Source organism: Pseudomonas sp. NPDC089743 (genome assembly GCF_044748785.1).
Classification (GTDB): Bacteria; Pseudomonadota; Gammaproteobacteria; order Pseudomonadales; family Pseudomonadaceae; genus Aquipseudomonas; species Aquipseudomonas putida_X.
This window is the reverse complement of sequence record NZ_JBIVGS010000022.1, coordinates 1-56,796: the sequence shown is the minus strand read 5'-3', so window position 1 is coordinate 56,796 and position 56,796 is coordinate 1. Positions and strand designations below refer to the sequence as shown.

Sequence of the window (56,796 nt, the reverse complement as noted above, 5' to 3'; positions counted from 1 at the left end):
ATTGCCGGCATGACGTGCGAAATCCCGGCCAAGGGCAACTACATCACCCTGCAGATCGGCAAGAACCCGATCATCGTGGTGCGCGGAAGCGAAGGTAAGGTGCATGCCTTCCACAACGTCTGCCGCCATCGTGGCTCGCGCCTGTGCGTCAACGAGAAAGGCAAAGTGGCAAAGCTGGTCTGCCATTACCACCAGTGGACGTATGAACTGGACGGTCGCCTGCTGTTCGCAGGTACTGAAATGGGCGCCGACTTCGACATGAAAGAGTACGGCCTCAAGCCTGTGAACGTAAAAGTCGCCGGTGGCTACATCTTCATCAGCCTGGCGGAAAACCCACCTGCGATCGACGAGTTCCTGGCCACCCTGGACCACTACATGGAACCGTATGACATGGAGAACACCAAGGTGGCAGTGCAAACCACCTTGATGGAAAAGGCCAACTGGAAGCTGGTGCTGGAAAACAACCGCGAGTGCTACCACTGTTCCGGCTCGCACCCGGAGTTGCTGCAAACCCTGCTGGAGTGGGACGACACCAACGATCCGCGCGCCAGCCAGGAATTCAAGGACCACGTGGCGGCCTCGGCCGCCGCTTGGGAAGCCGAGAAGATCCCGTATCTGCACAAGAGCCATGGCCTGCGTAACCGCATCGTGCGCATGCCGCTGCTCAAGGGCACCGTGTCGATGACCATGGACGGCAAACAGGCGTGCCAGAAACTGATGGGCCGCATCAAGAACCCGGACCTCGGCTCGATGCGCATCCTGCACCTGCCACACTCGTGGAACCACTGCATGGGCGACCACATGATCGTGTTCACCGTATGGCCGATCAGCGCCCAGGAGACCATGGTCACCACCAAGTGGCTGGTGCACAAGGATGCCGTGGAAGGCGTGGACTACGACCCTGAACGCATGCGCAAGGTGTGGGATGCCACCAACGACCAGGACCGCCGCCTGGCCGAAGAAAACCAGCGCGGTATCAACTCGACGGCGTATCAGCCGGGGCCCTACTCGAAGACTTACGAGTTTGGTGTGGTGAACTTCATTGACTGGTACAGCGACCGCGTATTGGCCAATTTGGGCGCAGAGCCTGCTCCCTACCTGAAAGAGGTGAAGGCGCAGTGAGTATTCAGCGTTAGCCTGACGCGCTCCACTCGCCTGACGAGTAGGAGCGCGTCGGCCGACGCTTGGACACCAGGGCCTGACGCTACACGGTGACGCTGTGCGGGGTTGGGCGCATTGACCTTATCCTTTCCGCCGCTGCTGAAATCCTTTCCGCTGCTGCTGAAAGCCCCCGGCCCACGGTAGCGAACATTTCGTCCACCATCGTCACATCCATGAAAGTCTCCAGAGCGACACTGGGAATTTCAAATGGGTTTACTCTCAAGTAACTCACCACCTCACGGGCTGCAGCAAAGTTACCTGTCAAACCGCCGCTCAGGTTGGTGACTGAATTCACCACGCTAAACACATCTGTCGCTGTCTGGAAGGCAGGCGTTACCCCACTGATCGCAGCCGTCAACTGCCCAGCGACCCCAGCGCTCCCAGTCAGGAAAAACTGCTGATTCGAGATTCTGGATAGCTGATGCAGCTCCTGATGGCCTACGGAGCGCCCGGGCTCGCTAGCTTGCGCAGCGTTATGCCTGGCCCGGAAAGCCACCCTGCGCCCCACTACATTCCTGGCCGTACGCGCCAACGAGCCCAACAACGTAGCACCGCTGGACGCCACGCCAATGGCTCTGAACACGACGCCCCAGAACGCCCCGCTTGGGTCATGGCGATTCACGGGATCGCCGCCACAATAGGCGTATGCATGGATACCTCCCTTGCCGAACGGGCTTAGCGGGTCAGCGCTGATAAACCGCCTCAGGCTCGGACTGTAGAAGCGGCGACCATTGCCCAGGGCATAACAGCCTGTGAGCGGATCCGGGCGCTGACCACAGAAACCCAGCCCTGGTATCAGTGCGGTACCTGAGGCGCCATAAGGCGAATAAGCGAGCGCCTCGTGCCCCCCCCTACCCAATACAGAGCGCTGGCGGTCGACGCTTAGCAGTAATGTCTTCATGGTTATCCACAATTCACAGAACGTGTGGTCAGGATAATGAGGGACGTTGTATTTGCGTACTGGCAAAAATGACAGGCCGGCAACTGGTCACTATTCAACCAATCCTATCAAGGCCCCACGCTTTCTGGGCTACAGCGATGTTCATACACCTTGTCCACAGAGACACCAACAGAGTTTGTGAGCAAAAAGCGGCAATACAGCTTCGCTTCTGTGGATAAGCGATTCAAGGCCCTGATAATCATGGATCAGGAGACACTCGCCGCCCATTTGATCATTTTGTAATCAATTCCTCACAAGCCACGACCTGCGCGGCTTCCAAGTAGTACCGGACAGCTTATCCACAGACCCGCCAACAGCGATTGTGGGCAAAACCACCCGGAGATAGGCTATCAGCGTTTGATTAACCCGGCTAAGACCTGATCAATTTATGATCAAAGTTCTGCAAGCCCCTATATGTATAGCCTCCAGCCATGCACCAACACTTTATCCACACCTTGGCGAACAGATTCCGTGAGCAAAAAAAAAGTTGCACCCGATGGTTGGGCCAGTTTCGCCAAAGCCAGCGGTGGAGTGGGGAACAGGATGGACTTATGCACAGGCAGAAGGTGCATGCAGCAGATCAGAAGTTGGGGGAGCGGGGTTGCCCTGCGAAGCAGCCGCGGTGCATGGCACCGGGTGCGCCTGTGCGCGCGGGGCAAGGCCGCCCCCACAGCGTGAGGGCGGCCTTGGCGGCGAGCCTGTAGGGCTTCAGCGCAGCACGCCCTCTTCCACCAGCAGCTTGAGGATGGCCTCGGCGCCTTCCTGTGGCGAAACATCCTTCAGCACCTTGCCGCCACCACCACTGGCCTTGGCGGTCGCAGCCTTCATGCGGTCGGCGCCGCTCTTGGCCTTGATCACCTTGAGCCGCTTGGGCCGTGGCCGTGCCGGCTGCAACTCGGCCTCGGCCAGCAGATCATCCTCGACGATCGCCACATTGCGCGCCGCCAGCACACCCCGGCGCGCCGGCCCGAATGCGCTCTGGCGCGGCTTGGGCGCGGCGTTATCCACAGTCGCCAGCAACGGCAGGCGCACTTTCAGCCGGCGCCGCTGACCACGCGGCAGCGCCTGCAATACCTGGGCGGTGCCGTTTTCAATCGACTCCACCTCGGCCAGCCCCACGATCAATGGCCAGCCAAGCTTTTCGGCCAACAGGAAGGGCAACATGCCCGAGCCCTCACCCGTCTCGGCCTGGCTGCCGGTCAGCACCAGCTGTGCCCCGGCGTCGCGCAGGTAATCGCCCAGCACGCCCAGCACATCGGCTCCGGCGGGCTGCTCCAGCACATCCAGGTGATCCAGGCCCATGCCCAGGTAGGCGCGCAATGCTTCTTCCTGTGGGTCGCCAGCATGCACCACCTGCAAGTTATCCCCAGCCAGCTGCAAACCCAGTTCCACCGCGCGCGCATCCTGCTCAGCGCGCCGGGCGCGGCCGGAGCTTGGGTGGGCCCCGATGGAAACCAGGCTGATCACTTTCGTACTCATGCTCGTGCCCTTATGCCGCGTCGCGCTGGCCGCCGCTGCGGTAGTTGTCCACAGCCTCGATCAGTGCCTTGAGAATCGCCGAGCTGTCGCCAATCACCGACAGGTCGGCCCGTTTGATCATGTCGCAGCCCGGGTCCATGTTGATCGCCACCACCTTGTCGCAAGCGCCGATGCCCTGCAGGTGCTGGATCGCGCCCGAGATACCCACCGCCACGTAGACCCGTGCGGTGACCCAGGTACCGGTAGCACCCACCTGGCGGTTACGCGGCATGAAGCCGTCGTCCACTGCCACGCGCGAGGCGCCTTCGGTAGCGCCGAGGGCTGCGGTCGCCTTGTGGTACAGGTCCCAGTCTTTGACGCCATTACCGCCCGATACGATGAACTCGGATTCGGCCATGGCAATGGTGGCCGGGTCCACGGCCACCGAGCCGAGGTCCTCGATACGCGACAGGCTGCGTGCAACGCTTGTGGACAACTCCACTGGCAGCGCTTCATGGCGGGTTTCGCTGACAGGTTCGGCACATTCCGCCGCAGCCAGGATCAACCGTGGCATGGCGCGTTGCAGGTCCTGCTGGCCCGCGCCGGCACGGCCGATGCACTGGCCGTCCTTGACCTGCCAAACCCGCGTCGCCGGGCGCTCGCCCAAGGCAGCAGCGAAGCGCCGGCCCAGTTCGCCACCACCGGTGCGGCTATCGGGCAACAGCCAGTGGCGTGGCGTGAACTGGTTATCCACAGCCCGCAGCCCTTGCACCAGTTGCTCAGGTGCATAGCCTTCGAACGCGTCACCTTCCATAACCAGCAGGCGATCGACACCAGCTGTGGAAAACGTGCTTTCCTTGTGCTCGCCAAACACCACGGCCAACACCGCGCCATCGCTGCCGGCCAGGCTATGGGCCAGGCCGAGCAAGTCGCGGTCGTGGCTGCTCAGGCGGCCACCGACCATGTCGGGCACCACGGCGATGTAGAACGCAGGCGCTGCAACCTGATGCAGCGGCAATTGCACTTCGGCCGGCGCGCTACGCCGCCCGCCGCCCCCGGTGCCCTGTTGGGCACCGCTGCGGTCGATACGCTTGAGCCCATTGGGGCCGATGAAACCGGCGGCGATGGCATGCGGATTTTTGCGCGTGAGGCCACTGGGCCCCATCCAGCGAGTCTGTTGCGTCTGTAGCGCCGCATGCAGCGGGTGCAGGCGGTTACGGGCGATCCACTCGGCGCGTGGGTCGCGGCGGATGATGTCGCTCATCAGTGCACCTCCGCAGGTTCACGTTCAACCGTTAGCGACTTTGGGGCCGCGGGCGTTTCCTCTTCGATCAGCACATCGGCTACCAACTCGGCGAGGTCCTTGATCTGTGGGCGCGGTTCGACCACCCCTTCGAGCATCGCAGTGCACTGTGGGCAGCCGACCGCCACCAGTTCAGCCTGGGTCTCGCGGATGTCATCCATGCGCATGTCGGGAATACGCTGCTTACCCGGGATGTCGGTGATCGGCGCACCGCCACCACCGCCACAGCAGCGGGAACGGAACCCCGAGCGCTGCATTTCGCGCACTTCGATGCCCAGCGCCTGCAACACTTGGCGCGGGGCCTCGTATTCGCCGTTGTAGCGGCCCAGGTAGCACGGATCGTGATAGGTGACGCTGCCGCCCTTGTGCTGCCCGAGGTTGAGCTTCCCGGCTGCGATCAGTTCGGCGATGTAGGTGCTGTGGTGCTGCACCGGGTAGTCGCCGCCCAGTGCGCCGTACTCGTTCTTCAGCACATGGAAGCTGTGCGGATCGCAGGTGACGATGCGCTGGAACTTGTACTTGGCCAGGGTCTGGATATTGCGTTTGGCCAGTTGCTGGAAGGTCGCTTCGTCACCCAGGCGGCGCGCCACGTCGCCGCTGTCACGTTCTTCCAGGCCGAGCACGGCAAAGTCCACGCCCGAGGCCTTGAGTACTTTGACGAACGAACGCAGGGTGCGCTGGTTGCGCATGTCGAACGCGCCGTCACCTACCCAGAACAGCACTTCGGTGGTTTTCACGTCAGACAGCAGGTTCAGGTTCAGGTCTGCCGCCCAGTTCATCCGGCCCCCAGGGGCGAAACCGCCCGGGTTGTCGGTAGCGATCAGGTTGTCCAGCACCTCGGCGCCCTTGTTTGGGGTCGCGCCCTTTTCCAGGGTGAGGTGGCGGCGCATGTCGACGATGGCATCGACGTGCTCGATCATCATCGGGCATTCCTCGACGCAGGCACGGCAGGTGGTGCACGACCATAGGGTTTCGGCGTCGACCAGGCCATTGACGATCGGTTGGTGTGGATTACCGCCGTGTTCACCGATCGGCTTGCCAGGGTACGGGCTGCCGGCGAACGTGGCGTCGGTGCCACCGGCCAGGCCGATGACCATGTCCTGAATGAGTTTTTTCGGGTTCAGCGGCTGGCCGGCGGCGAACGCCGGGCACATCGCCTCACATTTGCCGCATTGCACGCAGGCGTCGAAACCCAGCAGCTGGTTCCAGGTGAAGTCCACCGGCTTTTCCACGCCCAGCGGGGCATTGCGGTCTTCCAGGTCCAGCGGTTTCAGGCCGGTCGAGCGGCCACCGCCAAAGCGTTCGGCGCGGCGGTGCCAAGCCAGGTGCAGGGCGCCGGCGAAGGCGTGTTTCATCGGGCCGCCCCAGGTCATGCCGAAGAACAGCTCCGACACGCCCCACAGCACGCCCAGGCCAAGTATCGCGACCATCACCCAGCCGCCCGTGTTGGCCGGCAGGATGCCGGCTACCGGCAAGGTAGCAATGAAGAAGCTTGCGGCGAACACCAGCAGGCTTTTCGGCAGGCGCATCCACGGGCCTTTGGACAGGCGCGATGGCGGGTTGAGCCGGCGTTTGAAGACGAAGATGGCACCGGTGAACATGATCACGGTGGCCACCAGCAAGGCGTAGCCAAGGATCTTGCTCTGCAGGCCAAAGCCGTGCACTAGGATTGCCAGCACCGCCGACAGCACAAAGCCGCCCGCAGTGGCCACGTGGGTCTTGGACATGTACTTGTCGCGCTCGACCACGTGGTGCAGGTCCACGAGGTAGCGGCGCGGCATGGCCAGCAGGCCGCCGAGAAGATCGACCTTGGAGGCTCGGCCACGCCGCCACATGCGCACCCGGCGCAGGGCGCCGAGCACCGCCAGGCCAAGGGCAGCGAACAGCAGGATGGGTAATAGGGTGTTCAACATGGCAGGCACCTTTTTCAGCTGCAAGCTGCAAGCCGCAAGCTGCAAGCAGAAGCCCAGGGAGCTTCTGCCTACCGCTTGTACCTTGCAGATCACCTCTGCGTTACAGAGTCATTCCCAAGCAACTCTCAAGACTTCAGTTGCAAGCGAAGGCGACAACGATGGCTTCTTCTTGCAGCTTGCCGCTTGAAGCTTGCCGCTGCTTCAGAAGTCCTTGCACAGCCGCAAGGCGTCGTAGATCGCCGCATGCACGTTGCGCTGGGCCACGCAGTCGCCGATGCGGTACAGCAGGTAACCTTCGCCCGGCTGGCTGAGGATCGGCTGTGGCTTGATGGCGAACAGCGCCTCCACATCGATCTGGCCCTTGTTGCGCGAGCCTTCCTTGAGCGCGTAGTACAGTGCTTCGTCAGGACGCACACCGTTCTCGACCACCACTTGGTCGACCACGCGTTCTTCCTTGGCGCCGGTGTATTCGTTCTCCAGCACCGCCACCAGCTTGTCGCCTTCGCGGTAGACCTTTTCCAGCATCATGTCGCCGGTCATGATCACTTCTTTGGGGTACATGCTGCGGTAGTAGGTCGGGAAGGTCGTGCCGCCCATGGCCACGCCCGGCTTGATGTCGTCGGTGACGATTTCGACCTGGCTGCCCTTGTCGGCGATGAAGTCGGCCACCGACATACCGGTGAATTCGCAGATGGTGTCGTACACCAGCACGTTCTTGCCCGGCGCGACCTTGCCGTCGAGCACGTCCCAGCTGCTGACCACCAAGCCTTCGGCAGCGCCCCAGTGCTCGTTCTGCTCCAGGAACGAGTGCCCGCCTACTGCCAGCACGATCACGTCCGGGCGCAGGTCCTCGATGGTGGCCACATCAGCGGCAGTGCCCAGGCGCAGGTCGACCTTCAGGCGCGCCAGCTCCAACTGGTACCAGCGGGTGATACCGGCAATCTGGTCACGCTGCGGCGCCTTGGCGGCGATGGTGATCTGCCCGCCGATCTGGTCCTTCTTCTCGAACAGGGTCACGTCGTGGCCGCGTTCGGCTGCCACGCGGGCTGCCTCCATACCGGCCGGGCCGGCACCGACTACCACCACCTTGCGCTTGACGCCGGTGGTCTTCTCGATGATGTGCGGCACGCCCATGTATTCACGGGAGGTCGCAGCGTTCTGGATGCACAGCACATCCAGGCCCTGGTACTGCCGGTCGATGCAATAGTTGGCACCGACGCACTGCTTGATCTGGTCGATCTGCCCCATCTTGATCTTGGCGATCAGGTGCGGGTCAGCGATGTGCGCACGGGTCATGCCGACCATGTCCACGTAGCCGCCTTCGAGAATGCGCGTGGCCTGGTTCGGGTCTTTGATGTTCTGCGCGTGCAGCACCGGGACCTTGACCACTTCCTTGATGCCGGCAGCCAGGTGCAGGAACGGCTCTGGCGGGTAGCTCATGTTGGGGATGACGTTGGCCAGGGTGTTGTGGGTATCGCAACCCGAGCCGACCACGCCGATGAAGTCGATCATGCCGGTAGCGTCGTAGTAGGCGGCGATCTGCTTCATGTCCTCGTGGCTGAGGCCATCGGGGTGGAACTCGTCACCACAGATACGCATGCCCACGCAGAAGTCATCGCCGACTTCGGCGCGCACCGCCTTGAGCACTTCCAGGCCGAACTTCATGCGGCCTTCGAAGGTGCCGCCCCACTCGTCAGTACGTTTGTTGACCCGCGGGCTCCAGAACTGGTCGATCATGTGCTGGTGCACAGCGGACAATTCGATACCGTCCAGGCCGCCCTCTTTTGCGCGCCGCGCAGCTTGCGCGTAGTTGCCGATCACCCGCCAGATCTCTTCCACCTCGATGGTCTTGCAGGTGGCGCGGTGCACGGGCTCACGGATGCCGGAAGGCGACATCAGGGTCGGCCAGTTGAAACCGTCCCAGCGCGAGCGGCGACCCATGTGGGTAATCTGGATCATGATCTTGGCGCCATGCTTGTGCATGGCGTCGGCCAGGTTCTGGAAGTGCGGGATGATGCGGTCGGTCGACAGGTTGACCGATGACCACCATTCCTGCGGGCTGTCGATGGCCACCACCGACGAGCCGCCGCAGATCGCCAGGCCGATGCCGCCCTTGGCCTTTTCTTCGTAATACTTCACATAGCGGTCGGTAGTCATGCCGCCGTCAGTGGCGTAGACCTCGGCGTGCGCGGTGCTGAGCACGCGGTTGCGGATGGTCAGTTTGCCGATCTGGATCGGCTGGAACATTGCTTCGAATGCCATGACGCTATCTCCGGCTTACAACGGCTTTGTAACGAACAGGCCATCTTCGTGGCCTTCTTCCGACCCGCCGTAGACCTGCTCGGCCACGGTGCGGATCGAGCTGCCACGGGCAGCGAGAATCTGGTCCATTGCGCCGGCGAACCAGCCGGTGAACATGTAGTCGACCTTACGGCCGCACTTGCCATACACGTACACGAACGCCGAGTGCTTGAGCTTGACGCTGCAGGTGCCTTTGTCCAGGTCGATGTCCTGGATTTCGAACAGGCCCCAGCCACGCTGGGACAGGCGCTTCATGTAGTGCTCGAACACCGCCACGCCTTCCAGGCCATGGCACTCGGCTTCTTTTTCACACCAGTGCCAGGCCGACTTGTAGCCAGCCTTGTAGAGGATCTCGGCGTAGGCGTCGGCGCCCAGCACTTCCTCGATACCCATGTGGTTGTTGACGAAGAAATGGCGCGGCACATACAGCATCGGCAGGGCGTCGCTGGTCCAGACACCGGTTTCGCTGTCGACTTCGATTGGCAATTGCGGGGCGATCTTGGCCATGGAAACTCAACTCCATAAAAATTTTGTGTGATTGCCCCGACGTTGCTGGCCGGGGCCTTGAGGCTTGGAGAGCGGCTTACTCGCCCCAGACGTCCTTGAGGACATTTACCCAGTTCTCGCCCATGATCTTGCGCACCACACGCTCGGAGTGGCCGCGCTTGAGCAAGGTCTCGGTGAGGTTGGGGAACTCGCCGACGGTGCGGATGCCCAGCGGGTTGATGATCTTGCCGAAATTGGTCAGGCGGCGGGCGTAACCCTTGTCGTGGGTCAGGTACTCGAAGAAGTCCTGGCCGTGGCCCTGGGTGAAGTCGGTGCCGATACCGATGGCGTCTTCACCGACGATGTTCATGGTGTACTCGATGGCTTCGGCGTAGTCGTCGATGGTGGAGTCGATGCCCTTGGCCAGGAACGGTGCGAACATGGTCACGCCGACAAAACCGCCATGGTCGGCGATGAACTTGAGCTCCTCGTCCGACTTGTTGCGCGGGTGCTCCTTGAGGCCCGAGGGCAGGCAGTGGGAGTAGCAGACTGGCTTTTTCGACTCCAGGATGACCTCTTCGGAGGTCTTGGAGCCAACGTGGGACAGGTCGCACATGATGCCCACGCGATTCATCTCGGCGACGATTTCGCGACCGAAACCCGACAGCCCGCCATCACGCTCGTAGCAGCCTGTACCGACCAGGTTCTGGGTGTTGTAGCACATCTGCACGATGCCAACGCCCAGCTGCTTGAACACATCCACGTAGGCGATCTGGTCCTCGAAGGCGTGAGCATTCTGGAAGCCGAAGAGGATCCCGGTCTTGCCCAGTTCCTTGGCCTTGCGGATGTCGGCGGTGGTGCGCACCGGCATCACCAGGTCGCTGTTGTCGCGGATAAGCTTCTGGCTCGCAGCGATGTTGTCGACGGTGGCCTTGAAGCCTTCCCAGACCGACACCGTGCAGTTGGCTGCGGTCAGCCCGCCTTTGCGCATATCCTCGAACAGTTCGCGGTTCCACTTGGCGATGATCAAACCGTCGATGACGATGCTGTCGGCGTGAAGCTCGGCTGGGCTCATCAGGCTGTCCCCTTTTATTGAGTGGGTTCGCACCGAACGTTGTGCCGGCGCTTTGGGGCCAGCATATGCCTGTGTCCGCGGGCGCCCCGATGCAAAAACGACAGGGGGTTTGCCGAAAGCGTCAATGCGCGACATGGCGGGTCTGGGACGCCGTCAGGGGATGCGAGACAGTCTCGATAACGACCCTTTTCGGCCGTTGCATGAACATTTGCCCGGGGAGCTATCGCCGAGCCTGCGCCTGAGCGAGAATCTCGGCGATTCAACAGCCTGTTGAGGAGAAACGGATGAAATCAATGGCATGGCTGGTGCTGCTGGCCTTCATGAGCGGGGCCCAGGCCGGTGAGGAAGAAAGCACGCCTTGCGACAATGTCGACACCGACCAGCAGACGTTCGCCTGCGCGGAATTCAACAAGCAGACCGCCGAACGTGAACTGAACTCAGCCTATGACGACATGGTGCAGCGGATGCTCGATCAGTATGGTGATGACGCCGGCCTGCAGTCGCAGATTGAGTCTGCCAGAAAGGTCTGGGCTCAATTGCGCGATGCCGATTGCAAAATCGAAACCCACGGTGAGCGAGCGGGTAGCAAGGCGTTCCAGATAGCGTGGAATAGCTGTATTGCGCAGCGTAGCGATGAGCGATCGGAGTATTTGCGCAGCCTGGGCTCGCAAAACAGTGATGAACCAGCCCCTGAGGATTGATCAGGCACGCGTGCGTGAACGATCAACGCCATAGGAACCCTATGCTGCTGATCAAGCCCTGCTTTCTCGCGAGTGCGTCCAGAGGCTGCAAACGCCAAGCCTGGTGTTGCTCAACCCTGATGCTTGAGCGCTCCCGATCCGTCTCCCCCCCCTGGGCGGAAATTGATCGGGGCTCCTGTTTGCCCTGCTGAGCCCCCCATTCGTGCACCTCTTGGAGATGATCCTTCCACGGCATCACGCAGGTGTAGTCAAACCGCCCTGATAAGCCGATCTTCCCTTGGGCACAGTTCGTACCGCGCCCGGTAGCAACGAGTGAAGTACGAAGCCGATTCAAACCCACACGCCACCGCCACCTCCAACACACTCATGTCAGTCTGGCGTAGCAACTGCCGCGCCTTGTCCAACCGCAAACGCAGATAAAACCCACTCGGCGTGTCATCCAGATGCAAGCGGAACAGCCGCTCCAGCTGCCGCCGCGTCACCTGCACCGCATCGGCAAGCACTTGGGTATTGAGTGGCTGCTCGGTGTTGCGCTCCATCTCCCCGATCACCTTCACCAGCTTCTTGTTGCTGATGCCATAGCGGCTGGCGATCTGCATGCGCTGGTGGTCCTGGCGCGGGCGGATTCGCCCGAGTACGAACTGCTCGGACACCTGCACGGCCAGCTCACTGCCATGCGCTTGGGCAATCAGGTCGAGCATCAGGTCGATGGAGGCGGTGCCGCCCGCGCACGTGATGCGCCGACGGTCGATCTCGAACAGCTCCTGGGTCGCATGCAAGCGAGGGTAGCGCTCTTTGAAGGCGTCCAGCGCTTCCCAATGCAACGTAGCGCGGTGGCCGTCGAGCAGGCCCGCTTCGGCGAGCACCACGGGGCCGGTATCGATGCCGCCGAGAATCACGCCTTCGTGATCGAGGCGGCGCAACGCCTGCTGCAGCGCCGGGCCGTAGCACCGCAACGGCTCGAAGCCGGCGACGATCAACAGTATTGCACCCGCCTCCCCTTCCCCCAGCGCACCATCGGCATTCACCGACATGCCGTTACTGGCCTCCACTGCGCCGCCATCCAGGCTCAACACACGCCAGCGGTACGAAGGCCCTTTGAACCGGTTGGCCACGCGCAGCGGCTCCAGGGCACTGATGAAGCCCATGGCCGAGAACCCCGGCAGCAGCAGGAAATGGATCAGTTGCGGCATTGCGTGCTCCACGTCGCAGGTGGTCGCTTCCGTGCAAATGTTGGTCGCCAGGGTGCGATTTTCCACCCTGCCGCCAGCGTAGCGTATTCACACGGTCCGCAGAGGCCGCCCTCAATAACAATATGCACTGCCGATGGAGAGCCACCATGCACAGCTTGATCCGCCGCAGCCTGTTGTCCCTTGCCCTGAGCAGCATCGTTGTCACACCGCTTTTCGCCGCCGAACCTGCGGCCTGCAAGAACGTGCGCCTTGGCGTGGTCAACTGGACCGACGTCATCGCCACCAGCGCCATGGCGCAAGTGTTGCTCGACGGCCTGGGCTACCAGACCAAACAGACCAGCGCCTCGCAGCAGATCATCTTCGCCGGCATCCGCGACAAGCGCCTGGACATGTTCCTGGGTTACTGGAACCCGATCATGACCCAGACCATTACACCGTTCATCGATGCCGGGCAGGTCAAGGTGCTCGACCAACCGAGCCTGGAGGATGCCAGGGCCACCTTGGCCGTACCTAAGTACCTGGCCGACAAAGGTCTGAAAAGCTTCGCAGATATCCACAAGTTCGAGAAAGCGCTGGGCGGCAAGATCTACGGTATCGAACCCGGGTCCGGCGCCAACACCCAGATCAAGGCGATGATCGCCAAGAACCAGTTCGGCCTGGGCAAGTTCCAACTGGTCGAGTCCAGCGAGGCCGGCATGCTCGCCGCAGTCGACCGCGCCGTGCGCCGCAAGCAGGCGGTGGTGTTCTTCGGCTGGGCGCCGCACCCGATGAACGTGAACATCGACATGGTCTACCTGGGCGACAGCCAGGATGCCCTGGGCCCTGACGAGGGCCGCGCCACGGTGTGGACCGTCACCGCGCCGGACTACGCCCAACGCTGCCCCAACGCCCATCGCCTGCTGGCCAACCTGAAATTCAGCGCCGAAGACGAGAGCCGCATGATGCAGCCGCTGCTCGACCACAAGGACGCCCTGGATTCAGCGCGCCAATGGCTCAAGGACCACCCCGAGGACAAGGCGCGCTGGCTTGAAGGGGTCACCACCTTCGATGGCAAGCCTGCGGCGGACAACCTCAAGCTTACCGCCAACTGACAGGGCCTGATCGCCCGCAAACCGGCTCCCCCAGCGTCATCTCCCACCAGGGTTCACCGCGAACCTTGTGGGAGCCGGCTTGCCGGCGATTGGGCCACCACAGACCAGAATAAGGAACCCAACCATGAACCACGACGTCATCATCACCTGCGCCCTCACCGGCGCCGGCGACACAGTCGCCAAGAGCCACCTGGTCCCGGTCACCCCAAAGCAGATCGCCGAGGCCGCCGTCGAGGCCGCCAAAGCCGGCGCCACCGTGGTCCACTGCCATGTCCGTGACCCGCAAACCGGCCGTTTCAGCCGCGACGTGAACCTGTACCGCGAGGTCATGGAGCGCATCCGCGAAGCCGACGTGGACATCATCGTCAACCTCACCGCCGGCATGGGTGGCGACCTGGAAATCGGCCCGGGCGAGTCGCCCATGGCGTTCGGCCCCGGCACCGACCTGATCGGCCCGCTGGAGCGCCTGGCCCACGTCGAAGCCCTGCTGCCGGAGATCTGCACGCTCGATTGCGGCACCCTCAACTTCGGCGACGGCAACGCCATCTATGTTTCCACGCCGGCGCAATTGCGCGCCGGCGCCAAACGCATCACCGAGCTGGGCGTGAAGGCCGAGCTGGAAATCTTCGACACCGGCCACCTGTGGTTCGCCAAACAGATGATCAAGGAAGGCCTGCTGGACGACCCGCTGTTCCAGCTGTGCCTGGGCATCCCATGGGGCGCGCCGGCCGATACCACCACCATGAAGGCGATGGTCGACAACCTGCCAGCCAATGTCACTTGGGCCGGCTTCGGCATCGGCCGCATGCAAATGCCGATGGCTGCGCAGGCCGTGCTGCTGGGCGGCAACGTGCGGGTCGGCCTGGAAGACAACCTGTACCTGGACCGCGGCGTGCTGGCCAGCAACGGCCAGCTGGTGGAACGCGCTGCCGAGATCATTACCCGCATGGGCGGCCGTGTACTCAGCCCGGCAGAAGGCCGGGAAAAAATGAACCTCAAGCGCCGCTGATTCCTTCAGGAGACCGATATGCCTTTCATCACCGAGATAAAGACCTTTGCCGCCCTGGGTAGCGGCGTGATCGGCAGCGGCTGGGTCGCCCGCGCCCTCGCCCACGGCCTGGACGTGGTGGCCTGGGACCCGGCTCCCGGCGCCGAACAGGCACTGCGCAAGCGTATCGCCAACGCCTGGCCAGCGCTCGAAAAGCAAGGCCTGGCCGAAGATGCCTCCCAGAGCCGGCTGACGTTCGTCAGCACCATCGAAGCATGCGTGCGCAACGCCGACTTCATCCAGGAAAGCGCGCCAGAGCGGCTGGACCTCAAACTCGACCTGCACGCCAGAATCAGCGCCGCAGCCAAGCCTGACGCGATCATCGGTTCAAGCACCTCGGGCCTGCTGCCCAGCGAGTTCTACGAGTCGTCCACTCATCCTGAACGCTGCGTCGTCGGCCACCCGTTCAACCCGGTGTACCTGCTGCCGCTGGTCGAGATCGTAGGCGGTTCCCGCACTTCACCCGATGCCATTGAAGCCGCCAAAACCATCTACACCGCACTCGGCATGCGCCCACTGCACGTGCGCAAGGAAGTGCCAGGCTTCATCGCCGACCGCCTGCTCGAAGCGCTGTGGCGCGAGGCGCTGCACCTGGTCAACGACGGTGTGGCGACCACCGGTGAGATCGACGATGCCATCCGCTTCGGCGCCGGCCTGCGCTGGTCGTTCATGGGTACCTTCCTCACCTACACCCTGGCCGGTGGCGATGCCGGTATGCGCCACTTCATGTCGCAGTTCGGCCCTGCCCTGAAGCTGCCCTGGACCTACCTGCCAGCGCCGGAGCTGACCGACAAGCTGATCGACGATGTGGTGGACGGCACCTCCGAGCAACTGGGCGAGCGCAGCATCGCCGCGCTGGAGTGCTATCGTGATGACACCCTGCTGGCAGTGCTGGAGGCGGTGAAGACCAGCAAAGCCACACACGGCATGGCCTTTGGCGATTGAGGAGCAAGCGATGCCCGCACTGATCACCTACCGCACCCCAGTCCAGGAGGACTGGGTCGACTACAACGGGCATCTGCGCGATGCCTTCTACATGCTCATTTTCAGCTACGCCACCGACGCGCTGATGGAGCGCATTGGCCTGGATACCGATAGCCGTGGGCAAAGCGGTAACTCGCTGTTCACCCTGGAAGCGCATATCAACTACCTGCACGAGGTGAAACTCGGTACCGAGGTGTGGGTACAGACGCACATCCTAGGCTTTGATCGTAAGCGTCTGCACGTTTATCACAGCCTGCACAGAGGGGGGTTCGAAGACGTGCTGGCCGCCAGTGAGCAGATGCTGCTGCATGTGGACTTGGCCGGGCCTAAATCTGCGCCATTTACCCAGAAGACCGAGGCGGCTCTGCAAAGTATCCTGGATTCACAGATGGACTTGGCGTCACCCGAGCACGTTGCCAGAGTGATGCGTCTTGCCCGGTAGAGGAGTCGCCAGGTATTCAGCGGCTCGCATGAATACCTGGCAATGTCCAGTACTGCAAAATCACCTACCGGAAGATTGACCCCTGCTCCAGCAGCAACGTATTGATATCGTCCACAAGTACGCCAATTTTTGATGTATTCGCCCGCACAAACATTATCTATCAAAGTGGCGTTCCTGTTTGGTTTTTGTCGCAATCTCCTGAAGCATCTATTTATTTGGTGGGCCTTCGTCGGTGACGGCGAGTCTGACCATGGTCGTGCCGAACAAATTTGGAAATCTTGCAAGGCCTTCCGGAAGACTTCCTGGGGCAGAATACCGTAAGTTGGGGACATCAAAATCGCCGACGTAGGTCCCAAAAAATCCATTTGGAACTGCCCCTTTTTGCCCTTCAAGATACAAATAGTATCTAAGATCACCTCTAAAACCACTGACTTTCATCGACCTGACTTCATCGCGTGCCGCCACACAGGGATGACTGTCATTAAAAGAGTAATAGTGACCTACTTCCGCCGTGAAGGAACATATTTGGCTTTGATAATTTTCCCCTTTGTATAGCGTTATCGTGACAGCTGTGTAGTTTTCATAGAAATTCGCCACCGTTTCTCGGCGGTCATTGAAGCGGCGCGCGACATCATTGTGGGTGACAGTCCCCATCGGCTGGCTCTGATAAGTAAGGCGGGGGTTGGAATGAAAAGCGATTTCCGGGCAGCTTGTCCCACACCCATATGACATTATCGTGCGGAACCGGGGATCTTCCGGATGGCGATAACCATAGTCGTAGCTCGATTTTTCACCTTCGTTATTATGGTCCGCACCCAAATTATGTCCTAACTCGTGCGCCAAAGAGCCATAGCAATTGACGGTGGAAAAAGCGCTGCTTTTGGAACTATCTATAAACGCGTAGCCGCAATATTCGTTGTTTACAATGAGCATGCTGACGAGATCGGCGCGCACGTCCTCCCTGACCGTGTGTATTGTAGCGCCTAGGGCAGGACCGTTGTTTTTCATATCGTATAATATCGTCTTAGTATCTTTTGATCCCTCATCGTAACTCGCGGGGAAAAAGCCGGCATTTTCGTAACGCGCATTGACTTGGCTGTTTTCCAAGTATTGATTAGCGTCCTGCAATGCCAGAAGCGTTTTCTCATGGAAGTCAGGGTATCTCTCGCGTAGCTGGTTGGTGGTAACAAAAAGTACGCGAATCACACTCTGGGCAGGGCTAGGTTCCCGGAGTAAGACCGGCTCTACAACATCCACCTGTTCACGTATTGGCTCGGCTTCTTTGGGAAGTTTTGATTCGTCGATCTTTACCAGTACATGCTGCTTGCCCTCTATCGGCTCGATGCGATAAGGCTGGCCACCGAAGGTCAGGTTGGCCCAAATCTTCTCACCGTTACGCACGACGGATAGATAGTAAAGTGGGTCGACAGGGATTTCAGCAGTAGAGCCCGTTTTGCTCTTCCAATCATTGGGACGGTAGCCGACCCACCCGTCGATGTTTTCAAAAACAGCTCCAGCTCGACGTTGATTGAACTGCACGGCGTTGCCACCAGGCACGCTCACCGTCAGCGTTTTTATGTGCGCATCGAGCGAATGTGGATTGGCGTTTATCAATGTCACCTGCTCAGCCGCCGGATCTTCCAATAATCTGGCCAACTTCCCGGTGGCGGTGGCCTTCAACGTGTCGCGCGCCGGCGTAGCCTGTAGCTGGTACAAAGGCCCAGCCGTAGCTGAAGCCAAACCTGGCTCCAACGCCTTACAACCACCTGCGCTGACTAACGTCAGCACTAGCAAATATCTGAAAAAAAGTCGTACCGTGACCATCGCTGTTGACTCCCTGTGGTTTCCCCGCAGTGGACCCAATCGCTGATGAGCAGACAACTGGCAAAAATGCCAGGTCTGGCATGAACCAAAAAAATTGCCCCGGAAAGCCGTGAGCATCCGGGGCCAAGAGCGAGCAACATCCACTGTGCATGAAGAAGGTGACCAAACCCTCCGTTGCGGTAGATGGCGTGAGTGTGCGCAGTTGCGACCCGGCGAATTTAGCCGTAAACGACCTGTTGTTAGCCAAAGCAGCCATGCCGGTATTCTGTTGTTGCGGGTATGTCGCACTCGTCACAGAATCAGTCGTAAATCACAGCAGCACTCTCTTAGCGATAAAAGGGACAACAGCCATGATGCATGCGGATTTGATTGATCAGGACGACCTCGCCGGCCAACTGCGCGCGCGCGGGTTCGATATCCCAGCCGGGGCCAGTGCCGAGCAGGCCTGCGAGGCGGTGGTGCGCGGGTTGACCGAGCCCAATGCGCGGGCACTCAAGGGCATGGTCGAGCAGATGTATACCGGCAGTGCGACGATTCTGCCGGCGGTGCGCCAGGCCATCGACAAGCAGTTGTTGCCGGCGCTTGCGAGTTTCAACAAGCGGGCCTGATTCATGTTTTCTGTACTGGCCCTATCGACGGCAATCCAAGTCCCACAGTGATCACACAAAACTCCAGGCCTGTGCAGCACCTGTGGGGGCTGCCTTGCCGGCAATAGGGCCAGGCCTGCCCTACACAGGCTCGGCCAGTTTCTCCAGCGCTGCAGTGCGGTCGAACAGCCGCGCCAGCCCTTCCTGGTGAGTCACACCCACCACCGTACACCCCGGCAACTCCCGCCTGAGCATTTCCAGCAAGCCCCGGGCACTGCCCAGATCCAGCTGGCTGGTCGCCTCATCCAGGTACAAGGTATCCGGCCGGTACAGTAACGCCCGCGCCAGGCTTAAGCGCTGCTGCTCCCCGCCGGAAAGCACGCGTGCCCACTCAGCCTGCTTGTCCAGTTGCCCCGTCAGGGCTCCCAGCCCCACCTTGCCCAGCACATCGATCAACTGCAGATCGTCTATCGACTGCACCTGTGGATAAGCCAGTAACGCGCGCAGGCTCATGTGCGGCATGTAGGGCTTTTGCGGTAGCAGCAAGCTGCGCCCCGGTGGCAGCTGCCACTCGCCCAGGCAGTAGGGCCAAAGCCCCTGCAAGGTGCGCAGCAGGGTCGACTTGCCAACCCCGCTGCGCCCACCCAGCCGTAGCCACTGGCCCTGCCCTGCTTGCAGGTCCAAATCGCGCAGCATGGCACTGCCATCGGGCCGGCAGAGCGTCAGCCCCCGCGTACACAGGCAATCACCCTGCGTGGCAGTGACGGCCTGCCTAGGGCTGGCAGTGATCGCCTGCTCGAACTGCTCCAGCCGCTGCAATGCAGCGCTCCAACGCACCAGCTTGTGATAAAGCTTGATGAACCAACTGAGCGAGCCGTGCACCGCGTTGAAGGCACTGCGGATCTGCATCAGCCCACCCAGGGTGATGGTCTTGGCCATAAAGGCTGGCAAGGCGGAAAACACCGGGATGATCAGGCTCAAGCGTTCATAAGAGACGGTAAACAGGCTGAGATTGCGTTCACGCCCCATCAGTTGGCGCCAGTTGCCGGCGATGGCGCGAAAACGCTCGGCCAGGTGCTCGCGTTCGACCGCCTCGCCCCGGTAAAGCGCAATCTGTTCGGCATGGTCGCGCTTGCGCAGCAGGCTGGCAGGAAAGTCCGCTTCGCGGTGTTCACGCTCGTAATTCTCGCGCAACACCGATACCCGCACCGCGCCTCGGGGTTCCAGGCTTGCGGGTGGAAGCTGCTGGTCCGCAATACCACACGCGGTTCCGGTGCGATGGCCGGGTCCTCACCGAGTTCACCGGGCTGCTGCAAGGCACGCTGGCTGGCCAGCGAAACGCTGCGCGGGTGGCGCGCCAGCACCCCCATCAACTCCGCCACGCGCCGTTCAGCTGCAATCGACTACGGCATTTCTCCGCGAGACTGCCTACGGTACACGCAAAGTTTATAGCCATGGCCTTCTAAAGCCGCAAAAATTCAGCTAAAAGTCATAGCTAAGCCAACTCATGCTGCTAGAAGGTGTGACAACAAAAAGGGCTTCATTCACACACATCCGCGAAAGCCAGAAAATTCGTGTGAGAGGCTAAAATGGAAGATTTTAAAAATGGACCTGCTAAATAAAGTCCCTACATGGGATGTAATAGAGCGAAACCTTGAAGTAAAATTTGGCGAATTCAACCATAACATTCAGACGTCTTGGTATGACACCACCCAAAGCTGGAATGGATTTACACGTCGAGTCAGTGAGCAAGTCGGTCGCACCTATGGAAGCTTAGGAGGAGATCGAATTGATGCTGTGCGTGAGGCAATTTACCGCGCTGAGCCTATCCTATTGGAACGCGTCAGGCAGCAATGGTCGAGCATCAACATAGATCAGATTATTGATGTACTTCGCAAGCTCGCGAAAGAAGTATCCATGATTTTGGGCGGCAGCATTGCAATTGGCACTATTTCAGGTGGTGCTGTTGGTTCAATGGCTTTTGGTGCTGGAGTAGCTCCTGGCGCAATTGCGGGAGGGGCAATTGGTTTAGAGATTGGCAACCTGGTACTTATTGGGTTAGGTCTATCGGCAATTACTGAGTATTTCCTTCAGGGAGCACCCGACTGTCTAGCCACACTCCAAAATGGTATTATTACAGCCTGGCACTCCGAGGATGGGTTACCCACCGGGCTTGACCCAACCGGAGGATCAGCAGCTCGAAGATAACAAATGATAAGCCGTGCGGCTAATCAGCTGGCCAGAGGGCAAGAGCAACTAATCCAGTTGCTACTCACTGCTATAGTCGCCTACCTGTTGCGCGGCCCGATCAACGCCTCCATTTCCAACAGCATGGAAAGTATTGCTGCCAGAAGTCTGAATTTCCAGACTGAATTAACTAACAGAGCGCTAGCCTCTTGGCTAGGCAAGAATCAGAGAACACTATTGTCGCACCCAAAACTTCAGCCCCCTTCAGCGAAAACCTTGACCAAGTCCAATAGTTCAAAAGAGCTAGAGACACCAAAATGGGACAATGTTCGCTTCAGGGCGGATGGCGACTTCGGAAATCTACCCGCGCTGAGACAGCTTTATGTCCGGGAAGTTTTCGATCTGCAGCAACGCGTAGCCGCAATGAGAAGCTCGGCAGAGAGCGTCGAAGCGATTGCAAAATTTGCCCACTCTTCCCGGACAGCCATCAAACTAAAGTATAGAGAATTTACCCCTCCAGATCTTTTGAAGACAATTGACGAGCGCAATATGGGTAAGTATGGCAATAAGCTCGGACCAACCTTTGAATGGCTTGTCGAAAAAGGCAAGTCTTTTGAGCAAATCATTGAGAGCGCAACACGCTCCGGCGGAGGAGACCTATTCTGATGAAAAGCCTTAAGCTAGAATCTTTAAGCATAGAAACCATGCACTCAGGGCGAGCCTGCCTCAATTTAACTTCGAGCATAAATTGGGAAGAATTTCCGGATTATGCACAAGCAGTTCTCAACCTACTTGACGGCAACATCAACAAGAAGACCGACGCTGTCGACGTAAGGATATGGGAAGTGATTATTGACAAAGAGAAGTTCTATCTGACCTACGACGACTTTCCGGCAATGGTTTCAATAGAGTCCTTGAGCAAAACTGGAGACCTATTGTTATCCGAGTTCAAAATAAAACTATCAAGATAGGACAGCTCGCCCCCACATTTAGAGAGCCTTCTCAGCCCCAGGCTCTCGCCCCTACCTCGAAGAATGCCTGGCCCGTCAGCAACTTCACGTCGCGATGATCGCCAGAGTAGTCCACGGCAATAGCGGTGTCGCTGTCCAGCTGCACCACGCTGCCATCGGCCAACGTCGCATCGCGGGTCCCGCCCTGGGTCGTGCGGTAGTCGGCCTGCAGGCGCAGGCTCAGCGAAGGTGCTACGACCACAATCAGGCAGGCCGCCACCGCTGCGCCCAACCACCGGCGCCGGGCAGTTTTTTTCCAGGGCAGCGGCAGCACCCTGGCGGGCGCAAGTTGCAGGGGCCACTGCTCGGCGGTGGCAGGCGCCAGCTGGCCGGTCAGGCGCCACACCCGCTCGGCCTTGCCGTAGGCCTGTGCATTGGCCACTGCGCCAGCTCGGCACGCAGTTGCGCATCGTGCAGCACCTGCTGGATGCGCAGGAGCCAGTCCTCCAGGGGGCTCGGGGGCGCGAAGGGTTGCACAGAGTCGGCCCGTCAAGCAAAGGACGCGCCAGCACTAGGAATTTTCACAGGTCGTCCTCCAGCTGCGCCATGCAATGGCGCAAGGCATCGTGGACCAACTGGTGCACCAGGCTCACCGAGACGTTCAGGTGGGCAGCCACCTGCTGCAAGGTGACGCCACCGAGGCGGTGCATTTCGAAGGCCAGCCGGGTGCGCTCAGGCAATGCATCGAGCGCACGGTTGATGGCGGCGAGCTCGCCCTGCTGGGTGGTGGTCTGCTCGGGGGAGCGATGCTTGAAGGTAGCTCGGCAATCACCTCGTCGTCACCGGGCTGGGCCTTTTCAGTTGCCGTGCGGCGAGCCGTCTCCCACAGGTACCGCAGCGGTCTAAGGCCTGGCGGTGATCTGCGGGAGCGAGGTTGCCGGTGATAGGGCTGCAAAGCAGCCCCGATGCTTTAAAGCCTCACACTGGCAAAGGTCGACTCGTTGCGCGCCTGGCTCAGCGCAGCCATCGGCCCGCTGTGCGGCGACAGGGTCATGGCTTGCGGAATCGGCATCATTGCCACTTGCTGTGCGGTGTTTGAGCCTACTCGTTCATCACGCGGCGGAATGCCGAAGTACTCGCGGTAGCACTTGGAGAAGTGCGGCGTGGAGACGAAGCCGCACACCGAGGCCACTTCGATGATCGACATCGGCGTCTGCTTGAGCAGCTGCCGCGCACGGATCAGGCGCAGCTTCAGGTAATAGCGCGACGGCGAGCAGTGCAGGTACTTCTGGAACAGCCGCTCAAGCTGGCGACGCGACACGGCCACGTACACGGCCAGTTCGTCCAGGTCGATCGGCTCTTCGAGGTTGGCCTCCATCAGCGCGACGATTTCCTGCAGCTTCGGCTGGTTGGTACCCAGCATGTGCTTGAGCGGCACGCGCTGGTGGTCCTGCTCGTTGCGAATGCGCTCGTAGACGAACATCTCAGAGATCGCCGCCGACAGTTCGCGGCCATGATCGCGGCTGATCAGGTGCAGCATCATGTCCAGCGGCGCAGTGCCGCCAGAGCTGGTGAAGCGGTTGCGGTCGAGGGTGAACAGGCGTGTGCTCATGTTGGCCCGCGGAAACGCCTCCTGCATCGCCGCCAGGCATTCCCAGTGCACGCTGCAGTCGAAACCATCGAGCAGGCCGGCACAGGCCAGCGCCCAGCTACCGGTGCACACAGCGCCCAAACGGCGCGACTGACGCGCCTGGGCCTGCAGCCAGGTGACATGCTCACGGGTAACCGAACGCTGGATCCCCACGCCACCGCAGACGATAACGGTGTCGATGGGAGGGGCGTTGGCGATGGAGGCGTCCGGCGTGATCTGCAAGCCATCGCTGGCCCACACCTGGCCGCCATCGACGGTGAGCGTGTGCCAGCGATACAGCTCACGGCCGGAAAGCTGGTTGGCCATGCGCAGCGGTTCCACGGCCGAGGCCAAGGAAATCAGGGTGAAGTTGTCCAGAAGGAGAAACCCGATGGACTGGGGTGCTGTGCGGTTCTGGGTTGGATTCCCGGAGGTGTACGACGTCATCGCGATTTCTCCTCACACAAAAACAGGGTGTGCCTCAGGCGGGCACTGATTTTTTGTAATGGCCCCAATTCATTTGCAGGGGCTTTGCCAATCTCAACGCAAGGGCCGTGCCTGAAATTGAACGGCCATCCAAAAAAACCCAAAAACGACGCCTTTTTTCAGCAATTCCGGCTCGCCGATCGGGTTGTTGAAAAAACCCAAACCGGCGGGCCAGCGCCTTTGCGTGTCACTTATGAGCAATTTGGTGACACGCTCAAGGCAGGTTGCCCAGAAACGACACTGTTTAGTGTCACCGACAATGGTGACACTGATCGCGACATCCGACGATCGGCTGATACGAAGACGCCCCAAAACGGGGCGTCTTGACAAAAGTAGCTCACAGTCAGCGCATCAACATTCGATGGCGCTGACCGCCAAACCGCCGCGCGAGGTCTCTTTGTACTTGTCGTGCATGTCGGCGCCGGTGTCGCGCATGGTGCGGATCACCTGGTCCAGGGAGATGAAGTGCTCACCGTCACCGCGCAGGGCCATCTGCACAGCGTTGATGGCTTTTACTGCGGCAATGGCGTTGCGCTCGATGCACGGCACCTGCACCAGGCCACCGACCGGGTCGCAAGTCAGGCCAAGGTTGTGCTCGAGGGCGATCTCGGCGGCGTTCTCCACCTGCGCCGGGGTCGCCCCCAGCACTTCGGCAAGGCCAGCCGCCGCCATGGCGCACGCTGAACCGACTTCACCCTGGCAACCCACCTCGGCACCTGAAATCGATGCATTCTTTTTGCACAGGATGCCCACTGCGGCGGCGGCCAGGAAGAAGTCGACCACGTTGGACTCGTCGACCGCATCGCTGAAACGCATGTAGTAGTGCAGCACAGCCGGGATGATGCCGGCCGCGCCATTGGTGGGCGCAGTGACCATGCGCCCGCCAGCGGCGTTCTCTTCGTTGACCGCCAGGGCGAACAGGTTGACCCACTCCATGGCACTCATGGTCGAGCCGATCACATTGGGCTTGCCGATCTCCTGCAGGCTGCGGTGCAGCCTGGCGGCGCGGCGGCGCACATTCAGCCCGCCGGGCAGCGTGCCCTCATGCTTGAGGCCGTTGTGCACGCATTCCTGCATGGCTTGCCAGAGCGTGTGCAGGCCGGCGCGGATCTCTTGCTCGCTGCGCCAGACCTTCTCGTTGGCCATCATCAATTGCGACACGCTAAGGTCGTTTTGCTTGCACAGGCGCAGCAGCTCTGCGGCACTGTTGAAATCGTACGGCAGCACCGTCTGGTCGGCATCCAGCACACCACTGGCGGCCTGGGCGGCATCGACCACGAAACCGCCCCCCACCGAGTAGTAGGTGTCACGGTGCAGCTCGCCCTGCTCGCCTTCGGCGATCAGGGTCATGGCATTGGGGTGGTACGGCAGGTTCTCGTCCAGCAGCAGCATGTCACGCGCCCAGACGAACTCGATGGGCAGGCGGTTATCCAGCTTCAGGGTATTGGTTTCGCGCAGGTCGGCGATGCGTGGGACGATCTGGGCTGGGTCGATGGCGTCCGGCCATTCGCCCATCAGGCCCATGATGGTGGCGTGGTCGGAGCCGTGGCCAATACCGGTGGCCGACAGCGAGCCGTATAACCGCACCTGCACCCTTTTCACCTGCTCGAGCTCGCCGCGCTCACGCAGGCCTTGGACGAACAGGGCGCCCGCACGCATGGGGCCGACGGTATGGGAGCTGGAGGGCCCGACTCCGATCTTGAACAGGTCGAACACGCTGATGGCCATTGTCGCTACACCTCTTGCTGGGCTTGTCTCTGCGCGCCATGCGCAGGGCGGGGCAACTGCTAGGCTGAAGCTGCGAGCCGCCACGAATGCACGCATCATCAGGCTTTTGCGCCCCCCCTCGCCGTCTGCAACCGACGTACTTTTGTCCAGCAGCGCCGCGCCGTTTTACCTGTATGTGCGCCGCTTTCAGGCGCTCCGATGACGGAAAAATACGCAGCCAGGGGAGGAAAATGCCATATGCGACATCGCCAGTACTCAAAGCGACCCGTTCCGTACTGGTTACGACCCCACCTGTAGGCGATTGCCCGGCGCTGGTGGATTATCGAAAGCGACTCGTATTGCACGGCCTCGCATCCTGCCCTCTGCAGGCCTGGTTGACCGGACCCTGAGAAAGCCCGGCAGCCCTCGCGAACCCGAAGATAAAATCACAGGAGTCCATCCATGAAAGGTTCACCCTCGCTGTTGCTGGCCGCGTTGCTGTCCGCCCCCTTGCTGGCCCAGGCCGCAGAACCCGAGCAGTGTCAGACGGTACGTTTTTCCGATGTCGGCTGGACCGACATCACGGTAACCACCGCGACCACCAGCGTTGTGCTCGAAGCACTGGGTTACAAGACTCACACCACCATGATCTCGGTACCGGTGACCTACAAGTCGCTGGCCGCCGGCAAGGACCTGGACGTGTTTCTCGGCAACTGGATGCCGACCATGGAAAACGACATCAAGCAGTACCGCGACGCCGGCACTGTCGAAACCGTGCGCGCCAACCTGGAAAACGCCAAGTACACCTTGGCCGTACCCCAGTCGCTGTACGACAAGGGCCTCAAGGATTTTGCCGACATCCCCAAGTTCAAGAAGGAACTGGAAGGCAAGATCTACGGCATCGAACCGGGTAACGACGGCAACCGCACCATCCAGAGCATGATCGACAAGAACGCCTTCGGCCTGAAGGACGCCGGTTTCAAGATCGTGCAGTCCAGTGAGGCCGGCATGCTGTCGCAGGTGGACCGGGCGCAGAAGCGCGGGGAGGCGATCGTGTTCCTCGGCTGGGAACCTCACCCGATGAACACCCGCTTCAAGATGCAGTACCTGACCGGCGGGGACGACTTCTTCGGCCCCGAACTGGGCAAGGCAACCGTGCTGACCAATACCCGCAAGGGCTACGTGCAGGAGTGCAGCAACGTAGGCCAACTGCTCAAGAACCTGTCGTTCGAGCTCAAGGATGAAAGCACCATGATGGGCTATGTCCTGGACGACAAGATGAAACCCGAGGCAGCTGCCAAGAAGTGGCTCAAGGACAACCCAGGCAAGCTGGACGCCTGGCTCGCCGGTGTGACCACCGTGGACGGCAAACCGGGCCTTGAGGCGGCCAAAGCCAAACTGACGCAATAACGCAAGACGAAGGCAACACCGCGGGGCGGGACCGTGCTCGCCCCGGACTGATTTCAATCTTTGCAGGTGGAAGCTCGCTATCATGCTTATCGATCAGAAAATACCCCTGGGTGAGTACATCGCGTCATTCGTCGAATGGCTGACCCAGAATGGCGCCGATTACTTCGACGCCATCGCTCAAGGCCTGGAATTCATGATCCAGGGCGTCACCGGCACTCTGACCTGGTTCAACCCGTTCGTCCTCATCGCCCTGTTCGCCGCCCTCGCGCACCTGATTCAGCGCAAATGGGCACTGACTGTGTTCGTCGCCCTCTCCTTCCTGCTGATCCTCAACCTGGGCTATTGGCAGGAGACCATGGAAACCCTGGCGCAAGTCACCTTTGCCACCGTGGTCTGTGTGGCCATCGGTGTACCGCTGGGAATCGTTGCCGCGCACAAACCGATGTTCTATACCGCGATGCGCCCGGTGCTCGACTTGATGCAGACGGTGCCCACCTTCGTTTACCTGATCCCAACCCTGACACTGTTCGGCCTGGGTGTGGTGCCTGGGCTGATCTCCACGGTGGTGTTCGCCATCGCCGCGCCGATTCGCCTGACCTACCTGGGCATCTGCGACGTCCCGCAGGAGCTGCTGGACGCCGGCAAGGCCTTCGGCTGCTCGCGGCGCCAGTTGCTGACCCGCATCGAACTGCCCCACGCGATGCCGAGCATCGCCGCCGGCGTTACCCAGTGCATCATGCTGTCGCTGTCGATGGTGGTGATCGCGGCCCTGGTGGGCGCCGATGGCCTGGGCAAACCCGTGGTCAACGCACTGAACACCGCCGACATTTCCCTGGGCTTCGAAGCGGGCCTGGCGATCGTACTGCTGGCCATCATGCTCGACCGTATCTGCAAGCAACCGGAAGTCACGGTAAGGGGTGAAGCATGAGCATCATTCGTTTCGAAGATGTCGACGTCATCTTCTCCAACAAGCCGCGTGAAGCGCTGGCACTGCTCGATCAGGGCAAGACCCGGGAGCAGATCCTCAAGCAGACCGGGCTGGTGGTGGGTGTCGAAAAGGCCAACCTGGATATCAACAAGGGCGAGATCTGCGTGCTGATGGGCCTGTCCGGTTCGGGCAAGTCGAGCCTGCTGCGCTGCATCAACGGCCTGAACACCGTCAGCCGCGGCAAGCTGTTCGTCGAGCACGAAGGCAAGCACATCGACATTGCCCACTGCACCCCGGCAGAGCTCAAGATGATGCGCACCAAGCGCATCGCCATGGTGTTCCAGAAGTTCGCCCTGATGCCTTGGCTGACGGTGCGCGAGAACATCAGCTTTGGCCTGGAAATGCAGGGCCGCCCTGAAAAGGAACGGCGCAAGCTGGTGGACGAGAAGCTTGAGCTGGTGGGTTTGACCCAGTGGCGCAACAAGAAGCCGGACGAACTCTCCGGCGGCATGCAGCAGCGCGTGGGCCTGGCCCGGGCACTGGCGATGGATGCTGACATCCTGCTGATGGACGAACCGTTCTCGGCCCTCGACCCACTGATCCGCCAGGGCCTGCAGGACGAGCTGCTGGAGCTGCAGCGCAAGCTCAACAAGACCATCGTGTTCGTCAGCCACGACCTGGACGAAGCGCTCAAGCTGGGCAGCCGCATCGCCATCATGAAGGATGGGCGGATCGTTCAGTACAGCAAGCCCGAGGAGATCGTGCTCAACCCGGCGGACGACTACGTACGCACCTTCGTGGCCCACACCAACCCGCTGAACGTGCTGTGCGGCCGCAGCCTGATGCGCACCTTGGACAACTGCAAACGGATCAATGGCTCGGTGTGCCTGGACCCAGGCATCGATTCGTGGCTGGACCTGGGCGAAGGTGGCTCGCTCAAGCGTGCACGCCAAGGGCAGAACGGGCTGGACCTGCAGAACTGGGCGCCTGGAGAGGATGTCGAGCTGCTGGAGCGGCGGCCGACGCTGGTCAATGCCGATATCGGCATGCGCGAAGCGCTGCAGATTCGTTACCAGACTGGCAACAAGCTGGTGCTGCAGGATAACGACAAGGTAGTGGGGATACTTGGGGATACCGAGCTGTACCACGCGCTGCTCGGCAAGAGCCACGGCTAATGCAACCGGGGCCGCTGTGCGGCCCCAATCAATCTGTCAGCGAACGACGATACCGCGGGCAGCCATGTAGGCCTTCGCTTCCGGCACTGTGTACTCACCGAAGTGGAAGATGCTCGCCGCCAGTACCGCGCTGGCATGCCCTTCCAGAATCCCGTCAGCCAGGTGCTGCAAGTTACCCACACCACCCGAAGCGATCACCGGAATCCCCAGCGCATCGCTGATGGCACGGGTCACACCCAGGTCGAAACCGTTCTTCATGCCGTCCTGGTCCATGCTGGTCAGCAGGATCTCACCGGCACCCAGGCCTTCCATCTTCTTCGCCCACTCGACCGCGTCCAGCCCGGTCGGCTTGCGCCCGCCATGGGTGAAGATTTCCCAGCGCGGCGCTTCACCGGGGCCAGACACCTTCTTGGCATCGATGGCCACCACGATGCACTGCGAACCGAAACGGTCGGCAGCCTCACCCACGAACTCAGGGTTGAACACCGCGGCGGTGTTGATCGAAACCTTGTCGGCACCGGCATTGAGCAGGTTGCGGATGTCCTGCACGGTACGCACGCCACCGCCCACGGTCAGCGGGATGAACACCTGGCTGGCCATGCGCTCGACGGTATGCAAGGTGGTATCGCGGCCATCGACGCTTGCGGTGATGTCGAGGAAGGTGATTTCGTCGGCACCCTGCTCGTTGTAGCGACGGGCAATTTCCACCGGGTCGCCGGCATCACGAATGTTCTCGAACTTGACGCCCTTGACCACCCGGCCGTTGTCCACGTCCAGGCAAGGGATGATGCGCTTGGCCAGTGCCATGGTTCAGTCCTCAGCCTTGGTAGTTGTCGCAGAAGGCCTGGGCCTCGGCGACATCGAGGGTGCCTTCGTAGATGGCACGGCCGGTGATGGCACCGATGATGCCCGGGGCCTTGGCGTCCAGCAGGGCCTTGATGTCACCCAGGTTGTGGATACCGCCCGAAGCGATCACCGGAATGCGGGTGGCTTCGGCCAGTGCCTTGGTGAACGGCACGTTGCAGCCCTGCATCATGCCGTCCTTGGCGATGTCGGTGTAGACGATCGCCGAGACGCCATCGGCCTCAAAGCGCTTGGCCAGGTCGATGACCTGCACCGAGCTCACCTCAGCCCAGCCGTCGGTGGCGACGAAACCGTCCTTGGCGTCCAGGCCGACGATGACCTTGCCGGGGAAGGCCTTGCACGCTTCAGCGACGAACTCAGGTTGCTTGACCGCCTTGGTGCCGATGATCACGTAGCTGACGCCGGCCTTGACGTAGTGCTCGATGGTTTCCAGCGAACGGATACCGCCGCCGATCTGGATCGGCAGGTTCGGGTAACGCTTGGCGATGGCAGTGACCACTTCACCGTTGACCGGCTGGCCTTCGAAGGCGCCGTTAAGGTCGACCAGGTGCAGGCGGCGGCAACCACCCTCCACCCACTTGGCGGCCATGCTCACCGGGTCGTCGGAAAATACCGTGGAGTCTTCCATGCGGCCCTGGCGCAGGCGCACGCAGGCACCGTCCTTCAGATCGATAGCGGGGATAATCAGCATGCTCTTTCCTTCGTCAATTCAAGCGGCAAGCTGCAAGCGACAAGCTGCAAGCATGCGCGTCGTGTTTTCGATGGCGGTCCAGCTTTGGCTTGCAGCTTGAGGCTTGAAGCTTTCAGCTTTTTTCCAACGCCCACAGGTCGCTCTCGATGCTCTCGAACCGCTCCTTGAGGTGCAGCTGAACATCGGCAATCGCCCTGTTGTAGTAATGGGGTGCAATCTCTTTGCTGAACAGCTCGAGGACCTCAGCCACCTCGAACGACCCCAGCTGCAGCTCGAAGCGGTCTTCGAGGAAGCGCTTGAGGGTGTCGAGCGCTTCGCGCTCCTGCTCGGGGGCCAGGGTGATGACGGGGGCCTTGGTCTTCGACCTGCTCATTTACCAGCGCCCGTCCCAGGCCACGAAGTTCTGCAGCAGTTGCAGGCCATGGGTATGGCTCTTCTCCGGGTGGAACTGCACGGCAAAGCGCGAGCCCTCGGCCAGCGCGGCAGCGAAGTCGACGCCATAATGGCCGCGACCGACCACTTGCCCCGGCTTGCCGGCATTGATGTAGTAGCTGTGCACGAAATAGAAGCGCGCACGATCAGAGATGTCGTGCCACAGCGGGTGGTCGACGGCCTGAGTGACTTCGTTCCAGCCCATGTGCGGCACTTTCAGGTGCTCACCACCTTCCTGCAGGTCTTTACCGAAGAAGCGCACCTGGCCAGGGAACAGGCCGATGCAGTCGACACCGTCGTTTTCTTCGCTGTGCTCCAGCAGCGCCTGCATGCCTACACAGATGCCCAGAAATGGCCGGTCCTGGCTGACTTCACGCACCAGGCTGTCGAAGCCCAGGCGGCGGATTTCGGCCATGCAGTCGCGGATCGCGCCCACACCCGGGAACACCACACGGTCAGCCTCGCGAATCACCGCAGCATCGCTGGTGACCATCACCTTGCCGGCGCCGACGTGCTCGAGCGCCTTGGCTACCGAGTGCAGGTTGCCCATGCCATAGTCGATTACGGCTACCGTCTGCATTTACAGGCATCCCTTGGTGGATGGCATCTGCCCGGCCATGCGCTCGTCCTGGGTCACGGCCATGCGCAGGGCACGACCGAAGGCCTTGAACACGGTTTCGATCTGGTGGTGGGTGTTGTGGCCACGCAGGTTGTCGATGTGCAGGGTAACCAACGCATGGTTGACGAAGCCCTGGAAAAACTCCTGGAACAGGTCGACATCGAAGCCGCCAACGGTGGCGCGGGTGTACGGCACGTGCATCTGCAGGCCTGGGCGGCCAGAGAAGTCGATGACCACACGCGACAGCGCTTCGTCCAGCGGCACATAGGCATGGCCGTAACGGAAGATGCCTTTCTTGTCGCCGATGGCCTGGGCGAATGCCTGGCCCAGCGTGATACCGACGTCTTCGACGGTATGGTGATCGTCGATATGCAGGTCACCCTTGCACTCGATATCCAGATCGATCAGCCCGTGCCGGGCAATCTGGTCGAGCATGTGTTCAAGGAAAGGCACGCCGATATCGAATCGGGCCTTGCCACTGCCATCGAGGTTGATCGAGCACTTGACCTGGGTTTCCAGGGTATTGCGCTCGACGGAAGCCTTACGTTCGACCATCACCAGCTCCGCAAAATCATTGGGCGAAAAGGGCTACATTATAGGCCCAGAACGCTCAAGCTTGGAACGCGGATGACATATGGCATTGCAAGGGGCTGCTCGGCAGGCCGATCACCGGCAAGACGCCTCCCCCAAAGCCCCGCCAGAACTCAAGCCCAGCGGAGAAACCTGTGAGGGCAACTGGCTTGCCCAGTGTCTAAAACCGGCGCAATCCAGGTGGCCGGCTTGCCGGTGATGAGGCCAGGACAGCCAGCCAGTCAGCTGGCTGTCATACCCCTTAGTGGAACAACACCGCCGTCTTCTGCAGGGTAATCCACACCCCCCAAGCCAGCGGAATCACCACTACCGCCCACGCGATCAGCACCAGCGGCAGGCTGCCAGGCGCTGCATGCCACTCCAGCGCACGGGCGCCATCGGCACCTTTGTCGTGGCTCAGGGCACGCTCGGCCGCAAGCTCGGCATCGCTCATGAAGTGCTTGTCGGCTACCGGGCGCACCAGCAAGTTGCAGACGAAGCCCAGCACCAGCAGGCCAGCGAGGATGTACAGGGTCATGTCATAAGCCGCCGCACGCTCCACACCCGCGGCCAACTGATACTCACGCAGGTAAGTGATCAGCACCGGGCCCAGCACGCCAGCAGCGGCCCAGGCCGTCAGCAGGCGGCCGTGGATGGCACCGACCATCTGCGTGCCGAACAGGTCAGCCAGGTAGGCCGGCACCGTGGCGAAGCCACCGCCGTACATGGACAGGATGATGCAGAAGGCCGCCACGAACAGTGCCACGTTGCCCAGATGGCCCATGTTCGGCACCAGGCTGTAGAGGCCCACACCCAGGGCGAAGAAGGCAAAGTAGGTGTTCTTGCGGCCGATGTAGTCCGAGAACGATGCCCAGAAGAACCGCCCACCGATGTTGAACAGGCTCAGCAGGCCGGTGAAGCCCGCGGCAATGGCGGCAATCTGCGCCAATTGTGCGGCGTTCAGCTCGCTGAAGCTCAGCTCGTTGCCCAGCAGCTTGCCAGCGAACACTTCCTGCAGCAGCGGCGACGCCATGCCCAGGATGCCGATGCCTGCAGAAACGTTCAGGCACAGCACCAGCCAGATCAGCGCGAATTGTGGGGTTTTCCAGGCAACGCTGACGTGCACGTGACGGTCGGTGACCATCGCATTGGCTTTCTTCACCGGCGCAGTCCAGCCTTCTGGCTTCCAGCCGGTCGGCGGCACGCGGTACGCCAGGGCGCCAGCGGTCATGAACACGAAGTAGATCGCTGCCATGACCACGAAACTCTGCCATACGCCGACTTCATGCTCATTGCCGAAATGCCCCATCAGCGCTGTGGCCAGCGGTGCACCGACCATGGCACCGCCGCCAAAGCCCATGATCGCCATGCCAGTGGCCATGCCGCGCTTGTCCGGGAACCACTTGATCAAGGTCGAAACCGGCGAGATATAACCCAGGCCCAGGCCGATACCGCCGATCACCCCGGAGCCCAGCCACATCAGCCACAACTGATGGGTCTTCACGCCAATCGCCGAAATCAGCATGCCGCCGCACCAGCACAGGGCCGACACCAGGCCCGCCTTACGCGGCCCTGCGTGCTCCAACCAACCGCCCAGCACCGCCGCCGAGCAACCCAGGAACACGAAGAACAGGGTGTAGATCCAGCTCAGCATGGAAATGGGCCAGTCGCACTCGGCGCTGAACATGCGAGCAATGAAGCCCATGTCCGCCGAGCACGCTACCGGGGCGGTAATGCCGATGGCTTGGGAAAGCGGCAACCAGAACACGGAAAAACCGTAGGCCATGCCGATACACAGGTGAATGGCCAGCGCGGCCGGGGGTACCAGCCAGCGGTTGAAACCGGGGCGGGCGATGATGCGCTCCTTCGACAAGAAGCTTGGCGCGCTGGCCACCGCTCCTGCCGTGATACTGCTGTTCATGGATGTGATCCTTTTGTAGGTAGACGATGCGTGCGCATTGAATGCCCGGCTCTTTTGCTGGCACGTAAGGCTCGGCCGTTTCATGGCAACGTTCCGCGACAATACGTCGCGGCCGCTTCGCAGGCGCCGAAAGAGTACCAGTTCGCCTATGACATGAAAGCAATCTGATATCGTTATTTTTCGAACGGCTGAATCGGTATTGCTGGCGGTACAGGTAAAAGGAACTGCCCAAACCACAACTGTCGAAAGCCACAACACCTGATCAATCGGTAGGAAATGCTCTGTATCTCTTGTCGAGTACGCTGGGCATACCACTGCGGCGCTATACTCTGGCGCTTGAAAATCAAATACGGACTACAAGGACTCGCCCATGAAAGCGTTCGGCAAACTCCTGGGACTGGGGCTTCTCGGGTTGCTGCTGATCATCGTGGCGCTGGGCTTCGCCCTGACCCACCTCTTCGATCCCAACGACTATAAAGACGAGATCCGCCAGTTGGCGCGCGACAAGGCCCACGTCGAGCTGACCCTCAATGGCGACATCGGCTGGAGCCTGTTCCCCTGGCTGGGCCTGGAGCTTCACGAAGCCAGCATCGCCACCTTGAACAAGCCCAAGGAGCCGTTCGCCGACCTGCAGATGCTTGGCCTGTCGGTCCGCGTGCTGCCCTTGCTGCGCCGTGAAGTGCAGATGAGCGATGTGCGCGTCGAAGGCCTGAACCTGACCCTGAACCGTGATGAACAGGGCCATGGCAACTGGGAAGACATCGGCAAACCGCTGCCTGCGCAAACCGGCGCAACCGCCAGTGCACCTGCGCCTGCAGATCAGCCCAACGCCTCTGCGGAAAGCAGCAGCGAACGTGCGGTCAAGCTCGACATCGACAGCCTGACCGTGAACAACGCCCGCGTGCACTACAGCGATGCCAAGACCGGCCAGAGCTACAGCGCCGAAAGCATCCAGCTGAGCACCGGCCCGATTCACGAGGGTGCGAACATCCCGCTCAAGGCCAGCGCCTTCCTCAGCGCCAGCCAGCCGAACATGAAGGCACGCACCGAACTTGCCGGCGAGCTGCGTTTTGACCGCAAGCTCAAGCGCTACAACTTCGAGGACATGCGCCTGTCCGGCGAAACCTCGGGCGAGCCGCTGGCCGGCAAGACTATGACCTTCGCGGCCCAAGGCCAGCTGCTGGTCGACATGGCAGCCAACGTCGCCACCTGGAACGGCCTGAAAATCTCCGCCAACCAGCTGCGCGCACTGGGCGAACTCAACCTGCGCGACCTGGACAAGACGCCGCAGCTCAGCGGTGGGCTGTCCATCGCGCAGTTCGACCTGCGCACCTTCCTCGATGGCATCGGCCACCCCCTGCCGGCCACCAGCGACCCCGCCGCCTTCAACAAGCTGGAGCTGGTCAGCCGCCTGCAGGGCACGCCAAACAGCCTGGCCCTGGAAGACCTCGCGGTAAAACTCGACGACAGCACCTTCACCGGCCGCGTTGCCGTCGAGGACTTTGCCAAGCAAGCGTTGCGCTTGCAGCTCAAGGCCGACACGTTCGACGCCGACCGCTACATGCCGGCCAAGAGCGATGAAGCCAAGGGTGCCACCGCAGCGCGCCAGAACGAGGTCAAGCAACAGGAAGCCAGCGCCATCGCCGGTGCCGGCAGTTCTCCGCTGCCTAACGCCCCCACCCAGGTCGCCTGGAGCAACGACAAGCTGCTGCCGGTGGACCGCCTGCGCACGCTCGACCTGCAGGCCGACCTGGCCTTCGGCTCACTGACCCTGGACAAGCTGCCGATCAACGACGCGCAACTGCAAGCGAACGGCCAGGGCGGCCTGATCACCCTGCAGACCCTGCGCGGCGGCCTCTATAACGGCAGCTTCGAAGCCAAAGGCACCGTCGATGTGCGCCCAGCCGTGCCGCAGATTGGCGTCAATACCAAGATCAACCGCGTGCCGGTTGAGCACTTCATCAAGGCTGAAGACAAAGACCAGGCCCCGCCGGTCAAAGGCCTGCTGACCCTCAGCAGCGACCTCACAGCCACCGGTAACAGCCAGAAGGCACTGGTGGACACCCTCAACGGCAACGCAAACTTCACCATCAACGACGGCGTACTGGTCAACGCCAACCTGGAACAGCAGCTCTGCCAGGCCATCGCTACGCTGAACCGCAAGACCCTCAGCGGCGAGCCACGCGGAAAGGACACACCGTTCCAGGAGTTGCGCGGCAGCCTGGTGGTGCGCAACGGCGTGGCCAGCAACCCGGACCTCAAGGCACGCATCCCAGGCCTGACCGTCAACGGCCACGGCGACCTGGACCTGCGCGTGCTCGGCATGGACTACAACGTCGGAGTGATCGTCGAAGGTGACCAGCGCGCCATGCCCGACCCGGCCTGCCAGGTCAATGAGCGTTACGTTGGCGTCGAACTGCCGCTGCGTTGCCGTGGCCCGCTGGAGCTTGGCGCCAAGGCCTGCCGCCTTGACCAGGACGGCCTGGGCAAGGTTGCCGCCAAGCTGGCCGGCAACCGCCTCAAAGACAAGATCGATGAAAAACTTGATGAAAAACTCGGAGACAAAGTGAGCCCAGAATTGAAAGACGCGCTCAAGGGGCTGTTCAAGCGATGAGCCCTGCGCAGTTCTCCAGCGCCGTGCTGGACTGGTACGACCAGCACGGCCGGCACGACCTGCCCTGGCAGCAAGGCATCAACCCTTACCGGGTGTGGGTGTCGGAAATCATGCTGCAACAGACCCAGGTCAGCACCGTGCTGAACTACTTCGACCGCTTCATGCAGGCCCTGCCCACCGTGCAGGCGCTGGCCGAAGCCCCGGAGGACGAGGTGCTGCACCTGTGGACCGGCCTGGGTTACTACACCCGCGCACGCAACCTGCAGAAGGCCGCGAAGATCGTCGTCGAGCAACACGGCGGCGAGTTTCCGCGCAGTGTCGAACAGCTTACCGAGCTGCCAGGTATCGGCCGCTCCACCGCCGGTGCCATTGCCAGCATCAGCATGGGTATCCGTGCGCCGATCCTCGACGGCAACGTCAAACGCGTGCTGGCCCGCTTCACCGCCCAGGCCGGTTACCCGGGCGAGCCGAAGGTGGCCAATGCCCTATGGGCCACTGCCGAGCGCTTCACCCCGCAACAACGCGCCAACCACTATACCCAGGCGATGATGGACCTGGGCGCCACGCTGTGCACCCGCAGCAAGCCAACTTGCCTGCTGTGCCCCGTGCGCAGCGGCTGCGAAGCGCACCTGCATGGCGAAGAAACGCGCTACCCCGAACCCAAACCGCGCAAGGCTCTGCCCCAGCGGCGCACGCTGATGCCGCTGTTGGCCAACCATGAAGGCGCCATCTTGCTGTACCGGCGCCCGTCCAGCGGCCTGTGGGGCGGCCTGTGGAGCCTGCCGGAGCTGGACGCCATCGAGCAGCTCGATGACCTGGCCTACCAGCATGGCCTGCGCCTGGCCGAAAGCCGCGCGCTGGACGGCCTGACCCATACCTTCAGCCATTTCCAGCTGGCGATCGAGCCATGGCTGGTGCGTGTCGACCCCGTCGGCCAGCACGTGGCCGAGGCCGACTGGCTCTGGTATAACCTCGCCACCCCGCCGCGCCTGGGCCTCGCCGCCCCGGTCAAAAAGCTGCTCAAACGCGCGGCCGACGAACTGATTGCAGGAGATGCCCGATGACCCGCACCGTGATGTGCCGCAAATACAAAGAACAACTGCCAGGCCTGGAGCGCCCGCCTTACCCCGGCGCCAAGGGCCAGGACATCTTCGAGCACATCTCGCAGCAAGCCTGGGCCGACTGGCAGAAGCACCAGACCATGCTGATCAACGAGAAGCGCCTGAACATGATGAACGCCGAGGACCGCAAGTTCCTTCAGGGCGAGATGGACAAGTTTTTCGCCGGCGAAGATTACGCGCAGGCGGAAGGTTACGTTCCACCGGCCGAATGACCCTGAAAATCGTAAGCGACGGAATTAATTTAAAATTTTTTCAAAAAGTCGTTGACGAGCGGTCTGGAAATCTATTTAATTCACCTCGTCGCCCAGATAGCTCAGTCGGTAGAGCAGAGGATTGAAAATCCTCGTGTCGGCGGTTCGACTCCGTCTCTGGGCACCACCTTCAGCTTCTGGTGGTTGCAAAGTTACCCGAAGCGACAACAAGAAACCCGCCCAGTGCGGGTTTTTTGTTGCCTGGAATTTTTCAGCCTGTTTGCCTACCCCGTAGCGTTGACCCGCATCAACTAACCCCCTCTCGCTCAAACCCACAATTGCAGTCGAACATTCGAATCGACCTCGCAAGGACCTCCATGAGCGAAGAATCCCCCCTCCTGCTCCCCGCCCCCGCAGAACCGACGCCCAGCACCGCACCAAAGCCTCGCGCCCGCCGCGCCCGCCAGCGCAAACCTGAGCCTTCCATCACCCAGGTCAGCCAGGAACCGGCGGCCCTGGAGGTGGCCAGCGCACCGAAAGGCAGCAACGAGGACAGCACCTCTGCCCGGCTGCCGGCGAGCTACCCCTACCCGACCCGCATGCGCCGCCAGGAATACGAAAAGGCCAAGCACGCGCTGCAGATCGAGTTGCTGAAGGTACAAAGCTGGGTCAAGGACACCGGCCAGCGCGTGGTGGTGCTGTTCGAAGGCCGGGATGCGGCAGGCAAGGGCGGCACCATCAAGCGCTTCATGGAACACCTGAACCCACGGGGTGCGCGCATCGTCGCGCTGGAGAAACCTTCCGAGCAGGAAAAGGGCCAGTGGTATTTCCAGCGCTACATCCAACACCTGCCCACGGCGGGTGAAATGGTGTTCTTCGACCGCTCCTGGTACAACCGCGCCGGGGTCGAGAAGGTGATGGAATTCTGCACACCGCTGCAGTACCTGGAGTTCATGCGCCAGGCCCCGGACCTGGAGCGCATGCTGTGCAACAGCGGCATCCTGCTGTTCAAGTACTGGTTTTCGGTGAACCGCGAAGAGCAGCTGCGCCGCTTCATCTCACGCCGGGACGACCCGCTCAAGCACTGGAAGCTCTCGCCTATCGACATCAAGTCACTGGATAAGTGGGAGGACTACACCGCCGCCAAGGAGGCGATGTTCTTCCACACCGACACTGGCGATGCACCGTGGACGGTGATCAAGTCCGATGACAAGAAGCGTGCGCGGATCAACTGCATCCGGCATTTCCTGCATTCGCTGGATTACCCGGGCAAGGACCCCAGCGTGGCGTACGCGCCGGATGACTTGCTGGTTGGCCGGGCTTCGCGCGGGTTCGAGGAGGATGAAAGTTGTACGCCTGAGCGCTGAATGGCCGGGGCTTGGGTTTCCCCGGCAATTAGGCTTCAATACGCACATTTTCGCCCCCAAGGATTTCCCGCCCCATGGCCACCAATACCAAGCAACAGAAACGCGCCAAACGCGCCGCCAGCAAGGCCAAGCAAAACCGCATGGTACGCAGCGGCCAGGCCGTGAAACCCAGCGCCGGTGACAGCGCCAGTGTCGAGCAGGTGTTCAACAAGGCCATGGAAACCGACAGCTACAAAGAGCTGTTCGTGAAGATGAAGGCCGCCCAGGAGACCAGCCTGGTTTCGATGATCTCGGTGTTCCTGGTGGACCCGCTGCTGGCACTGGTGCTCAAGGGCCACAAGGAAGAGCACGCCACCGACTACATCGTGCTGGTGTTCAACGCTTATCGCACCTGGCTCGATGGCGCCGACGAAGACACCACCATGGCCTGGCTGGAGAGCGACGAGTTCCAGGAAGCCTATATCGCCGCTTCCGAATTGGTGGCCAAGCAGCAACAGCAGCAGAAACAGTTCGGCTGAGTGCTCACCGGCCCTGGCAGCGCAAATTCGATGCCCTTGCCGGTGAGTTTTTGCGACACCGTCTGTGCTGCGCTGCCTAACCCTGTGGAAACAACTGTCTTGCCCAATTTCCAAAAGCCGGCGCAGTCCATGTAGGAGCCGGCTAGCCGGCGATAGGGCCAGCCCAGGCACACAAAAAAGGCCGCACCCTTCACAGGGCGCGGCCTTTGCATTTCAGCCAGCGCGGATCAGTGATCCAGCGCCACCCGCCCGGCAACCTGCCGCTTGCGTTGCACCAGCAAGCCAGCCGCCACAACACCAATACTCAGCAGTGCAGTCGCAATGATCTCCGCTCGGTGATCCTCACGCAGCGCCATCACCACCAGCACGGCAACGATGAAGACAATGCTCGCCCAGGTCAGCCCCGGGAACAGCCACATCTTGAAGACGATCTTCTCACCACGCGCTTCACGCTGGCTACGCATGCGCAGCTGCGAAACGGCGATCACCAGGTAAACCAGCAGCGCGATGGCGCCGGAGCTCGCCAGCAGGAACTCGAACACCTGGGCAGGCGCCACGTAGTTGGCGAACACACACAGGAACGCCGCCGCGGTGGACAGCAACACGGCCACATGCGGGGTCGCCGCCTTGGTGGTGCGCTGGGCGATGGCCGGAGCATCACCACGCTTGCTCAACGAGAACAGCATGCGTGAGGAGGTGTACAGCGCCGAGTTCAAGCAGCTGGTTACAGCGATCAGCACCACGATGTCGACGATCAGCTTGGCATTCGGCACGCCGATGCGGCTCAGCACAGTCTGGTAGGAACCGGCCTCGGCCAGCGCCGGATCGTTCCACGGCACCAGGGCCACCACCAGGAAGATCGACACCAGGTAGAACAGGCAGATACGCCAGATCACCGAGTTGGTGGCACGGCTGATCTGCTTGCCCGGGTCTTTGGATTCGGCAGCAGCGATGGTGACGATCTCGGTACCCATGAACGAGAACATGGTGGTCAGCATGGCCGCCAGCACAGCGCCCAGGCCATTGGGCATGAAGCCCTGGGTGTCGAACAGGTGGCTGGCACCGCTGACCTGGCTGCTCGGCATCAGGCCGAACATGGCGATACAGCCCACAACGATGAAGCCAATGATCGCCAGCACCTTGAGCAGGGCGAACCAGAATTCGAACTCACCGTAGTTTTTCACACTGCACAGGTTGGTCAGGGTCAGCGCCAAGGTGATCAAAAGGGAGAAGGCCCAGAGGTCAACGGCGGGGAACCAGGCATGCAGGATGGCGGCGGCGGCGTTGGCCTCCAGCGGGATCACCAGCACCCAGAACCACCAGTACAGCCAGCCGATGGTGAAACCGGCCCAGCGGCCAATCGCGCGGTCGGCATAAGTGGAGAAGGAGCCGGTATCCGGCGAGGCGATCGCCATTTCACCCAGCATGCGCATCACCAGCACCACCAGGGTGCCGGCAGCGGCATAGGCCAGCAGCACGGCAGGGCCTGCAGCAGCGATGGCGTGGCCGGAGCCGACGAACAGGCCGGCGCCGATAACGCCAGCAATGGACAGCATGGTCACATGCCGTTGTTTGAGCCCCTGAGCGAGGTCATTGGAATTGTTACCGCTCATAAAACTACCTTTGTAAGGAGTGGACCACCCGACTGTGGGTTAAAGCGCGCCCTCGGTTGATTTAGGCGTCACTGCAATCGGCGGGTTGGATAGGGCAATAAGCGGGCCACCTGCCCCGGACATTCGTCGTATGGAGCTGGCAGGCCGCAAAAAGAGCGGCCTGCAGGCCATTCGGCCAAGTCCTGACCGAAAGGCCATCAAAAGCGGCAGGAAGGGTAAGATTACAGAAATACCCACTTACAATCGCACCAAAGGTGCTCCTCGGTAACACCTTTGCACCGTTGCAATGCAAAAAAGTGCAACCCTGCGGTACAACCCTTGGCTGCGGTTGGCCTATCGTTGGGTAGCCCCCGAATGCTCGCCAGCGACAGCACCTTTAGCCGCAAACGGCCCAAAAGCGCTTCCCAGTGCCGCCCAAAGCTGGCACCATCGCGCCTTTTTTCATCAAGGCTACGGCGCTGGGCGAGACCCTCGCGGACATCTGCGCGACGTTGCACTGCAGCGATGCGACAAACTGCCCCAGCATTGCCCAAAGCCCCTTGCGACCCTGTTGGCCGCCCTGATGCCGCTATGCTAGCTTGGCGCACGCCAGGAAGGCCGCCAACAGCTGGGAACGCACCCGAACACATGAGGACCGCACATGGCCCAGGCCACGCCCGCGCTGGAAATCCGCAACCTGCACAAACGCTACGGCGACCAGGAAATTCTCAAGGGCATTTCGCTGACCGCGCGTGACGGTGACGTGATCTCCATTCTGGGATCGTCCGGCTCCGGCAAGTCCACCCTGCTGCGCTGCATCAACCTGCTGGAAAACCCGCACCAGGGCGAAATCCTGGTTGCCGGTGAGGCTCTCAAGCTCAAGGCCGCCAAGAACGGCGACCTGATCGCTGCCGACAACCGCCAGATCAACCGCCTGCGCAGCGAAATCGGCTTCGTCTTCCAGAATTTCAACCTGTGGCCGCACATGTCGATCCTCGACAACATCATCGAGGCGCCACGCCGCGTGCTCGGCCAGAGCAAGGCCGAAGCCACCGAAGCGGCCGAAGCACTGCTGAACAAGGTCGGCATCTACGACAAACGCCACAGCTACCCCGCCCAGCTTTCCGGTGGCCAGCAGCAGCGTGCTGCTATCGCCCGCACCCTGGCCATGCGGCCTAAAGTCATCCTGTTCGATGAGCCCACCTCGGCGCTCGATCCGGAAATGGTCCAGGAAGTGCTTAACGTTATCCGCGCATTGGCCGAAGAAGGCCGTACCATGCTGCTGGTGACGCACGAGATGAACTTTGCCCGCCAGGTGTCCAGTGAAGTGGTTTTCCTGCACCAGGGCCTGGTTGAAGAGCAAGGATCGCCGCAGCAGGTCTTCGAAAACCCGACCTCGGCGCGTTGCAAGCAATTCATGTCCAGCCACCGCTAACGGAGCAACACATGCAGACTTACAAGAAATTCCTCCTGGCAGCTGCCGCCACGCTGGTGTTTTCGGCCAACGCCATGGCTGCAGAAAAACTGCGCATGGGTATCGAAGCGGCCTACCCGCCGTTCAACAACAAGGACGCCAGCGGTAACGTGGTCGGCTTCGACAAAGACATCGGCGACGCCCTGTGCGCCAAGATGAAAGTCGAGTGCTCGGTCGTCACCTCCGACTGGGACGGCATCATCCCGGCCCTCAACGCCAAGAAGTTCGACTTCCTGGTGTCGTCGCTGTCGATCACCGACGAGCGCAAGCAGGCCGTCGACTTCACCGACCCGTACTACTCCAACAAGCTGCAGTTCATCGCGCCGAAGAACGTCGACTTCAAGACCGACGCGTCCTACCTCAAAGGCAAGATCATCGGCACCCAGCGCGCCACGCTGGCCGGCACCTGGCTGGAAGACACCTACGGCAGCGATATCGACATCAAGCTGTACGACACCCAGGAAAACGCCTACCTCGACCTGATCTCTGGCCGAGTGGACGGCATCCTGGCCGACAAGTACGTGCAGTACGAGTGGCTCAAGAGCAAGGACGGCATGAACTTCGAGTTCAAAGGCGAGCCTGTGGTCGACAGCGACAAGATCGGCATCGCCGTACGCAAGGGCGACCCGCTGCGCGAGAAGCTGAACAAGGCCCTGGCAGAAATCAAGGCTGACGGAACGTACAAGAAGATCAACGACAAGTACTTCCCATTCAGCATCGAATGATTCGCCCCGACCAGCGCGCCCTTGCGGCGCGCCGGTCCCTAGAACGACCCTGCCCATGAATATCGACCTGCACGGATTCGGTCCGGCCCTGGCGGCTGGCACCTTGATGACCGTAAAACTGGCGCTTTGCGCCTTGCTGCTGGGGCTGGTCCTGGGCCTGCTCGGCGCCCTGGCCAAGACCTCCCCACTCAAGCCCCTGCAATGGCTTGGCGGCTTCTACTCGACCCTGGTTCGCGGCGTGCCCGAACTGCTCTGGGTACTGCTTATCTATTTCGGCACCGTCGGCCTGATGAACAGCCTCGGCGAAGCCCTCAACATGCCCGGCCTGGAACTCAGTGCCTTTGCCGCCGGCGTGATCGCCCTGGGCCTGTGCTTCGGCGCCTACGCCACTGAGGTATTCCGTGGCGCCATCCTGGCGATCCCCAAGGGCCACCGTGAAGCTGGCCTGGCGCTGGGCCTTTCCAAAGGGCGCATCCTTTCGCGGATCATCCTCCCGCAAATGTGGCGCATCGCCCTGCCGGGCCTTGGCAACCTGTTCATGATCCTGATGAAGGACACCGCCCTGGTATCGGTGATCGGCCTTGAAGAAATCATGCGCCACGCGCAGATCGGCGTGACCGTGACCAAGGAGCCGTTCACCTTCTACATGGTCGCAGCCTGCATCTACCTGGGCCTGACCGTGGTCGCCATGACCGGTATGCACTTCATGGAAAAACGCGCCGCTCGCGGCTTTGCGAGGGCCGAACAATGAACTGGGAAGTGATCATCAAGTGGCTGCCGCGCCTGGCCCAGGGTGCCACCCTGACCCTGGAGCTGGTAGCCATCGCGGTCGTTGCCGGGCTGATCCTGGCGATACCGCTGGGTATCGCCCGCTCGTCGCGGCACTGGTACGTGCGCGCCCTGCCCTTCAGCTACATCTTCTTCTTCCGCGGTACACCGCTGCTGGTGCAGCTGTTCCTGGTCTATTACGGCCTGGCGCAGTTCGACGCGGTGCGCTCGAGCAGCCTCTGGCCCTACCTGCGCGATCCGTTCTGGTGCACGGTGCTGACCATGACCCTGCACACTGCGGCCTATATCGCCGAGATTCTGCGCGGCGCGCTGCAGTCGATCCCCAAGGGTGAAATTGAAGCGGCGCGGGCGCTGGGCATGTCCCGTGGCAAGACGCTGTTCTACATCATGCTGCCCCGCGCTGCGCGCATCGGCCTGCCGGCCTACAGCAACGAAGTGATCCTGATGCTCAAGGCCAGCGCCCTGGCCAGTACGGTGACCCTGCTGGAGCTGACCGGCATGGCACGGACCATCATTGCCCGTACCTACCTGCCGGTGGAGATCTTCTTCGCTGCCGGGGTGTTCTACCTGGTGATCTCGTTCCTGCTGGTGCAAGGTTTCAAGCTGCTGGAACGCTGGTTGCGGGTGGATGCCTGCCAAGGGCGTTAACGACCACCGGGCTGCTCTGCTACCCACCGCCGTCAAGCCGGCTTGACGGCGGTGGGCCCTTCACCTCAACCAATGCCTAGCGCCATGCCCCCTTTTCTCCACAGCCACCAACTACGCGACCGCTTCCTGGCCCTCGACCAGTTCCTGACCGAGCACCAGCCGCTGTGGAAACCCAGGCCGTTCACCACCCTGCGCCTGCCCTGGGAAGCCGAACACCCCGCACTGTCCGCCCACCTGCGCCAATGCAGCCTGAGCGATGCCGAAGCCGACCTCGACCCACAAGGCGTGCCCGCGCCGTTTCCACACCTTGCCCAACAAGCCCAACGGCTGAGCGCCCTGGGCGAGCTGCCCGACATCGGCCTGCCGCCCGCCGCACACCGCCTGGACGTCAATGTTCCAGGCCGTAAGTGGCAGCAGATCGAGGCCTTCAGCCGCCGCCTGAGCTTCCACACGCAGACCCAGCACTGGCTGGACTGGTGCTCAGGCAAAGGCTACCTCGGCCGCCGCCTGCTGCAGCCCGGCCAGCAGCTGACCTGCCTGGAGTACGACGCCCAACTGGTCACCGCCGGCCAAGCGCTGAGTGACCACCACCAGCTACCGGCCACCCATGTGCACCAGGATGTGATGGCAGCGGACAGCCGCCGCCACCTGAGCAGCGACAAGAGCGTGGTCGCCCTGCATGCCTGCGGCGACCTGCATGTGCACTTGCTGCGTGTGGCCAGTGAGCAAGGCTGCCGCCATCTTGCCGTGGCGCCCTGCTGCTACAACCGCATCCAGGGCGAGCACTACCAGCCGTTATCCACAGCTGCTCAGCACTCGTCACTGCAACTGTCGCTGCTGGACCTGGGCCTGCCTCTAAGCGAGACCGTCACCGCCGGCGCCCGGGTTCGCCACCAGCGCGACTGCTCGATGGCCAGGCGCCTGGGCTTCGACCTGCTGCAGCGCCGCCAGCGCCAGTGTGATGAGTACCTGCCCACACCGTCATTGCCGGTGGCCTGGTTGGCCAAACCCTTCGAGCAGTACTGCCGCGATCTGGCCGCCCTGCGCGAGCTGGACCTGACCATCAACCCCGACTGGGATGCCCTGGAAGCCGAGGGCTGGCAACGCCTTGCCCAGGTGCGCAACCTGGAACGGGTACGCAACCTGTTCAGAAGGCCACTGGAAATGTGGCTGGTGCTCGACCGTGCCCTGTTTCTCGAAGCGCAAGGCTACGCCGTACGCCTGGGCACGTTCTGCGATTATCCACTCACCCCACGCAACCTGCTGCTGCTTGCCGAGCGCGACCATTAGCACGGCACAACCTGTGGATAAGTCTGTGAACAAGCTTGTGATGAATGGTTGGATCCAAGCGTTATTTCAACCGTTCGGCTTATTCCCGCTGCAGCTGCAACCCAAGTAAAAACAGGCCTTTGCGCAAAGACCAGCGGTGCATGGGATCGGCACGCCTTTCGCGCATGGCGCTGATGCCTCTTGTGCATAAACAAATATTCGATTAGGCAAATAGCGCTGGATTGGTGCGGCTACTGCCTGATTGTGGGCGCCGGCTTGCCGGGCCCACGGGTGCGTTGCAAGTCAGTGCAGCTTGTTCTTGGCCATCTCGATATCGTTCATCAACGCCTTGGCCAATACGCTGAGGTAATCGGCGGCGCCCAGTAGCTTGTGGTCATCTTCCATATCGCCTTCGCGCACCAGGTGTTTGATGTAGCCCAGCAATATCGAAACCTGTTCATAGGCGTGGTCTACAGGGATGCCGGGTTGTACGCGCAAGAGCTTCACGGGCGGGTTGCCGACTTCGAGAAACGTTTCGACACCGGCTGTGGTGAGGGGCTTTGTTTCAAGGCTCATGTGAACGACTCCCCATTCTGCGTATCGTCCCAGTTCCGCTTGGCGTGCTGGATCAATACATAGGCTGAGTAGGCCGCGTGGTTGGCGTTTGCCAGCAGGTTCAGGCCGGGCTCGCCGGCGTGGTCACGGCAGTGGTCGTCTAGGGTTTCGACTACGGCACGCAGGAGCTCGCCGGCGTGCGCGATGGCGTCGGTTGGGGAAATGTCGCTGTGGATGGTGAAGTACGGGGTGGTGATGAGAGGGCGAGGTGGGTCTGGAACGATTTTCTTCACTTTTGAGTTCCCTACATTCATTAAGGAGAACCCACCGCAATTCTTCTCACAGAAAAGTGGTGGCGACCGAACACGGGGTGAGAAACCGAGTGAATGTAGGAAGCTCGGCCAGACCGAGGTCTGCCCGTGCACGGTCACCATAAAAGCAGCCGGAACATTCAAACGGGTTTCTCACGCCCGGTCACCAGGAATTGGCGACCTGGGAACGGTATCCCTGGGGCACTTCCCCGCCAACAGTGAAGGTTCGGCAGCGCTCGTAGGATAATTCCCAAGTGCTCCGTTACTGAAGCATTTGGTTTTAGATTCAGAAATACCTTACAGCTGCGCTCCGAGCGAAAGAGCACCACCGTATTTGGGGGGCGTGTTTAACCTCGGAAAGGCCTGCACACTGATCACAGTGCGACGCAGATCCACCGCGAGCCCGGCCCAACGGTGTATGATCCGCCCCCAAATCACTGAAAAGCTACGTCGCGCGCTGCCCCGCCAGCCCCGCGACCGTCTGGCGTTGCGCCAGAATCGACATGGACTAACGGACCTCGACATCGTGCCTCACGCCAAATCCCTTGCCCTGCTGACCTTCTCCCTGGCCCTGACTGCCTGCGCCAATGGCAGCGGCACCACGCCACAGCACACCAGCAACCTGGACTGGAACACCCCCGGCATGCAACTGGGCGGCGACAACGGCCTGCCCCTGCGCGTAGAAAGCCCCTGCCGCAAGCGTGGCTGCGACAACGACAAGCTGTTCTTCAACCCCGGCAAGACCGAACCAAACGTCAACACCATCCACCGCGGCTGGTAAGAAATTTCTCCTTTTAGGCCGGTGACTTAGGTCATTTTCAAACAATCGCAAGGAAGTGGTTTACAGGCGCCAACCGATCGTTATAATGACGCCCCATTGCCGGTATAGCTCAGATGGTAGAGCAACTGACTTGTAATCAGTAGGTCCCGGGTTCGATTCCTGGTGCCGGCACCATACGCAGTATCAAAAAAGGCTCACCGAAAGGTGGGCCTTTTTTGTTTTCCCCCCGCAGCGCCCAATCCCCTGCCTTACAGATGCCCTGAAGCCACCACGATCGGTGTAGGAGCTGGCTTGCCTGCGATGGGCTGCGCAGCAGCCCCAACCACCCCAAGCAGAAGCAATTCTCTGATCACCAGCCCAGCTCACAAACAGACACACCCTCCAACACAAACGCTTTGACTAGCCAACCAATCCCCACTACGATTTATCGCAAATTTTAGATATTTCCGCCGAGGCAAGCCAATGGCGCTTCAATTCCACGAAAGCCCTTTCCACGCCACCCACGACGCAGATACCGCCAGCAAAATGGCCTTGAAAATGGACTTGTCCATTTTCATCACTGACTGCATCAAAAAAATGGGCCTCAAACAGCATGATGCCGCAGCCAAGCTGAACGTAACCCAATCCCGCATATCCGAGCTTGCAAATGGCAAGATCGAGAAATTCACCTTGGACGCCATGATGGACATGCTGGACAAGCTCGGCTTTCGCACAACCCTGACCCTGCCCTCAAACGATGCAGGTTCACCGCCCCAGATCGTGATCACCCAAACGCCTGGCAGCTAAACCCTGTATCCCATTTTTCTCAGTTCTTGCTTCAACTCCTTCATCCGCTGTTCGGCGACCTGCATCGGTAGCCCGCCGCACCACCGCATCAACTCGCTGTGAAGTTACCCACAGCCCCGCACGAAGCTCCTCCGCGCGGGTCCTTTCAAATGCGGCTGCAAAGCCGCCTCGTTTGAAAGGACCATACCTAAGAAAAAAACTGCTGGCACATCTTACGTCTGTGGGCAAACACTGATGTCCACCGGGGATAGTTTTATCCACAGGTGCTAAATCCCTGATATCGCGCTGCTTCACGAATATTGTCCACAAGCGTAGACCGGGAGTCGCAAGAGCTGTCGATGACAGCACCCCAGGGTGACCCGAACCTTAAAGGTCACGGCGCACCCGCGGTGGTTCACCCGCAAGTACGATTCGCGTCCGGCAGCTCCTACGGTCACTATCCATGTGATGGATGCCAACTCAATATCGTTGCCCCTGCGGCAACCACCCTACCCATCTGATCAGCAGCAACCTATTCGCTTGGCCATTTCGCGTGCGCCAACCTGCGCCCGTCTCTTTCTCCTGGAAAGAGACGGGCGCGTCTAACACTGCTGCAGCCCCCATCGCATTTGGCTCTGCGGCAACTTCACTCGTGACATCGGCGTGACAAACGCCGATGTCACCAGCAACAGCGCTTTAGATGATGGTGCCGCAGACCAAGGAATGGACTGCACCTGACTGACAGTCAGGCATGCCCCGGTCATCGCATCGATGCGTTCACCCGACTCAGGATCTCGCGGCACTGGTCTCGTCTGCCAATGCAGCCTCCACCCGCCCACCGGTAACGGTGCTCAGGAGGCCAGATCATGAGATGCCCTTGCTCCCGGTCGTAAGGAGCCGCCAGTCCCGCGTTAGAGGACATCCCCACAGGTCGCAGGGGCCTTGATCCCTGATAACACTCAGCATTCTTGGCGGGATGACGTGGGGACTACTCTAGATCTAGCTGCTAAAGGCTATTTCTAATAGCGTTGATTGAACGTCACGGTGAATTTGTGACGGGCAGCTGTGCCGTCCCGAGAACACTGCCCCGTACTGTTAATTTTCGTAATCGATTCAGTCGGACCCACTGCAGGCTGGAAAATGGATATCAGGCCCGGCCAAGCTGGCCGGCCAATGGTCAACCCTGATCCTGATAAGGCCCGCCAACCCAACATAGAAATCCTTATATTTCAATTAGTTAATTACATTATTGACTTTTTAGATGACACTCGAAACCTTGAGTGCAAGAAAACTACTTTCATCCACAACCTCATAAAAACAGCACGCGATGACACCACCATAGTTTTTAAGTCGATAGGCCGAGTTACCAATTAGTCATTACCGTCACAGGCTACCGCTACCATTGGCCTGTGTACCGACTAAACAGGGGTTGTCAAAGCTAGCAGATTGAAGCAATATCAATGAATAAAGGCTGATAGCCACTACACTAAGTTTAGGGAAGACGCGATGCCAGGGAAAAAATATCGCCATCTGAATATTTTCTTGAAAAAACCCGAAGTCACCTACAATGGCTTTGCTGATCTTCTCGCTGCGGACAAAGACGTAGTGGGATATGAGACCGCCTCAAACCTTGATCTTAATGGCGTGTTATACGTAAAGCGTGCAACTGAAAAAAAGCCAAATTGGTCAGACATAGCTGACGAAATTGCTGGACAAACCGTTGCGGATATCGGCAACAAATCCAGTTCCGCGGTTCTATTCATAAGGGTTGATAATGATGTATTTGCAATAGCATTCGGTTATGGCAGGCACTTAATAGATCTATCATTTTTTGTCCAAGATTTTGGGCTTAAAACAGCATTAAATACTCTTGATCATGAAAGCCTTCGAAGTGTTGATATACATACCCTTGACGATCAGCCTGTGCAGAAAAAGTCACAAGCCACGCGAGATTCTGAAATAAGTGTTTTTGGCATCGATATTTCTAAAGATATTTTGCGAGCGGTCACAGGCACTCCAAAAACCGGCGTCGAATTTAAGAATATATCGGGTGGTGACGCTATGTTTTCTTTCGGGATAGAAATGGAGATAGGCGATCTAACCGATATAGCCAGGACGCTGAAATCGCAATATCAAAAAAACGACTACAAAGCTAACTTTCTATGGGTTGACAACGTCAGAAAAGTCAAGGAAAAGTCTCAAATAGATCATTTTGATTCTATTCTATTGGCAGCCATTAAAGCTCGCGACTCAAATTTAGTTTTAACTTTGCCTGAAATTGAAAAGTGGGATTTAATCGCGGGGTTCAGCTTTACACGCACAAAATCAAATCAAACGCCCACAATTTCCACCGACCTATACTTGGCTAATATCGACGCCTCTAAGGTCTCAATCGAATCAATTAAACGGGACCAGCTACACGTTTTTGACATACACGACAATGAGTTTAGCCACTCGATTTACAAATGCATATACTACGAAGTTTCTGAAGCAAACAAAACCACAATAATTTTTGGTGGAACGTGGTATGAAATTGACAACTCGTTCATGGGAAGAACGAATGCAAGCTTGACGCAGATCGCCGTTTCACCTCTTCGATTCCCGCAAATTCATACATGGGAAGAAAGTAATAAATCCAAAATCGAAGCAGAGGGCGACTATAACATCAGAGCGGCTCAAGCGCATAGCTATTACTTACTAGATAAAAGACTTATTAAAAGTAACAAATCAACAAGCTCCATTGAGCTATGCGACCTGCTCACATCAGCAAAACAGTTTATCCATGTAAAGCATCGAAAAGGTGGTTCAGCCGGACTGAGTCATCTTTTTGCTCAAGGCAGTGTCGCTGCAGAAATATTGCTCGGAGACCGTGACTTTAGAAAATCAGCCAGAAAAGTTCTTGGCACGTTCGGTAATGCCGCTCGAGACCTCGTACCAATTGATAATTTTAAGAGCTCGGATTACGAGGTAGTATTTTTAATACTTGGAGATGAGCCAACCACGGTAAAAGATAACTTACCTTTTTTTAGCAAGGTAAATTTAGTGCGCGCCTACGACAATCTTTCCCAGCGCGGTTATACTGTATCCATTTCAGCCGCATCAAAAATAGAAAGACCTCAGGCCAACCCATGATTTATAAGTAGAGCCTTACACCTCATCAAGCCAGCGTGGCTGCCCGCGTAAACACTGTATACGGTTGCTTGCCTATGAGGGCTACGACACTAATGATGAGGCGTGATAAGGGCTGCAAATAAATCGCAAGCAGGCAGGCCAGCAACCATACTAATAAGAGCAATTGATGCTGGCGCCCCTACACTATTACTTCGGAGGAAGTCTTCTTCGGCGATGGCTCAGCTTGAAGCCCTCAGGTAGTGGCTTGAATAGATCATCGCTTTGAGGCCATCTTTTTGCCCGGCTTTGGAACGCTCGAAGCGCGTCTATATCCAAAGTTGCCGCAATGATAAAATCATTATCGCCACCACGTACGCGAGCCAACTCTCGCATATGGGGCTCTTTAGAAGGCGCCCTCACGCGACTATCCCCATACTTCCTGTTGTTAGCCAAAATAGTATATGCATGGACATCTAGAGCAGCCGACTCTATAAGTGCCGAAAAAGTCTCAAGATCCTTATTCCAGCTCAACACCATAAGAGCATCAATCTTGCCTTGAAAGTCTACTCTCGCCTTACTATTTTGCAGTTCCGAACAAACCATAACCCCAAAACAAGCGCCATTGTGAATATAAACTGGCTTGCTCGAATTTTTTTTCAGTTTTCCGTAAGCCCAGTACTTACCATAAATTGCAGTAAGCTGCTGATCCTCACCTACGGCAGGTTGAAGCTTAGGCTGCCTAATTATAACGGAGGCAGGGAAGCCAAGACGATTGTCAGCTAGGACAAGATATGCCTCACTAATCACTTTGTTCTTTGGATAATGCCGATACTCAGTACCGGCTACCAAACTAATTCCTACAGCGCTAAGTCTCCCTGCTATACTATCAACCCACCTCAACGGTACAGAAAGTTCTGGAAAAAGCACGTAGTCTGGCTTTGGGCTAAGCTGAATAGCTTGATTAACAAGTTCGGCAATTCTGCTGTATCTTTCCAACGAGAGATTTGGCTTATCACAAGCCGTAGCCGCCCAGGAACAATCATCTGTTTTAATATTAGTTAAAGCCACTACAATTTTTGACTTTCGCTTAGTCCCTATATGCAAATAATTTCCTACATCTGTTGCTTCGCTCTTCCCCTCCTGCTCTAACGCTAGCAATGTAGGCTGTATCCAAACTCCTCTTAGAGCCTGCACGTATTTCGCCCAAATAGCCGCCGGACTTTCTGTGAACACCTCACGACTATTCCCCGGAAGCCCTACACATTCAGGGGCAAGTTCTGCAATTTCAGCTGGCGTAAGTGGCCTTGTTGGAAATAGATAAGGCATTAAGCTCTCTTGTTTGCGTGCCGCCGCCGTTACCTTGTGGAGCCGAGATCGTCTGGTTGACTTCAAAAACAGCTTCAAAGCATCAACATCAATTAGTTCAGAACTTGCCAGTAAACTAGAAATGAATTTTTCATCATTCCCTGAATTCTCAACAACTAAATCTTGGACTGACCGAATATTTAAAATACGCTTATAAGGCTCTTTAGCGAGATCTGCCATAGCAATTAGAGGCGCCTTTTTATAAAAATCTTCTGAACCTATTCGAAAATCCAATATATCTCCGAAATCAGTCAACGCCTCAATAATCACTTGTAAAAACAATTCAGCTAAACGTGCCTCCTTCTTAGGACGATTTTGATTTAGCAGCTTCTTGGGATCGTAGTAACGAGCAGCCGCGTCGACAAACATCCAAGCGAGCGTTCCTTTTACATAACGCCAAAGCTCATTACCTGCTTTTGCTTCAGTGCCATTTAAACCAATTAACTTACCCGGTTTAACATGTGCCGCCAACTGGTCAATCGCGGAAAATGCGCGTACTACAATCTGCTCTGCGTGCTCCCACTCATTCAAACTGATTGCAAAACCAAGGAGCCTAGGCAAGTAGACAAAGTGAGCAAAAATATTCTCAGGCCGTACAATATGGTTGTGTGCGAACTGATAAAATTCCTCACGCTGCTTCACCCACTCATTTGGAGGTAAATCTCTCGCCAGCGTCTCTACATGACGCAATTGCAAAGACCAGCTCAGCCTCCGAATTGTCAGCCCATCTGCTCTTCGCAGAGTGTCTGCCTGATCACCTACACTCCCTGCTGCTGAAAGCACTCGAGCTGCTGTAGAATCCTCCAGCTGATCTGGAGAAGGCATCAAGCGATGCTCGCTAGACAGCTCGTAAATCTCTTTCTCTATGCTATCTAGCAAATCAAGTCCAGCTCGACCATGCAGGACAAATAGCTTCTGTTTCTCTGCCTGCAGCTTGATCTTAGTTTTCTTTTGCAACTCCTCCCCTTGCTGAATTTCCCACAATTTTTCGTCTTTATTACGTTGCCTTCCCTCGTCGTCCGATTCTTGAAAAATGCAATCCTCACCTAATCGGCTCTGCAAAAAGAACATGAATTCTTTAGCACTGGTAATATTCCCTGTATCATGTAGCACGATAAACATATCATCTACATACCTACCATAATGGATAGGAGCAATTTCTTCTCTTATCAATCTATCCCAGTGGCTCAACAACACATTAGATATTATTCGAGTTGCCGTCAAACCAATCACCAGTCCACCTGGGATCTCAACAGCTTCTTTAACCAGTTTTTCGCTAAAATCCTGCGCCCCCTTTGACCAGTTCGACAGAAACTGCGCCAACACCTTGGTAAACTGTTGTTCATCCCTTGAAAGTTCGACCCCTAATTTTTTCTGTAGCTCCGGAGCAGCAATTGCAAGTGGATCTACAAAATGATAGTAACTTTTCAGGTCCAAGGACACAGCAATCACATCTCGATCTTTCTCAAGCTCGTATCGAATTGCTCTCAAGCCATCATTACGCCATTTTTGGTAAGGTTGGAAGTATGGAGTAAATGAACCAACTGCTCGCACATGAAATGGTTTATGGGAATTTTTATCTAAACTTTCGTCATCCCTAATGCGTTTCAGACGGGCCCCATAGCAATCTTGACCTAGACAAGCATCAAACTTGTGGCCCACCATGTTTATCCAAAGTGCAGAGACCACATGCGCATCTACTGGAAAATCGCCAACTATCCGAAACTCCGGAATGACATCACTATTGCTTTTTATATGTTCAAACGCTCTCACTGGGCAAGAAAAATGAATATGCCCCTTAGAGCCATTTCGCTTAGGATCAATGCTAAGTTTTTTGGGGAGAATTCGATATTCACCTAGCATTCTATCGTGATCAAAAAAGCCAGACTTTGATCTCAATCTTTCCAACAATAAATTGAGATTACCAAGTAAGTCTTGCTCATACTCTGCAAACTTAATGGCAGCCGGAAATGTATTCTCAAAAAAACAGTCAGCCTTTGCTTTTCTATAGGCAACTAGTAAATCTTCAATCGTTAGCTTGCCCCAACCGTTAAAAACCGCCGCATACCCCATACGTTCTTCCTTGCAACAAGACTATTGTGATAGCTGTGAGTTTAATGCAGAGCATCCTCTCTAAACAAGCTCACAAGCTATCGCCTAATAGATCCCAAAATTAATAAGTAAAAAATCAGCAGCCATTCAGAGATGGCCAACTTATTTCGGCAATTCCGTATGGACAGTTGAAGCTGAGCCGCAGCAGCTAATAAATCTCATCCCCCCAACGTAGGCGAGACCTGCCCCCTTCGCGAGATTACTGATTTGTAAGGGTATTTTTAGCGATAGATTTTTGAATCGAACCTAATAATACTCATAAAAATCAATAAGTTGTCTCATTTTTCGATTCCTGGTGCCACCATATAGATGAACGACTTGCCCTCGGCATTGACCTGTGCAGGAGCGTCAAAATCTGGTCTAGTTTCATCGGGAGATTCTGAGCGAGCGTGCGGCCGGAACAGACCTATACAAGGCCGGCAGCCCAAGGATCACACACCATAGCGCCAGCACCACCACGCGACATCAACGTAACCAGCTGTCTGAGGCTAATCCTCAATGAAGCGCAAGAGCAAGACCCTAACCCCTGACAAAGGCTGCAGCCCTCAGGCTTCCAACCTGAAGGAAACGCCAGTATCCAAGGCGTTGGACACCGTTCAGCCCGATAGCCGGCTTGGAAAGCTGTGGGCGTTTGCATCGCCAGATGTGCCGGTTCACGACCTGCATGTCCGTCAAGAACTGGATTACCTGGTCGTACAAGCGACCAAAATACCTTTGGAGAAGGTTGATAGGGCCGTCGCAGAAACCTTCGCGCTTTTGTTTTGGTACAAAAACGAAGATATGCATGAAGCCTTGGAAGACCGCCTCAAAACGCCTGGGCTCGCTCCCGTCAGGAAGCGCCGGCTCATGTATCTGGTGGATCGGCTTCGCCGATTCCCCTGCATGAAACCGGAGCGGGCCGATCAGATGAAGAAACTGGTCGCCAAATGGCAAAGTCTGTCGCGCAACGTGAACGAAAGGCTGCTGGCAAAGGCGCAGCAACTCAATCGATACGACAAGGTTGCCGTCGCATGGGGCGTGGCTGAACCTGTGGGACACCTTATGAGTATGGTCCTTGAACTGCAGACCCGACATTTTGTGGACGCTCACCGGCTACCCAATGGGAATGACACGTTGGCAGCACGCCACAGCGGTTCACGCCAGTGACATTTGCCAGCCCTCCATAGAGGCCCGCCGATGCGGAATCTGTCCCGAGAGGTGGCGTAATTCATCGTGGCTTGGCCGCTGAGGGTGATTACAGACCCTCTCCGCCCGGTTCTTGTGTACCGATGTCACCTGACAATAACCTAATGCGTATCTACCGCCGCCGCCCGAAAATCGAGTAGGAGGCGGGTTCACACCCGCCGTCCTCTCACACCACCGTGCGTACGGTTCCGTACACGGCGGTTCAGGCTGTGCGGCTAAGCCGGTT

Annotated in this window: 49 protein-coding genes, 2 tRNA genes and 2 pseudogenes (1 of these 53 only partly in view); 28 read left to right on the top strand and 25 right to left on the bottom strand. The window is 59.2% G+C overall.

Translation table 11 applies throughout. From position 1 onward, the window contains the following. A protein-coding gene (gene gbcA, locus ACIPZC_RS24645; protein ID WP_241805609.1) for a glycine-betaine demethylase subunit GbcA crosses the window boundary here: on the top strand, positions 1-1,122 show its 3' portion. Its footprint begins 171 nt before the window's first position; only the last 1,122 of its 1,293 coding nucleotides appear in the window; its start codon lies off the left edge, out of view; it ends in the stop codon at positions 1,120-1,122. An 82-nt stretch (positions 1,123-1,204) separates the two neighbouring features. Here the strand turns inward: gbcA and ACIPZC_RS24640 are convergent, their stop codons facing one another. From ACIPZC_RS24640 to ACIPZC_RS24605, 8 genes and pseudogenes are all read right to left on the bottom strand, one after another. Further along, positions 1,205-1,456: a hypothetical protein gene (locus ACIPZC_RS24640; RefSeq protein WP_400630106.1), complete on the bottom strand. Its 252-nt coding sequence runs from the start codon at positions 1,454-1,456 to the stop codon at positions 1,205-1,207. Positions 1,457-1,771: 315 nt separating this feature from the next. Further along, positions 1,772-2,062 (bottom strand): annotated as a pseudogene (locus ACIPZC_RS24635) (RHS repeat-associated core domain-containing protein); the annotation flags it as partial. A gap of 747 nt (positions 2,063-2,809) precedes the next feature. After that, positions 2,810-3,580 (bottom strand): electron transfer flavoprotein subunit beta, encoded by a 771-nt coding sequence (locus tag ACIPZC_RS24630; protein ID WP_019096849.1) that lies wholly within the window; start codon positions 3,578-3,580, stop codon positions 2,810-2,812. A 10-nt stretch (positions 3,581-3,590) separates the two neighbouring features. Beyond that, positions 3,591-4,823 carry an electron transfer flavoprotein subunit alpha/FixB family protein gene (locus tag ACIPZC_RS24625; protein WP_400630091.1) on the bottom strand — a complete coding sequence of 411 codons (1,233 nt, stop codon included), beginning with the start codon at positions 4,821-4,823 and terminating at the stop codon, positions 3,591-3,593. Further along, positions 4,823-6,775 carry a dimethylglycine demethylation protein DgcB gene (gene dgcB / locus ACIPZC_RS24620; protein ID WP_241805605.1) on the bottom strand — a complete coding sequence of 651 codons (1,953 nt, stop codon included), beginning with the start codon at positions 6,773-6,775 and terminating at the stop codon, positions 4,823-4,825. Before dgcB ends, ACIPZC_RS24625 begins: the two co-directional genes overlap by 1 nt. 201 nt (positions 6,776-6,976) lie before the next feature. Beyond that, on the bottom strand, positions 6,977-9,037 hold the full coding sequence (gene dgcA / locus ACIPZC_RS24615) for a dimethylglycine demethylation protein DgcA (RefSeq protein WP_400630088.1): 2,061 nt from the start codon (positions 9,035-9,037) through the stop codon (positions 6,977-6,979). A 15-nt stretch (positions 9,038-9,052) separates the two neighbouring features. Beyond that, positions 9,053-9,583 (bottom strand): DUF5943 domain-containing protein, encoded by a 531-nt coding sequence (locus ACIPZC_RS24610; RefSeq protein WP_012316656.1) that lies wholly within the window; start codon positions 9,581-9,583, stop codon positions 9,053-9,055. 76 nt (positions 9,584-9,659) lie between these two features. Next, on the bottom strand, positions 9,660-10,637 hold the full coding sequence (locus tag ACIPZC_RS24605; RefSeq protein WP_003257506.1) for a dipeptidase: 978 nt from the start codon (positions 10,635-10,637) through the stop codon (positions 9,660-9,662). Positions 10,638-10,921: 284 nt separating this feature from the next. Between ACIPZC_RS24605 and ACIPZC_RS24600 the strand changes: the two genes are divergently transcribed. Continuing rightward, the gene (locus ACIPZC_RS24600; protein ID WP_241805600.1) at positions 10,922-11,338 is read left to right on the top strand and encodes a lysozyme inhibitor LprI family protein; all 417 of its coding nucleotides are present in this window, start codon (positions 10,922-10,924) and stop codon (positions 11,336-11,338) included. Positions 11,339-11,586: 248 nt separating this feature from the next. Here ACIPZC_RS24600 and ACIPZC_RS24595 read toward each other — a convergent pair whose 3' ends face one another. Then, positions 11,587-12,531: a GlxA family transcriptional regulator gene (locus ACIPZC_RS24595; protein WP_400630085.1), complete on the bottom strand. Its 945-nt coding sequence runs from the start codon at positions 12,529-12,531 to the stop codon at positions 11,587-11,589. A 146-nt stretch (positions 12,532-12,677) separates the two neighbouring features. On the opposite strand from ACIPZC_RS24595, the gene choX reads away from it, so the two are divergent. The 4 genes from choX to ACIPZC_RS24575 all read left to right on the top strand — a co-directional run bounded on the left by choX (position 12,678) and on the right by ACIPZC_RS24575 (position 16,096). Further along, positions 12,678-13,622, top strand: a complete 945-nt coding sequence (gene choX / locus ACIPZC_RS24590; RefSeq protein WP_400630083.1) for a choline ABC transporter substrate-binding protein — start codon at positions 12,678-12,680, stop codon at positions 13,620-13,622. A 124-nt stretch (positions 13,623-13,746) separates the two neighbouring features. Next, positions 13,747-14,631, top strand: a complete 885-nt coding sequence (locus tag ACIPZC_RS24585; protein WP_400630081.1) for a 3-keto-5-aminohexanoate cleavage protein — start codon at positions 13,747-13,749, stop codon at positions 14,629-14,631. A gap of 18 nt (positions 14,632-14,649) precedes the next feature. Further along, on the top strand, positions 14,650-15,615 hold the full coding sequence (locus ACIPZC_RS24580; protein WP_400630079.1) for an L-carnitine dehydrogenase: 966 nt from the start codon (positions 14,650-14,652) through the stop codon (positions 15,613-15,615). 10 nt (positions 15,616-15,625) lie between these two features. Then, a complete protein-coding gene (locus ACIPZC_RS24575; RefSeq protein ID WP_400630077.1) occupies positions 15,626-16,096 on the top strand; it encodes a thioesterase family protein in 471 nt (156 codons plus the stop codon). A gap of 207 nt (positions 16,097-16,303) precedes the next feature. On the opposite strand, the gene ACIPZC_RS24570 is transcribed toward ACIPZC_RS24575, so the two are convergent. Further along, positions 16,304-17,920, bottom strand: a complete 1,617-nt coding sequence (locus ACIPZC_RS24570; RefSeq protein ID WP_400630075.1) for a reprolysin-like metallopeptidase — start codon at positions 17,918-17,920, stop codon at positions 16,304-16,306. Between the two features lie 350 nt (positions 17,921-18,270). On the opposite strand from ACIPZC_RS24570, the gene ACIPZC_RS24565 reads away from it, so the two are divergent. Next, on the top strand, positions 18,271-18,528 hold the full coding sequence (locus tag ACIPZC_RS24565) for a hypothetical protein (protein WP_039604371.1): 258 nt from the start codon (positions 18,271-18,273) through the stop codon (positions 18,526-18,528). Positions 18,529-18,648: 120 nt separating this feature from the next. Here ACIPZC_RS24565 and ACIPZC_RS24560 read toward each other — a convergent pair whose 3' ends face one another. After that, positions 18,649-19,701 (bottom strand): ABC transporter ATP-binding protein/permease, encoded by a 1,053-nt coding sequence (locus ACIPZC_RS24560; protein WP_400630073.1) that lies wholly within the window; start codon positions 19,699-19,701, stop codon positions 18,649-18,651. Positions 19,702-20,112: 411 nt separating this feature from the next. Between ACIPZC_RS24560 and ACIPZC_RS24555 the strand changes: the two are divergent. Together ACIPZC_RS24555 and ACIPZC_RS24550 are read left to right on the top strand one after the other, a co-directional pair. Then, positions 20,113-21,360: pseudogene (locus ACIPZC_RS24555) on the top strand (DUF6861 domain-containing protein). Beyond that, a complete protein-coding gene (locus tag ACIPZC_RS24550; RefSeq protein WP_400630071.1) occupies positions 21,360-21,665 on the top strand; it encodes a DUF3630 family protein in 306 nt (101 codons plus the stop codon). The pseudogene ACIPZC_RS24555 and the gene ACIPZC_RS24550 overlap by 1 nt, the downstream one beginning before the upstream one ends. A gap of 31 nt (positions 21,666-21,696) precedes the next feature. Here the strand turns inward: ACIPZC_RS24550 and ACIPZC_RS24545 are convergent, their stop codons facing one another. The 4 genes from ACIPZC_RS24545 to ACIPZC_RS24530 all read right to left on the bottom strand — a co-directional run bounded on the left by ACIPZC_RS24545 (position 21,697) and on the right by ACIPZC_RS24530 (position 25,488). Then, positions 21,697-22,086, bottom strand: coding sequence for a FecR domain-containing protein (locus ACIPZC_RS24545; RefSeq protein ID WP_400630069.1), 390 nt, complete (start codon positions 22,084-22,086; stop codon positions 21,697-21,699). A gap of 139 nt (positions 22,087-22,225) precedes the next feature. Then, the gene (locus tag ACIPZC_RS24540; RefSeq protein WP_400630104.1) at positions 22,226-22,405 is read right to left on the bottom strand and encodes a sigma factor-like helix-turn-helix DNA-binding protein; all 180 of its coding nucleotides are present in this window, start codon (positions 22,403-22,405) and stop codon (positions 22,226-22,228) included. A gap of 209 nt (positions 22,406-22,614) precedes the next feature. Beyond that, on the bottom strand, positions 22,615-23,721 hold the full coding sequence (locus ACIPZC_RS24535) for a GlxA family transcriptional regulator (protein WP_241805589.1): 1,107 nt from the start codon (positions 23,719-23,721) through the stop codon (positions 22,615-22,617). A gap of 390 nt (positions 23,722-24,111) precedes the next feature. Next, entirely contained in the window at positions 24,112-25,488 is a 1,377-nt protein-coding gene (locus ACIPZC_RS24530) for an L-serine ammonia-lyase (protein ID WP_241805588.1), read from the bottom strand. Positions 25,489-25,929: 441 nt separating this feature from the next. Here ACIPZC_RS24530 and ACIPZC_RS24525 point away from each other — a divergent pair, with 441 nt between their 5' ends. The 3 genes from ACIPZC_RS24525 (at position 25,930) to choV (ending at position 28,980) form a co-directional block, all read left to right on the top strand. After that, a complete protein-coding gene (locus tag ACIPZC_RS24525) occupies positions 25,930-26,877 on the top strand; it encodes a choline ABC transporter substrate-binding protein (protein WP_349975965.1) in 948 nt (315 codons plus the stop codon). Positions 26,878-26,956: 79 nt separating this feature from the next. Next, positions 26,957-27,805 carry a choline ABC transporter permease subunit gene (gene choW, locus ACIPZC_RS24520; protein ID WP_400630102.1) on the top strand — a complete coding sequence of 283 codons (849 nt, stop codon included), beginning with the start codon at positions 26,957-26,959 and terminating at the stop codon, positions 27,803-27,805. Beyond that, positions 27,802-28,980 carry a choline ABC transporter ATP-binding protein gene (choV, locus tag ACIPZC_RS24515; protein WP_241805586.1) on the top strand — a complete coding sequence of 393 codons (1,179 nt, stop codon included), beginning with the start codon at positions 27,802-27,804 and terminating at the stop codon, positions 28,978-28,980. The genes choW and choV overlap by 4 nt, the downstream gene beginning before the upstream one ends. A 36-nt stretch (positions 28,981-29,016) precedes the next feature. Here choV and hisF read toward each other — a convergent pair whose 3' ends face one another. The 6 genes from hisF to ACIPZC_RS24485 form a co-directional block, all read right to left on the bottom strand. Next, entirely contained in the window at positions 29,017-29,787 is a 771-nt protein-coding gene (hisF, locus tag ACIPZC_RS24510; RefSeq protein WP_267819386.1) for an imidazole glycerol phosphate synthase subunit HisF, read from the bottom strand. Positions 29,788-29,797: 10 nt separating this feature from the next. Further along, on the bottom strand, positions 29,798-30,535 hold the full coding sequence (gene hisA / locus ACIPZC_RS24505) for a 1-(5-phosphoribosyl)-5-[(5-phosphoribosylamino)methylideneamino]imidazole-4-carboxamide isomerase (RefSeq protein WP_003255731.1): 738 nt from the start codon (positions 30,533-30,535) through the stop codon (positions 29,798-29,800). Between the two features lie 112 nt (positions 30,536-30,647). After that, positions 30,648-30,908 carry a DUF2164 domain-containing protein gene (locus tag ACIPZC_RS24500; protein ID WP_241805582.1) on the bottom strand — a complete coding sequence of 87 codons (261 nt, stop codon included), beginning with the start codon at positions 30,906-30,908 and terminating at the stop codon, positions 30,648-30,650. After that, positions 30,909-31,547: an imidazole glycerol phosphate synthase subunit HisH gene (gene hisH, locus ACIPZC_RS24495; RefSeq protein ID WP_241805581.1), complete on the bottom strand. Its 639-nt coding sequence runs from the start codon at positions 31,545-31,547 to the stop codon at positions 30,909-30,911. Continuing rightward, positions 31,548-32,141, bottom strand: a complete 594-nt coding sequence (gene hisB / locus ACIPZC_RS24490; RefSeq protein WP_012316676.1) for an imidazoleglycerol-phosphate dehydratase HisB — start codon at positions 32,139-32,141, stop codon at positions 31,548-31,550. A gap of 277 nt (positions 32,142-32,418) precedes the next feature. Continuing rightward, positions 32,419-34,077, bottom strand: coding sequence for an OFA family MFS transporter (locus ACIPZC_RS24485; protein WP_241805579.1), 1,659 nt, complete (start codon positions 34,075-34,077; stop codon positions 32,419-32,421). Between the two features lie 370 nt (positions 34,078-34,447). Here ACIPZC_RS24485 and ACIPZC_RS24480 point away from each other — a divergent pair, with 370 nt between their 5' ends. The 6 genes from ACIPZC_RS24480 (at position 34,448) to ACIPZC_RS24455 (ending at position 39,888) form a co-directional block, all read left to right on the top strand. After that, a complete protein-coding gene (locus tag ACIPZC_RS24480; RefSeq protein ID WP_400630063.1) occupies positions 34,448-36,691 on the top strand; it encodes an AsmA family protein in 2,244 nt (747 codons plus the stop codon). Beyond that, complete coding sequence (mutY, locus tag ACIPZC_RS24475) at positions 36,688-37,755, top strand: A/G-specific adenine glycosylase (RefSeq protein WP_400630061.1); 1,068 nt, start codon at positions 36,688-36,690, stop codon at positions 37,753-37,755. The genes ACIPZC_RS24480 and mutY overlap by 4 nt, the downstream gene beginning before the upstream one ends. Beyond that, positions 37,752-38,024, top strand: coding sequence for an oxidative damage protection protein (locus ACIPZC_RS24470; RefSeq protein WP_125924973.1), 273 nt, complete (start codon positions 37,752-37,754; stop codon positions 38,022-38,024). Before mutY ends, ACIPZC_RS24470 begins: the two co-directional genes overlap by 4 nt. Before the next feature lie 90 nt (positions 38,025-38,114). Then, positions 38,115-38,190 (top strand) — tRNA-Phe (locus tag ACIPZC_RS24465). A gap of 190 nt (positions 38,191-38,380) precedes the next feature. Next, on the top strand, positions 38,381-39,370 hold the full coding sequence (ppk2, locus tag ACIPZC_RS24460) for a polyphosphate kinase 2 (protein ID WP_241805576.1): 990 nt from the start codon (positions 38,381-38,383) through the stop codon (positions 39,368-39,370). A gap of 74 nt (positions 39,371-39,444) precedes the next feature. After that, a complete protein-coding gene (locus tag ACIPZC_RS24455; protein WP_400630058.1) occupies positions 39,445-39,888 on the top strand; it encodes a hypothetical protein in 444 nt (147 codons plus the stop codon). A 227-nt stretch (positions 39,889-40,115) separates the two neighbouring features. Here ACIPZC_RS24455 and gabP read toward each other — a convergent pair whose 3' ends face one another. Beyond that, entirely contained in the window at positions 40,116-41,501 is a 1,386-nt protein-coding gene (gene gabP, locus ACIPZC_RS24450) for a GABA permease (protein WP_241805574.1), read from the bottom strand. Between the two features lie 640 nt (positions 41,502-42,141). Between gabP and ACIPZC_RS24445 the strand changes: the two genes are divergently transcribed. The 5 genes from ACIPZC_RS24445 to ACIPZC_RS24425 all read left to right on the top strand — a co-directional run bounded on the left by ACIPZC_RS24445 (position 42,142) and on the right by ACIPZC_RS24425 (position 46,406). Then, positions 42,142-42,915, top strand: coding sequence for an ABC transporter ATP-binding protein (locus ACIPZC_RS24445; RefSeq protein ID WP_012316684.1), 774 nt, complete (start codon positions 42,142-42,144; stop codon positions 42,913-42,915). Between the two features lie 11 nt (positions 42,916-42,926). Next, the gene (locus ACIPZC_RS24440) at positions 42,927-43,679 is read left to right on the top strand and encodes an ABC transporter substrate-binding protein (RefSeq protein WP_115273105.1); all 753 of its coding nucleotides are present in this window, start codon (positions 42,927-42,929) and stop codon (positions 43,677-43,679) included. Positions 43,680-43,734: 55 nt separating this feature from the next. Next, positions 43,735-44,430, top strand: a complete 696-nt coding sequence (locus ACIPZC_RS24435) for an ABC transporter permease (protein ID WP_241805573.1) — start codon at positions 43,735-43,737, stop codon at positions 44,428-44,430. Beyond that, a complete protein-coding gene (locus tag ACIPZC_RS24430) occupies positions 44,427-45,116 on the top strand; it encodes an ABC transporter permease (protein ID WP_012316687.1) in 690 nt (229 codons plus the stop codon). The genes ACIPZC_RS24435 and ACIPZC_RS24430 overlap by 4 nt, the downstream gene beginning before the upstream one ends. 84 nt (positions 45,117-45,200) lie before the next feature. Then, positions 45,201-46,406 (top strand): methyltransferase, encoded by a 1,206-nt coding sequence (locus ACIPZC_RS24425; protein WP_400630055.1) that lies wholly within the window; start codon positions 45,201-45,203, stop codon positions 46,404-46,406. Between the two features lie 282 nt (positions 46,407-46,688). Here ACIPZC_RS24425 and ACIPZC_RS24420 read toward each other — a convergent pair whose 3' ends face one another. Both ACIPZC_RS24420 and ACIPZC_RS24415 read right to left on the bottom strand, forming a co-directional pair. After that, complete coding sequence (locus ACIPZC_RS24420) at positions 46,689-46,961, bottom strand: DUF3077 domain-containing protein (protein ID WP_241805570.1); 273 nt, start codon at positions 46,959-46,961, stop codon at positions 46,689-46,691. Then, positions 46,958-47,233, bottom strand: a complete 276-nt coding sequence (locus tag ACIPZC_RS24415; RefSeq protein ID WP_267819407.1) for a hypothetical protein — start codon at positions 47,231-47,233, stop codon at positions 46,958-46,960. Before ACIPZC_RS24415 ends, ACIPZC_RS24420 begins: the two co-directional genes overlap by 4 nt. Before the next feature lie 544 nt (positions 47,234-47,777). On the opposite strand from ACIPZC_RS24415, the gene ACIPZC_RS24410 reads away from it, so the two are divergent. The 4 genes from ACIPZC_RS24410 to ACIPZC_RS24395 all read left to right on the top strand — a co-directional run bounded on the left by ACIPZC_RS24410 (position 47,778) and on the right by ACIPZC_RS24395 (position 51,929). Next, positions 47,778-48,032, top strand: coding sequence for a hypothetical protein (locus tag ACIPZC_RS24410; RefSeq protein WP_349975971.1), 255 nt, complete (start codon positions 47,778-47,780; stop codon positions 48,030-48,032). Between the two features lie 98 nt (positions 48,033-48,130). Further along, positions 48,131-48,206, top strand: a tRNA-Thr gene (locus tag ACIPZC_RS24405). 288 nt (positions 48,207-48,494) lie between these two features. Beyond that, positions 48,495-48,818 (top strand): helix-turn-helix domain-containing protein, encoded by a 324-nt coding sequence (locus ACIPZC_RS24400; protein WP_011953230.1) that lies wholly within the window; start codon positions 48,495-48,497, stop codon positions 48,816-48,818. 1,485 nt (positions 48,819-50,303) lie between these two features. Then, the gene (locus tag ACIPZC_RS24395) at positions 50,304-51,929 is read left to right on the top strand and encodes a TIGR04141 family sporadically distributed protein (protein WP_400630052.1); all 1,626 of its coding nucleotides are present in this window, start codon (positions 50,304-50,306) and stop codon (positions 51,927-51,929) included. Positions 51,930-52,115: 186 nt separating this feature from the next. Here ACIPZC_RS24395 and ACIPZC_RS24390 read toward each other — a convergent pair whose 3' ends face one another. Then, positions 52,116-55,346, bottom strand: a complete 3,231-nt coding sequence (locus ACIPZC_RS24390; protein WP_400630050.1) for an RNA-directed DNA polymerase — start codon at positions 55,344-55,346, stop codon at positions 52,116-52,118. 537 nt (positions 55,347-55,883) lie between these two features. On the opposite strand from ACIPZC_RS24390, the gene ACIPZC_RS24385 reads away from it, so the two are divergent. Next, on the top strand, positions 55,884-56,531 hold the full coding sequence (locus ACIPZC_RS24385) for a hypothetical protein (protein WP_400630048.1): 648 nt from the start codon (positions 55,884-55,886) through the stop codon (positions 56,529-56,531). Positions 56,532-56,796 lie beyond the last annotated feature (265 nt).

What these genes read in the sequence shown, in the direction of transcription:
- ACIPZC_RS24630 (WP_019096849.1), bottom strand. Translation starts at nt 3,580, where the DNA reads ATGAGTACGAAAGTGATCAGCCTGGTTTCCATCGGGGCCCACCCAAGC.
- ACIPZC_RS24625 (WP_400630091.1), bottom strand. Translation starts at nt 4,823, where the DNA reads ATGAGCGACATCATCCGCCGCGACCCACGCGCCGAGTGGATCGCCCGT.
- dgcB (WP_241805605.1), bottom strand. Translation starts at nt 6,775, where the DNA reads ATGTTGAACACCCTATTACCCATCCTGCTGTTCGCTGCCCTTGGCCTG.
- dgcA (WP_400630088.1), bottom strand. Translation starts at nt 9,037, where the DNA reads ATGGCATTCGAAGCAATGTTCCAGCCGATCCAGATCGGCAAACTGACC.
- ACIPZC_RS24610 (WP_012316656.1), bottom strand. Translation starts at nt 9,583, where the DNA reads ATGGCCAAGATCGCCCCGCAATTGCCAATCGAAGTCGACAGCGAAACC.
- ACIPZC_RS24605 (WP_003257506.1), bottom strand. Translation starts at nt 10,637, where the DNA reads ATGAGCCCAGCCGAGCTTCACGCCGACAGCATCGTCATCGACGGTTTG.
- ACIPZC_RS24600 (WP_241805600.1), top strand. Translation starts at nt 10,922, where the DNA reads ATGAAATCAATGGCATGGCTGGTGCTGCTGGCCTTCATGAGCGGGGCC.
- ACIPZC_RS24595 (WP_400630085.1), bottom strand. Translation starts at nt 12,531, where the DNA reads ATGCCGCAACTGATCCATTTCCTGCTGCTGCCGGGGTTCTCGGCCATG.
- choX (WP_400630083.1), top strand. Translation starts at nt 12,678, where the DNA reads ATGCACAGCTTGATCCGCCGCAGCCTGTTGTCCCTTGCCCTGAGCAGC.
- ACIPZC_RS24585 (WP_400630081.1), top strand. Translation starts at nt 13,747, where the DNA reads ATGAACCACGACGTCATCATCACCTGCGCCCTCACCGGCGCCGGCGAC.
- ACIPZC_RS24580 (WP_400630079.1), top strand. Translation starts at nt 14,650, where the DNA reads ATGCCTTTCATCACCGAGATAAAGACCTTTGCCGCCCTGGGTAGCGGC.
- ACIPZC_RS24575 (WP_400630077.1), top strand. Translation starts at nt 15,626, where the DNA reads ATGCCCGCACTGATCACCTACCGCACCCCAGTCCAGGAGGACTGGGTC.
- ACIPZC_RS24570 (WP_400630075.1), bottom strand. Translation starts at nt 17,920, where the DNA reads ATGGTCACGGTACGACTTTTTTTCAGATATTTGCTAGTGCTGACGTTA.
- ACIPZC_RS24565 (WP_039604371.1), top strand. Translation starts at nt 18,271, where the DNA reads ATGATGCATGCGGATTTGATTGATCAGGACGACCTCGCCGGCCAACTG.
- ACIPZC_RS24550 (WP_400630071.1), top strand. Translation starts at nt 21,360, where the DNA reads ATGAAAAGCCTTAAGCTAGAATCTTTAAGCATAGAAACCATGCACTCA.
- ACIPZC_RS24535 (WP_241805589.1), bottom strand. Translation starts at nt 23,721, where the DNA reads ATGACGTCGTACACCTCCGGGAATCCAACCCAGAACCGCACAGCACCC.
- ACIPZC_RS24530 (WP_241805588.1), bottom strand. Translation starts at nt 25,488, where the DNA reads ATGGCCATCAGCGTGTTCGACCTGTTCAAGATCGGAGTCGGGCCCTCC.
- ACIPZC_RS24525 (WP_349975965.1), top strand. Translation starts at nt 25,930, where the DNA reads ATGAAAGGTTCACCCTCGCTGTTGCTGGCCGCGTTGCTGTCCGCCCCC.
- choV (WP_241805586.1), top strand. Translation starts at nt 27,802, where the DNA reads ATGAGCATCATTCGTTTCGAAGATGTCGACGTCATCTTCTCCAACAAG.
- hisF (WP_267819386.1), bottom strand. Translation starts at nt 29,787, where the DNA reads ATGGCACTGGCCAAGCGCATCATCCCTTGCCTGGACGTGGACAACGGC.
- hisA (WP_003255731.1), bottom strand. Translation starts at nt 30,535, where the DNA reads ATGCTGATTATCCCCGCTATCGATCTGAAGGACGGTGCCTGCGTGCGC.
- ACIPZC_RS24500 (WP_241805582.1), bottom strand. Translation starts at nt 30,908, where the DNA reads ATGAGCAGGTCGAAGACCAAGGCCCCCGTCATCACCCTGGCCCCCGAG.
- hisH (WP_241805581.1), bottom strand. Translation starts at nt 31,547, where the DNA reads ATGCAGACGGTAGCCGTAATCGACTATGGCATGGGCAACCTGCACTCG.
- hisB (WP_012316676.1), bottom strand. Translation starts at nt 32,141, where the DNA reads ATGGTCGAACGTAAGGCTTCCGTCGAGCGCAATACCCTGGAAACCCAG.
- ACIPZC_RS24485 (WP_241805579.1), bottom strand. Translation starts at nt 34,077, where the DNA reads ATGAACAGCAGTATCACGGCAGGAGCGGTGGCCAGCGCGCCAAGCTTC.
- ACIPZC_RS24480 (WP_400630063.1), top strand. Translation starts at nt 34,448, where the DNA reads ATGAAAGCGTTCGGCAAACTCCTGGGACTGGGGCTTCTCGGGTTGCTG.
- mutY (WP_400630061.1), top strand. Translation starts at nt 36,688, where the DNA reads ATGAGCCCTGCGCAGTTCTCCAGCGCCGTGCTGGACTGGTACGACCAG.
- ACIPZC_RS24470 (WP_125924973.1), top strand. Translation starts at nt 37,752, where the DNA reads ATGACCCGCACCGTGATGTGCCGCAAATACAAAGAACAACTGCCAGGC.
- ppk2 (WP_241805576.1), top strand. Translation starts at nt 38,381, where the DNA reads ATGAGCGAAGAATCCCCCCTCCTGCTCCCCGCCCCCGCAGAACCGACG.
- ACIPZC_RS24455 (WP_400630058.1), top strand. Translation starts at nt 39,445, where the DNA reads ATGGCCACCAATACCAAGCAACAGAAACGCGCCAAACGCGCCGCCAGC.
- gabP (WP_241805574.1), bottom strand. Translation starts at nt 41,501, where the DNA reads ATGAGCGGTAACAATTCCAATGACCTCGCTCAGGGGCTCAAACAACGG.
- ACIPZC_RS24445 (WP_012316684.1), top strand. Translation starts at nt 42,142, where the DNA reads ATGGCCCAGGCCACGCCCGCGCTGGAAATCCGCAACCTGCACAAACGC.
- ACIPZC_RS24440 (WP_115273105.1), top strand. Translation starts at nt 42,927, where the DNA reads ATGCAGACTTACAAGAAATTCCTCCTGGCAGCTGCCGCCACGCTGGTG.
- ACIPZC_RS24435 (WP_241805573.1), top strand. Translation starts at nt 43,735, where the DNA reads ATGAATATCGACCTGCACGGATTCGGTCCGGCCCTGGCGGCTGGCACC.
- ACIPZC_RS24430 (WP_012316687.1), top strand. Translation starts at nt 44,427, where the DNA reads ATGAACTGGGAAGTGATCATCAAGTGGCTGCCGCGCCTGGCCCAGGGT.
- ACIPZC_RS24425 (WP_400630055.1), top strand. Translation starts at nt 45,201, where the DNA reads ATGCCCCCTTTTCTCCACAGCCACCAACTACGCGACCGCTTCCTGGCC.
- ACIPZC_RS24420 (WP_241805570.1), bottom strand. Translation starts at nt 46,961, where the DNA reads ATGAGCCTTGAAACAAAGCCCCTCACCACAGCCGGTGTCGAAACGTTT.
- ACIPZC_RS24400 (WP_011953230.1), top strand. Translation starts at nt 48,495, where the DNA reads ATGGCGCTTCAATTCCACGAAAGCCCTTTCCACGCCACCCACGACGCA.
- ACIPZC_RS24395 (WP_400630052.1), top strand. Translation starts at nt 50,304, where the DNA reads ATGCCAGGGAAAAAATATCGCCATCTGAATATTTTCTTGAAAAAACCC.
- ACIPZC_RS24390 (WP_400630050.1), bottom strand. Translation starts at nt 55,346, where the DNA reads ATGGGGTATGCGGCGGTTTTTAACGGTTGGGGCAAGCTAACGATTGAA.
- ACIPZC_RS24385 (WP_400630048.1), top strand. Translation starts at nt 55,884, where the DNA reads ATGAAGCGCAAGAGCAAGACCCTAACCCCTGACAAAGGCTGCAGCCCT.